Genomic DNA, 57,526 nt, shown 5'->3' on the forward strand with positions numbered 1-57,526 from the left:
GCGACAGCGGCATCGCATCGTTCATCCGTTGTTCAAAGCCATCTTTACCTTCTTGGCGAACCAGCGTGTCGGGATCTTCACCATCGGGTAAGAACATAAACTTAAGTTCTACATTGTCGCGTAGGTGGGGTAAGGCGTTTTCTAAGGCTCGCCATGCAGCATCTCGTCCGGCCCGGTCACCATCATAACAACAAATAATTTTTTCGCTGGCTCTGAACAGCATCTGTAAATGCTCTGGGGTGGTAGAGGTTCCCAGTGACGCGACCGCATAATCGACCCCAAATTGGGCGAGCGATACCACGTCCATATAGCCTTCCACTACTAAAATTTGTGGCACTTGTTTGTAGGCCTGCCGAACTTCATACAGACCATATAATTCGCGACCTTTATGAAAAATGCTGGTTTCTGGTGAGTTAAGGTATTTGGGGGTCCCATCTCCCAAAACTCGACCACCAAAGCCAATATAACGGCCGCGTTTATCACGAATTGGAAACATGATCCGATCACGAAAACGGTCATAGCGACGACCTTTTTCATTCTCGATAGAAAGACCCGCATCCACCAATTGCTGACTGGCTTGTGCCGAGCCGCCGAGGGTTTTACCTAATGCATCCCATTCATCTGATGCGTAGCCAACGGCGAAACGTTGCACCACTTCACCACTTAAGCCGCGGCCTTTTAAGTAGTCGATGACTTGTTGTTTATTTGGATGCACTCGTAATTGTTGTTGGAAGAAGCGACAGGCTTGCGCGGTTAGTTCGTATAAATCTTTACTTTGCTGGCGTTGCTGTTGGCTTTTGGCTGGGTCAAATTTACTATCGTTGCTGTTTTCTCGCTGAACTTCTACGCCCATTTGGCTGGCGAGATCTTCCACTGCGTCAACAAACTCAAGTTTGTCGTATTCCATCAGGAAACTAATGGCGTTGCCATGGGCGCCACAACCAAAGCAGTGATAAAACTGTTTGTCTTGGCTGACCGTAAAAGAGGGTGATTTTTCGTTATGAAAGGGGCAGCAAGCGGAATAGTTTTTACCGGCTTTTTTTAAACGCACACGCTGATCGATTAGGCTAACAATATCGGTGCGAGCCAATAAGTCATCAATAAACTGTTGCGCTATTCTTCCAGCCATTTAGCCTCGTCTTCGGTTTTTAGAAAACAAACAAGCCGTGAACTCATGGAGTACACGGCTTGCTCGAGTAATTTAAGAGATGGGCTTAGGCGAGTTTACTGCGGACGGCGGCACTAATCGCGCCCATGTCTGCCTTACCTTGCACCTGAGGTTTTAAGATCCCCATCACTTTACCCATATCTTGCATTCCAGCCGCGCCCGACTTAGCGATTGCATCATCAATCAATGAGGCAATTTCTTCTGGACTAAGCGCTTGAGGAAGGAACGTTTCCAAGATAGCAATCTCAGCGAGTTCTTTGTCGGCCAAATCTTGACGAGCAGCGGCTGAAAACTGTTCAGCTGCATCTTTACGCTGTTTTACCTGTTTCACGAGGATGCTCAATACTTGATCGTCCTCTAGGGTAATGCGTTCGTCAATTTCTACCTGTTTAACTGCCGCAAGCAACATGCGAAGTGTGCCAAGACGTAATTTGTCTTTGGCTCGCATGGCTGCTTTTTGTTCTTCTTGTAGCGTCGCTTTTAATGACATAGGTTATTAACTGCGCTTAGTACAAGCGAACGCGACGTGCGTTTTCACGTGCTAATTTCTTAGCGTGACGTTTAACAGCAGACGCTTTAGCACGTTTGCGAGTTGTAGTTGGTTTTTCATAAAACTCGCGACGGCGAACTTCAGAAAGAATACCTGCTTTCTCGCAAGAGCGCTTGAAACGACGTAGAGCTACGTCAAATGGTTCGTTTTCACGTACTTTAACGATTGGCATATGCCTATCACCTTCCGGTTTATTAACGGCCGAACAAATATCAGCCTGAGTGTTTAAAAATGGTGCGGAATTTTAAGCCGAACTGAGGGGTAATGTAAAGCCTATTTGTAAGTCACTGGTGAAATTAGCGCTGAACAAGTAAGATAGCTGCGATTTTTGGCAGGCCTTTGGGCGAGATTATACGTTACTGACGCCAGTAACCAAGCAGGAAAAGCAACACTATGCGCGTATTAGGTATTGAAACTTCGTGTGATGAGACCGGCATTGCTATTTACGATGATCAGCAAGGCTTATTGGCCGATGTTTTATACAGTCAGGTAAAATTGCATGCCGATTACGGAGGGGTGGTGCCTGAGTTAGCTTCGCGCGATCATATTCGTAAGACTATTCCACTGATTAAAGAAGCGATGGCAGCAGCCAATTGTAGTGCCGATGATATTGACGCGGTAGCTTATACTGCTGGCCCCGGTTTGGTTGGCGCTTTGTTAGTGGGGTCACTCACCGCGCGTAGTATTGCGATGGCCTGGGATAAACCGGCGGTGGCAGTGCATCATATGGAAGGTCATTTACTTGCGCCAATGCTGGAAGAAAATCCGCCTGAATTCCCGTTCTTAGCGCTATTAGTGTCGGGGGGGCATACATTGTTGGTGGAAGTCGATGGGATTGGTGAGTATCAAATTTTAGGCGAGTCTATTGATGATGCGGCGGGTGAAGCCTTCGATAAAACCGCTAAGTTACTGGGTCTTGATTATCCTGGCGGCCCAGCGTTGAGCCGCTTAGCGGAACAAGGCACTGCCGGGCGTTTTGTCTTTCCAAGACCGATGACTGACCGTCCCGGTTTAGATATGAGCTTCTCGGGATTAAAAACGTTCGCCAAAAATACCATCGATAGCGAGGGCAAAGATCCACAAACTCAGGCCGATATTGCTTTGGCTTTTCAACAAGCCGTGGTTGAGACTCTTATTATTAAGTGTCGTCGCGCCCTGAAACAAACTGGCTTAAAACGTTTAGTGATTGCCGGCGGTGTGAGCGCAAACAAAGCTTTACGCGAACAGCTCGGTGAATTATTGGTATCACGCGGTGGTCAGGTGTTTTATCCTCGCGCTGAATTTTGTACCGATAACGGTGCGATGATCGCTTATGCGGGGATGCAGCGTTTTAAAGCGGGCCAAACGCAAGGTTTATCGGTGAAAGCCATGCCGCGTTGGCCTTTAGACGAGTTGCCTGCAGCAAACCCCTTATAGATTATTGTGTTCGATGGGGTGGCTTTGAACGCCTCATTCCAGAACGAGCGCGGAGGCCATTTTGTGGCTTATATGGGCTTGCCGTTGTCAGTTGTTTTATTCGTTTGTTGGCGAACAAGCCTTGCGTTGTTTTGTCGATATCTTCTCTAGCGATGCAAAGTTGAGCGGCTTAGTCTTTTTTGATGACTTTGGTTTCGGTGTGGTTGCGTAAACGATGAATGTTGCCTTGATGACGAATGATAATCAGACAAGAGAGCATCGCGACGGGCAGTGTGTATTCAGGCTTGATAAGCCAAGTATAGAATGGTGCTAAACTCACCGAGATAATTGCGGCTAACGAAGAGTAACCTCTTAATTTTAGGATTATTAGCCAAGTGAGGATCAACAAGGCAGCGAGATCGAGACCAATTGGTAAAACGCCACCAAGGGCGGTCGCAACCCCTTTTCCGCCTTCAAAATGAAAGAAAATGGGATACATGTGTCCTAAGCAAGCCGCGATGCCGACAAAACCGAGTACCAGCGGGGAGAGACCCGCATAATAGCCTAACCATACTGGGACGGTGCCTTTTAGCAGATCGCAGACCAGTACCAATCCAGCGGGGATTTTCCCGCCTAAGCGATACACATTGGTGGCCCCAGGGTTATTAGAACCGTGATGGCGAGGATCGGGCAGACTAAAAATTCGACAAATTAATACAGCGCTGGATATAGAACCCAGTAAATACGCTGCTGTGATAAAAAATAAACCGATTAAACCCATTAGCTTAGAAGCATTCCACCAATTGCCATATTGCGGTATTATCGCGCTCTTTGAAACCCAAATGATACGCTGTTTTTTTAGCTAAGGCTAATTAGCACGTTTACAGCACAGCAGCATAAAATAATGGATAAAGTATTTATTAAACAGCTCACGGTATTGGCAACCATTGGTGCCTATGAGTGGGAAAAACAAATTAAACAGAAGTTACTGATTGATTTGGAAATGGCTTGGGATAACCGTCCTGCGGCGGCTGGTGATGACTTAAGCTTAGCCTTAGATTATGCATCGGTGAGTCAAGCTGTGAGCAATTTAGTGGGAGGCGAAGCCCACGAATTGGTGGAAACCGTCGCCGAAAAAGTAGCCGATTTGCTGATCCAGCAATATGCAGTGCCTTGGCTTAAAGTCACCATTAATAAGCCAGGTGCAGTGCCTTTTGCTAGTAGTGTCGGGGTGCAAATTGAGCGTAGCCGAGAAGGTTATGCTCAATAATGGCCAATATTTTTGTGGGTATAGGCAGTAATATTGAGCGTGAATATTATATTCGTGCAGGTGTACTTGCTCTAAAAGAGCGATTTGGTGAGTTGCAGTTAAGCCCGGTGTATGAAAGTGCAGCCCTTGGTTTCAATGGTCCGGCTTTTTATAATTTAGTGGCAAAATTTTCTAGTCCCTTGTCTTTACAGGCCGTATTTGAGGCAATAAAACGGATTGAGTTTGAACATGGTCGCGCCATGGATGCACAAAAGTACTCGTCACGAACCCTCGATATCGATATTCTGTTATATAACCAACTAGTGGTAGACACGCCTTGTAAACTACCCAGAGCCGAAATAACCAAGAGTGCCTTTGTATTAAAGCCTCTTGCGGATATTGCTGGTTCAATGCTGCACCCTACGGTAAACCAAACTTTCATACAACTATGGCAAGATTTTGATCATAGTCGTCAAGTGCTGACTCGAGTTGACACTTTAGACCTTTAGTTTTTAGATAAGGAAGCGTAAATGAGTCCCTTTGAAACCATTATGTTGGCGTTGATCCAGGGTTTAACAGAATTTTTACCGATTTCTAGCTCCGCTCATTTGATTTTGCCCTCACAAATTTTGGGCTGGGCCGATCAAGGCATCGCCTTCGATGTTGCGGTACATGTCGGCAGCTTGTTTGCAGTATTGGGCTACTTTCGTAAAGAAGTTTGGGCGATGTTAGGCGCCTGGCTGGCTTCTTTTACTGGTAAACGTAGCCCCGAAGCGATACTTGCTTGGTTAATTATTTTAGCGACTATTCCTGCGATTATTTTTGGCGGCCTGTTTAAGTCGCTGATTGAAGAGTATTCACGATCAGCTTACGTGATTGCCAGTACCACCCTGATTTTTGGCGCTTTGTTATGGTGGGCCGATTCGCAGGCGAAATTAATTAAAAATGAATACCATATCGGTTGGAAACAAGCCTTGTTTGTTGGTGTTGCTCAAGCCATTGCGATTATTCCTGGTACCTCACGTAGCGGCATTACCATCACTGCGGGTCTAATGTTAGGTCTAAGCCGTGAAGCCGCCGCTCGTTTTTCTTTTCTGATGTCGATCCCTGTGATTATTGGTGCTTGCACACTCATGGCAAAAGACATGGTCGAGACTCCTGTGGCGATTGATTGGTCGGCGATGTCGTTGGGGATTTTAGTGGCCTTTGTTAGCGCCTATTCATGTATTCACTTTTTCATTAAGTGGGTGAATCGGGTCGGCATGAAACCCTTCGTGATTTACCGGATGATACTTGGCGTGGGCTTGTTTGCTTTCTTGGCCTGGTCTTAGATCGAAAAGCGCACATTTTAGGGCAGTTGGACGCAGATTAATTCTCGTCTGATTGCGCTGGTCCGTCTAAGTACGCTTGTTTTTGTTGTTTAATCAGCGCAATTCGCTGTGTTTGTAATTGCTCGCGAATGGCTGCGCCCTGATAGCCAGCTTGAACGATGGCTTGTACGTCGACGCTATTAGCGGTTTCGAGCTGGTGCAACAGATAGTCGTAGGCTGGGTAAGGGTAGTCTTCAAAACCCAAGCGACCTTTAATATCGGCGACACCCGCTTCCAATATTTGCCGAAAGCGTTCTGGTTTGCGCCAAGCATCGCAGCGGTCAAATAATTTTAGCACTGTTTCTGGGCGTAACTCTAAAGCGCTGTGAATGGTGATGTGATATTCGGCCACCAGAAAAGCAAGGTCTCGGTAGTGATTGGGCACCTTGAGGCGTTGGCAAAACTGCTTAATTAGTTTTAGTCCTTTCGGCCCATGTCCTGGGTGAGAGGGTAGAGTTTCTGCTGGCGTGAGTGCTTTCCCATAGTCGTGACATAAACAGGCAAAGCGTACTTCGTTGTGATATCCGAGTCGTGCACTCTGTTCGAGAACCATGAGCGTATGAATGCCAGAGTCAATTTCTGGATGCCACTCGGGGCGAGCTGGTACGCCGAATAAAGCTGCTAGTTCTGGAAATAATAGGTTTAAGGCATCGGCTTGTTTTAAAACTTCGAAGAACACCTGAGGCGCTTCGCAGGCGAGGGCTTTTTCGAGCTCTTTCCAGATCCGCTCTGGGGTTAAACTGGATAACTCTCCGGAATGGGCTATTTCACGCATTAGGCTCATGGTAGATTCTGCCACGCTAAACCCTAAGGGGTGTAAACGTGCGGCGAAGCGAGCGACCCGGAGTACCCGAAGTGGATCTTCAACAAAAGCTGGAGAAACATGACGCAATTGCTTTGCTTGCAGATCGGCCTGACCCCCATAGGGGTCGATGAGCTTGCCGTCTTCACTCATGGCGATGGCGTTAATGGTTAAATCACGACGTAATAAATCGTTTTCTAAACTGACGGTAGGGCTTGCATCGCAGCTAAAGCCAGTATAACCCTTTCCTTGTTTGCGTTCGGTGCGTGCTAAGGCATATTCTTCACGGGAGTGCGGATGAATAAATACGGGGAAATCCTTGCCAACTTGGGTATAGCCGAGTTGAAGCATTAGGTCTGGAGAGGCACCGACAACCACATGGTCGCGGTCTTTCACCTTCAAGCCGAGTAGTTTATCTCTGACTGCTCCTCCTACCAAATAGGTTTCCACTTATCACTCCTTGTTATTCTCTATGCACAAACGGCTTGCGCGAGGGTATTATACACCTATCAACGCTCAATTGGGCTTGGATTGCCACCGAGTGAAAACATCGGTAGGCCATGGTCGGTGAAAGGATAGCGATTTAATGTACTTGGATTATTTTGGTTTAAAGGAGACTCCTTTTTCGATAGCGCCAAATCCTGAATTTTTATTTATGAGTGAACGGCATAAAGAGGCCTTAGCTCATCTGAGTTTTGGTTTAGGCGAAACGGGGGGATTTGTGCTACTCACTGGTGAAGTTGGTACCGGTAAAACCACGGTGTCGCGTGCTTTACTAAAACAACTACCCGCAACAACCAAAGTTGCTTTTGTACTCAATCCCACACTCACAGAAATAGAGCTATTGGCGACGGTATGTGACGAGCTGAGCATCCCTTACGACAGCGATAAGATGAGTGTTAAACAGTTAGGAGACGCGATCCGTCAGCGTTTGTTAGAAAACCATGCTGCTGGTGGGAATACCATGCTGTTGATCGATGAAGCTCAGCATCTTTCGGTAGCGGTATTAGAACAGCTTCGTTTATTAACCAACTTTGAGACCGATACCCGTAAGTTATTGCGGGTGGTATTGATTGGTCAGCCGGAGTTACAGCAAAAATTAAAGCAGCCAATTTTACGCCAATTGGCGCAACGGATCACTGCTCGTTATCACTTGTTGCCATTAACGGTGAATGAAGTTAAAGCCTATATCATGCATCGTTTACAGGTGGCGGGTTGTGAGCGGCCTTTGTTTTCTGATGTTGTAGTGAAGCAGGTATTTAAGGCCGCAGAAGGGATCCCTCGGGTGATTAATTTGCTTTGTGATCGCGCGCTGTTGGCCGCCTATGCTGGCAATAAGCTACAGGTGGATAAAGCTGCTTTAAGGCAAGCGATTGAAGAAGTAGCCTTAAATGAACCGCCTCGACAGCTAAATCTTGCTTACTTGTTCAGTGGTGCGATGTTAGGTGTTGTATTGTTAGGGGCGGGTTATGTGTATCAACATTGGCCAATGCTTGGCTCTGTTATCGCGGACTCGCTTCCCCAACAACGGGCTCTTGTTGAACCGCAGTTGAGTGTGCCTGTCGCTGCTGTTGTGGCGCCCAGTGTCACTGCCGCGGAGCAACAAGCAGACGAATGGCAACAGCTACGCAGTAGTAGCCGTTTACCGCCCCGTGCATGGCAGCTGCTATTACGCGCGTGGGGTTATGATGCGCCAGCCTCTCAAGCCAGTTGTGACTTGATTACAAGCGTTGATTTATATTGTTTGTCTCTTAATGGCGGGGAGCAGATGTTACGTGAAGTTAATTTACCTGCGGTGTTAAAGCTAGAAGACCAAGGTGAGCCTTTTTATGCTGTGCTGCGACATTGGGGGCCACAACTTGAATTATGGTTGGGAGAGCGTTCTATGATGGTGGATCAAGCTTGGTTGCAGCAACGCTGGAATGGTGAGTTTCAGGTCCTGTGGCAGCAACCGAAAGGCTTTGATGGCGTATTAAAGCTGGGCAGTCAGGGGGAAGCTGTGCATTGGTTAGAACAGAGCCTATCGCTAATTCAAGGCAAGCGGTCACGGCAGATCTTCAAATATGATCGCCAACTGAGTCAGCAAGTGAAACAATATCAGCGTCAGAATCATCTCACCGCGGATGGCATTGCCGGTGTATTTACACTGTTACATTTGAATCAACAGATATATGTTGATCAACCACGTTTGCAGGAGTTGAATTAGTGTCTAGTATCTTGGCGGCGCAACGCCGTAGTCAACAAGGCGCAATGGCGGCGTTAGTCCCAAGGTCGCCCAACAATCGCTTATGGTTCGTATTATTTTGTGTCTTGTTGACGCTTGTTTTGCTGTTTGCTGGCTTGTGGTGGTGGCAAAAGCTACAAGTTGTTCCTCGGTCTGGCAGCGCTCCGCCTATCGTGGCGGATGTGGCCGCGCCAGCACCAGCACCAGTACCAGCACCAGTATTTGCGGAGCCACAGAAGCCTCGGCTGGCGCCTTTTGAATTAAATCCCTTGCCCGATTTCAAAGATTTAGAGCGAGTCGACTTATTGGCGATGCGTCAGGCGCAGTATGCCGACTTAATCGCTAACACTAGCAAACGGTTAATTGCTCAAGAAGATAAGGATTTTAAGCCGGTTGTTGAATCGTCGCCAACGGCTTCGACCGAGCATAAGCCCGCTCAGCCGACAAATTTAAAGTCTGATCTCAGTTTGGAACAGCGCTTTGCGCAAGCGGTTCAAGCGACAGAGTCCTTGAACTGGCAAGAGCAGCAGTCAACCGCGGTTTATGATGATGCGCCGCTACTGGCGGAACTGTCACCCGAGTTACAAGCCTTGGTGCCGGCGATTACTTTTAAATCTCATGTCTTTTCATCCGATCCGGCTCGGCGTCATGTGACCTTGAATGAGCAACAGTTGTTTGAAGGCGATTTACTGACCAATCGTATTGAGCTGGTTGCTATCCGCCTCAACGACATTGTACTGCGGGTGGCCGGAAATCTTTGCCGTTTAAAAGCCTTGGTCGACTGGGGATAAGTTTTGGTCGATGGTTTGCGGATAAACCTAAGTTTTCGGCGCTCATCGATAAACCGATGAGTTTAATTAGTGAAATAACAATGCACTGAGTTGTTTAAATCAAAAAGGGCGCTTTAAGCGCCCTTTTTAATGGTTAAACCTACATCCATTGTTGGTCTCGTTTTTTGCGACGAGGGATCATCGGCAATAATAAACCTAAAATTAGACCGATACCGGCAACGCCCGCGCCACGCATAAACCATTGCATCTGCACCGCTTCGTCAATGGCGTCAAGTTCAGCTTGAAGATTAATGTTTTGTTTGCTGATTTGACTGAGTTGCTCATTCAGTTGGTCGTTGGTTAACTGTAATTGCTCGATTTGTTGTTGCTGAGATTCGAGCTTGATAAGTTGTCCAGCAGAATTGCTTTCACTGCTTTCCAGCTGCTGCTTGAACTTGCTTTCGCTAAGTTTGAGCTGCGCTTTAATTTGTTCCAATTGGTATGCAAGACCAGGTTTCGAGTTTAGGTATTTGGAGTCAACCCAACCTTCACGACCATTGTCGAGGACGACTTTGGCGTATTTATGTTCTGCATCGTAGCCAATTTGGTTAATTTTAGTGCCGGCGTTTACGCTACCTAAAATTCGAAATTGATTGCTAGGCCCGGAATGCATGAAAATGAACAAGTCATCCGATATATAACGAGTTTGAGCGATGGCTGGCGAAGTGAGGGCGAGCAATAAAAAAGCTGCGGATAAGTTTCTGAGGATCACGGCATATCTCTTCGGATTTGATTGTATTCGCCGTTAGTGTACGAAACAACGTTGTCAGTCTCAACCAACAACGTTGTTATTGTGAGTAAAAGTTAGCTTGATTAAGGTTAATTAGCCAAAAATACCCAATAAAATATAGTAGAACACGATGGACAACAAAGCGCCCGCTGGCAGGGTGATCACCCACGAGACGACAATGTTACGCACCACGCCTAAATTAAGTGCGGCAATACCACGCGCCATACCGACACCCAACACCGCGCCAACTAGTGTTTGGGTTGTTGAAATGGGCAAACCTGTACCCGAAGCAATCACCACGGTAGTCGCTGCTGCGAGTTCGGCAGCAAAACCACGACTTGGTGTGAGCTCGGTAATACCCTTACCAATTGTCGCGATTACGCGGTGACCAAATAAGGCTAAACCAGCAACAATACCCAAGCCACCAAGCGGTAGGATCCACCAAGCGAGTGCCGCCTTGCCTGTGATTTCCCCGTTGTTGTGAACGACGCTCACCACTGCGGCCAATGGTCCAATTGCATTTGCCACATCATTTGAGCCATGGGCAAACGCCATGCAGCAAGCCGTAATAACCATTAGTACCGCAAATACTCTCTCTACGTTGGTGTAGTGCATTTGACGGTCGGCCTTGGGGTCGATTTTCAGACGGGTAATGATGTACTTACCGACGATTGCAATCACTAAACCAACGGCGATTGCCCAGAGGTAGCCTTCGGTCGAACTCATTTCCAAGCCGACGTGCTTTAATCCTTTCTTGATGGTCACTAAGGCCATCATAAACCCAGCTAAGAACATGTAGCCGGGCACGTAGCGTTTGGCTGCTGCCAGTGGGTTTTCATTCTCAAAGATGAGCTTTTGTGCGCTCATAAAAATGAAATAGGCGACTATGCCGGATATTGCAGGGGTAATAATCCAGCTGCCGACAATGCTGGATACTTTGCCCCATTCTACGGCCTCGGTACCTACGCCCACCGCGGCAAAACCAACGATGGCGCCAATGATAGAGTGGGTGGTAGAAACAGGCCATCCGTTATAGGAGGCGATTAATAGCCAGGTTCCTGCCGCCAATAACGCGGCAATCATGCCAAATACCAGTAACTCTGGTGTTTGGGTGAAAGCTCCTGAATCAATGATCCCTTTACGAACCGTGTTGGTGACCGCGCCGCCAGCCAAATAAGCACCGGCGAATTCGAAAATCATCGCGATGATGATTGCTTGCTTAATCGTGATAGCGTTAGAGCCGACCGATGTGCCCATGGCGTTGGCGACATCATTCGCGCCAATACCCCAAGCCATCACAAAGCCGAAGACAGCCGCGATGATAACCAGCGTGGTGCCGTAAGTTGCAAGAATTTCCATTGGAGTTACCTAAGTGATTTCTTATTTTTTAGCGATAGATCATCAGTTCTAAACGTGCGCCAACACGTTGTGCCTGATCGGCGAGTTCGCCAATGGCTTCAATGATGAAGTAGAGGAACATTGCGTCGATGGGATCGAGTTTTTTCTCTAATTTTTGTAGTTTTCTACGGATTTTGCGCTGTTGTCCGTCGGTTTCGTCTTCGATGAGATCGAGTTTCTCAACCATGTCTTTCACGACATTGACTTCACGGCCTTTAAAACCGGTTTCGAGTAAGTCTTCTAATTCATTAATCACCGCTTTAGCCATCGCGGTGGCATCTAAACAGCGTTGCAGATACTCCATGAACATTTCCGCCAGCTTCGGTGGTAACTCCATTTTTCGCCCAAGCATACGGCCTGAAATATCTTTTGCTTTGTTGGCTATTCTGTCCTGATGAGTCAACAGTTCGAGAACGTCGGAACGTTCAATTGGCATGAAAAGTCCACCGGTAAGATTTAATCGAATATCTCGTTTCATTCGATCCGCTTCTTTCTCTAATTCAGAGATGATTACGCGACGCTTAGCGGCAGTTTTCCAATCTTTTTTTAGTACAGCGTCGAAAAAAGGTACTAAACCTTCACAACACTCATGTACTACATTGATATGTTCTTGTAATGGTTTAATTGGCGATTTAGCAAACAAACCAAGAATTGTATTTCCAGACATAATCTCTGTTCCAATTAGCTATGCAAAGGATATATTTTTTGCGAGGCGCATGGTAACGTAGACTAGCTTAGTTGCAAGCTTTTATCTGCAATTTTAGTACGTTTTAATTGAGATAAATCAAAAAAATTTGTTCAAAATCCCAACAGGAGAGCCGGGCGCTGCGTCAGCAAGCATGGATAAACCATGAACAATGAAATTGAAATCAAGCTGTTAGCGGCACCTCATTGTGCCTCAGCGTTGTTCGAACAGCTGTGTCATTATAGTGTGCTGCAAACGGAAATAAAGCCGCTAACCAGTATCTATTTTGATACTTCAGATCGCCAACTAATGCGTTGGGGCATGGGGCTCCGAATTCGCAGCGGTGATGGGGCAGATGTGCAAACCTTAAAAACCGATGGGGTGGTGGTTGGCGGTTTACATCAACGACCAGAGTATAATTCGCTGGTGCCGACTAAACAGCCGCAATTGGCGTTGTTTAATCAAATTGAATGGCCACAAGATGCAGATTTAGCACAAATCGAACAACAATTAGTCCCCTTATTTAGTACCGTTTTTGACCGGCAAACATGGTTACTCGACTTGGCCAACGATACCTTAGTTGAGGTGGCCTTTGATCAAGGTTGGTTAATTGCTAATACCGAACGGGAAGCGATTTGCGAAATTGAATTGGAATTAGTCAAAGGTGATGTGACTCAGTTATTTGAATTGGCTAGTGATATCGCCGAGATTGACGGTTTACGTTTAGCTAATATAAGCAAAGCGAAGCGTGGTTATCGGTTAGCCGCGGGTCATCGCGAAGCGCTTAAACATTTACTTCCGGTTAAGTTGAGTGATGCCCCCCACGGTGCCGAGTGTTTGACTCGTATCTTTTCTACGGCCTTAGGGCATTGGCAGTATCATGAACAGCTGTTTTTAGATAATCCCCAGCTTGAGGCCTTAGAACAGGTGTCGATGGGCGTCCAAATGTTGGTTCAGGCTTGTAAGATGTTTAGTGAGTTAGACTTGGTTGCTTGTCCTTGGTTGAGTGAGCTGCGTTGGTTACGCCAACAGTTTAGCTGGCTTAATCAGGCCCATAGTTTATCGAGACTGACCGCAGAACGCGGTGTTTTAATTAAAAAGCTGCCTCAGCAGCGCTCCCTGTTAAAGTCCTTACAACAGCAACAAAATGCCTTACCCCAAGTGGAACAAATCCACCAGTTAATGCACAGCCCGCGCTATTGTCGTTTGATGTTAAAAATCACTCGTTGGTTGTATTTGGCAGAATGGCAAAATAGCCCAACGGTGCAAGCCTTAGATATTCGCCAAGTCGCTCAACAATTGTTAGCGACCAGTTGGACTCATTTGCGCAACTCTGATCTCGCATTACCTGAAGTGGATGCCGATGTGTACATTAAGCAAGCCACCAAATTAAGACGGAATTTGCTGGTGGGGATCTGTGTTGGGGAATTATTTGATGAGAGCTCTCGACAAGAATTTCGATTGCCATGGATGGATATTTTGTCGGGGATTGAAGAGTTGAGTTTGTATAAACCCTTGCGGGCCCTGTTTGATGATTTGGAGCCGGAGTTACAGCAAACGATCGAAAAATGGGTCAGCCGAAAAGAACAATCGCTATTAGATGCTTTAACGTTCTCTCGCCAACAAGCCTTGCAACAAACGGTTTATTGGTAGTTTCGGTGAGTAGCTTTTTGTTTAGTAAGTTATTGATCAGTCTGTTTATACCTAGCACTTTGCTATGGCTATTATTGTTGTTGGCGGCGATCTGTTGGTTACTTGGCCGAGCTTACCTGGCAAAAAGTTTAGTTTTTATTTCCTTGTTGTTGGCGCTGGTTTTCAGTCTTGGTCCGTTGAGCGGTAAAATGCTACGGTTTTTTGAAACTCAATATCCGGCGATGCATGTATTACCCGCCGATACGGACCTGATTGTGGTCTTGGGTTGTTTGCATTACGTGGATAAAACACAACCACTCTCTAGCCAAGTTTTACCCTGCGCTACGGTAAAGCTGGTGGAGGCTATTCGCTTATGGAGACAGCATCCAGAGAGTCAAATATTGCTCTCGGGCGGGGATGTAGAAGCCAGTGGCGTGGAGCATGCCGATATGTTGGCCAAATTGGCGATATCCTTAGGTGTCCCGGACTCACATCTGTTACGTAGCTACCATAACTTAAATACGGCAGCAGAAGCGCAAACGGTGGCAGGTAGCTATCGTGGAAAAAACATCGTACTGGTGACACAAGCTGCGCATATGCCAAGAGCGATGTGGTTATTTCAGCAGCAAGGGTTAAAAGTGACTGCCGCACCAAGTTATTATCAGGTGCGTAACTGGCAAGCGCCACTCAGTTGGCGAGCCTTTATCCCGAAGTTCAGTAATATTGCCAAGGCGGATACTGCAATTTATGAAGCGTTGGCGAATCTATGGTTGCACGCTCGGGTGAGTTTGAGTTCTTCCGAATAAATTAAGCTTTGGAAAGGAGTTATTTGAACTCAGATCATCGCTGGCTGGTACCCTGTTATTGCTCACCATCATTGCTCGATTAGTCTTTGGGATGTTGCTTTTGCTGTAGCTGGTGTAACTGTTGCTCGATTTGTTGTAGTTGTTGCTGCATGGTTTTTTGATTGGCATGATGCTGTTGCATAAAACGCACGAGCTCAGTTTCTTTGGCGGTTTCATCACGTAATAGCATGGCCGACATTAAACCGGAGATGGCACCAAAAAAACCGACACCAGTTAAAATCATCACACTAGCGATGACTCGTCCGGCGTCAGTGACTGGCACAAAGTCACCATAACCGACCGTAGAAATGGTAACAATTGCCCACCAAAGAGCTTCTCCAGAGCTGTGAATTTGTCCGCCAGACTCACTCCCTTCGGCGATTAAGATGCCAATCGAACCAAGTAACACAATGATCAGGAGGACCAGTAATATGGCGGCTAAAGTTGCTTCAACTCTTCTATGTTTGAGTCTTTTAAACAAGTGTTGCTGTACCGAGATGGCTTTAATTAGCTTCACCGCATGAATAAACCGCAGGAAACGCAGCGGTTCAATCAATGGAATACTGGCAAATAAGTCGATCCAATGGTGGCTTAGGTAGTGCATTGGTGTATGGCTACGTAACATGCGACTAAAAAAGTGGGTGATGAAAACACAGCAGATTAAGGTATCCAAAGTGACTAACAACGCGTGTAGTTGTGAATCACTAGGATAAAAATACAAACTACTGACAATGCCAATGGCGATAATGGACAGTAACATCATGACCAAGTCGAAGGCGTTTATATTGGTTTTCATCAGCGCATCCTGCAGCGAGTACTGAGCGATATATAAGCACTATACCTGAGTTTTAAAGATTTTCAGTATTGCGGGGTAAATACTGATATATCAAACAGTTTTGTGATAAATAAGGCATATTTGGAGTGTAGGGGTGGCGCCTGAATATCGGCTAGTGGATGCTTGAACTTCAATAGTTTTCATGTTCAGATTCATTTAATTTCTCAGCTGTGGTGCTGCTAACTATGTCAATTGCTCTCCCTCTGCAACAACAACTTTTATCTTTCGCTGCCCAGTCATGGGAGCGAGTGGTCGCCTTGGAACCCAGACTAAACACTGAACTCAGCGAGTACCAGCAGCAACAGTCGCAACAGGCCTTCGCGGTGAGTGACTTTATTGCCGATAGTTGTATTGCTCAGCCTTCTTTGCTGCTCGATATTTGGCAACAGCAGCTGCTAAGCCAGGTGTTAACAGAGACGCAGCTACGTGAGCAACTGACTGCTCAATTAGCCGAACAACAAAATGATGATGCTGCCAAGAAAGTATTACGGCGGTTTCGTCGCCAGCAAATGGTGTTGATCGCCTGGCGAGATTTAACCCAAGGTCAAGCGGTTACCGACAGCTTTGCTCAAGTATCGGCACTGGCCGACAGCTGTGTTGACTGTGCGAATCAATGGCTATATTCGCGTTGTTGTGCTGAATCTGGGACGCCGATGGATAGCGCTGGCAATGCTCAAGCCTTGGTGGTGATAGGCATGGGCAAGTTAGGGGGACGCGAGCTTAACTTCTCCTCTGATATCGATTTGATTTTTTGTTTTCCAGAAAATGGCGAAACTCAAGGTGGGCGGCGAAGCATTGCTAATCAGCAATTTTTTATTCGTATGGGCCAGCGTCTAATTCAACTAATCGATCAACCGACTGTTGACGGTTTTGTATTTCGCGTGGATATGCGGCTGCGTCCTTTTGGTGAGTCGGGCCCCTTGGCGGTAAGCTATGCCGCCTTTGAAGATTACTATCAGCATCATGGTCGTGATTGGGAACGCTATGCGATGGTGAAAGCGCGGGTGATTAACCAAGATTTGCGTTATGACCAAGCCATTCAAGCCATGCTAAAACCTTATGTGTATCGTCGTTATATAGATTTTAGTGCGATCCAAGCATTGCGCTCGATGAAGGCGATGATTAACTCGGAAATTCGACGTAAGGGCTTACGTGATAACATCAAACTAGGCTCAGGAGGGATCCGTGAGATTGAGTTTATTGCGCAAACTTTTCAATTGATCCGTGGCGGAAGAGAACCAGTCCTACAAACGCGCTCATTGCTCAAGGCTTTGAGCTTACTCAGTGAGTACGGCGAGTTGAGTCTTGAGCAGACGCAATTGCTTACCAAGCATTATCTGTATCTGCGTCAGGTAGAAAATATCTTACAGCAAATTGATGATAAACAAACCCAGACTCTGCCGGATAGCGAGCTTGATCAACAGCGGATCGCATGGGTGATGGGGGAAGCATCCTGGGTTGATTTTTATCAGCAACTACAAGCTTTATTAGCCGAGGTGAATGGCTGTTTCCAAAGCGCCATTGGCGATGAACAATGTAATGAGCATCAAGCTAGCCAAGATTACGAAGATCTGTGGCATTGTGGTGCTGATCGCGAAGCGCTTGCCTCGCTCATGGCTAAACATGTTTGCGCTGAAGCGGAGCAGCAGCAACGCGTGGAAACTATGTATCACTTTATGCATGCAGTGGAGCATCGGCAAATTGGTCAACGGGGCCGACAAACTTTAGAGCGGATGATGCCTAGCTTGTTACAACAGTTGTTTGAGCATCCGAAAACCAACTTAGTATTACCCCGAGTCATGGTGTTGTTAGAGCGGATCTTGTCCCGTACTGCTTATCTAGAATTATTAGCCGAAAATCCAGGCTCTTTGCATCAGCTGTTGCGCTTGTGTGCTGGCAGCGCGATGTTGGCCGAGAAGTTGGCAAGCTTTCCGATCTTGCTGGATGAATTGCTTGATCCCGCGTTGTTATATAATCCGGTCAGTGCCGATAGCTACGCCCAGCAGCTACGCGAGTTTATGTTGCGGATCCCAGCCGATGACATGGAACAGCAAATGGAGGCCTTACGTCAGTTCAAGCAAATACAACAGTTGCGGATCACCGCCGCGGATATCGCCGGTGCGCTACCGTTGATGAAAGTAAGTGATCACTTAACAGCGGTTGCAGAAGTAATTGTAAATGCGGTGGTTGAACATGCTTGGGCGCAAATTGTGGAGCGCCATGGCTATCCGGAACACCTTGAGCAACAGCAACGCGGTTTTGCGGTTGTGGGCTACGGCAAGATCGGTGGCATCGAAACTGGCTATAGCTCCGATCTAGATTTGGTTTTTTTACATAACAGTGACAGCTCTACCTACACCACTGGTCCGAAGCAAATCGATAGTAAGCAGTTTTATCTCAAATTAGCGCAACGCATTATGCACTTGTTTAATACCCGCACCGCCTCTGGCGTATTGTATGAGCTCGATATGCGTCTGCGTCCATCGGGGGCTTCGGGTTTGTTGGTATCGGCGATCGATGCGTTTGAGCAGTATCAACTGAAAGAAGCCTGGACTTGGGAGCACCAAGCCTTAGTGCGAGCCCGAGTGGTTTATGGTGATCGTGACTTAGGGCAACGTTTTGAACAGGTTCGCCATCAAATTTTGTCGATCAAACGTGAACCTACAGAACTCATCAACCAAGTGGTGGAGATGCGGCATAAAATGCGCCAGCATTTGAGTAGAGAAACTAGTGATTTATTCGATTTGAAGCAGTCGGCTGGGGGGATGGTTGATATTGAGTTTATTGCGCAGTATTTGGTATTACAGTATACCGATCGCTGTCCTGAGCTGAGTCGATGGAGTGATAATGTCCGGATTTTTGAAAGCTGCGCGCAGCTGGGGATCTTAGACAAACAGCAGGCACAGGGCTTGACTCGTTGTTATTTAGAGATCCGTGACGAGGGGCATCGTCAATCCTTACAAGAATTACCGCGGCTGGTCGAAAAGGCTCAGTTCACCCTCGATCTGAGCGTTGTTTGTGATACCTGGCGACAATTATTTGCCGCTCAAGCACCAAAGGTAGATTAGTAGACGCTGGGTTCGCCCTCTGGGCGCGATTTAAAGCGACGATGGATCCACATGTACTGCTCGGGAGCGCGTAAAATGGCTTTTTCTATGGCCTGATTAATCGTGCGCGCATCGGCTTTAGTGTCACCAGCGGGATAATTTTCGATAGCGGGTTCTATCACCAAGGTGATAGAACCATCTGCGTTTCGAAGTGCGTAACTCATCAGTAACTGTACGTTTTTGACTCGAGCGAGGGTGGCTGTTCCGGTAATGGTAGCAGCGTTTGGCTGAGCAAAAAAAGGCACAAATACAGCCGCGTGGGTTCCGTAATCATGGTCGGGGGCGTACCAAACCGCATTCCCATTTTTTAAAGCTTTTATCATGCCTCGCACATCGGTTCGGTCGACCAGGTACTTATTGGCTCTGGTTCGTCCATGGTATTGGAAATACTCGTAGACTTGGTTTTTATTCGGACGATAGATACCAACACCAGGATCAATGACTCCAAAGGCTCTGGCATGGCTTTCTAAAGTCCAGAAGTGAGCACTTAACAGCAGAATGCCGCCTGGTTTTTGTCTCACCTGTTCTAAATGTTCCAAACCTTCAAAATGAAGATGCTTGGCAAAGCGCCATTTGGGCCAAAACCAAGCATTCGCGGTGTCAACTACCGAGTGTCCGAGATGTGTGAAGCATTGTTCAAGCAATTGCTCACGCTGCACCGCAGATTTTTCTGGGAAACAAATGTGCAAGTTTCGACGTGCGATATGCACTCGTGATTTGAGTAGTCTTTTTCCTAGGCGGCCAATCGCCAAGCCTAAGTAATGTTGCAGGCGATGGGGCAGCAGGCTAATACCAAGCATGAAACTAATTAACAACCAAGCCCCCCAATTTCGGGGGTGAAAGGAGCCAGCGTTGAGTGTGGGGGGAGATATTTCAGCCATGTTTTTCTTTTTGCTTCAGTTGGTGAGTCAAGTTTACCCGAATTCTGGTAATTATGCCGCAGACCAGATTTTTAACTATGATAAACTGTTCGCAATTTATTTTCGATGAGAGTGAGTAATGCGAATAACCCTCCCTGAGTTTTCTCAAGCTAAGGTGCTAGTTGTTGGTGACGTGATGTTAGACCGATATTGGCAAGGACCTACTGGACGAATATCTCCAGAGGCACCAGTTCCAGTGGTGAAAGTTGAGCAAATTGAAGAGCGCCCTGGTGGTGCAGCGAATGTCGCCTTAAACGCGGTCGCTTTGGGTGCCAGTTCAACTTTACTCGGCATGAGTGGTGACGATGAGGCATGCCATGCCTTAGAAAACCAGCTAGCCGCAGTGGGAGTGAGTTGTCAGTTCAGTAAATTTGCTGATTATCCCACGATTACTAAATTGCGGGTATTAAGCCGTCATCAGCAGTTGATCCGTCTGGATTTTGAAGAGAGCTTTCATAAGGTAGATAGTCAAGACTTGCGTGATCGTTTTACCCAACAGATCAACCAGCATCAAGTGGTGATATTATCCGATTACAATAAAGGTGCATTGAATCGGGTTGGTGATTTAATCGGCTTAGCGCGTGAAGCGAAGGTGCCGGTTTTAGTCGATCCTAAGGGCAGTGCCTTTGATAAATATCGCGGCGCAACGCTGCTTACGCCTAACTTCTCTGAATTTGAAACAGTGGTTGGTGCTTGTAAAGATGAGGTAGAGATCGTTCAAAAAGGTCTTCAATTAATTGATGAATTAGATTTGCAAGCCTTGCTGGTGACGCGCAGTGAGCACGGAATGACCCTGATTCGTAAGGGGCAAGATGCTTTGCATTTGGCCGCCTTAGCGCAAGAAGTCTATGATGTCACGGGTGCTGGTGATACGGTTATTTCTACTTTAGCCTGTGCCCTTGCAGCGGGTGCTAGCCTAGAAGATGCCTGCGCTTTAGCCAATGTGGCCGCTGGTATTGTGGTGGGTAAGTTAGGGACCTCGACGGTGTCGACCATTGAACTTGCCAACGCAGTATATGGTCATCAGGAAACCGGTTTTGGGGTGTTGAATGAACAGCAGTTAAAACAAGCTTTAGACGCTGCCCATCGTCGTGGTGAAAAGGTTGTGATGACGAATGGCTGCTTTGATATTTTACATGCTGGTCACGTATCTTATCTTAATCACGCTCGTACTTTAGGTGATCGCTTAATCGTTGCCGTTAATAGTGATCATTCAGTGAAGCGCTTAAAAGGTGAAGGACGCCCTGTGAACAGTGTTGATCGTCGGATGGCTGTATTGGCTGGTTTGGGGGCGGTGGATTGGGTGGTTGACTTTACTGAAGATACCCCACAGCGGCTGATCGCTAGTTTGTTACCGGATTTGTTAGTCAAAGGCGGTGATTATAAACCAGAGGAAATCGCGGGTGGTGAGGAAGTGATTGCCAATGGTGGCGAGGTAAAAGTGCTTAATTTTGAGGAGGGCTGCTCTACCTCTGAGATTATTCAATCGATCCGTCAGAATCAGATTGATTAGTATGCATCATCGTCTAAAAAAGGCGCCACTGGCGCCTTTTTTATTAACCAATAATTCTCCGTGGTCATGCATTCTCTCTGTTTTTAACATTGAATGCATGACATTGGGGGATTTATTGAGCGGCCATTAAACCGGAATTAACCAATACTACGTCTTCTTCATTTAGGGTGCCTACGGCTTGTTTAAGCGACAGCATATTTAAGATGTAATCGTAACGAGCATTTGATAAATCACTTTTTGCTGAGTATAAATTACGCGTTGCATCTTGTACGTCAACGATGGTTCGAGTACCCACTTCAAAACCTGCTTCGGTGGCTTCCAGAGCGCTTTGAGATGAGACAACCGTTTGCTCGAAGGCTTTTACCGAGCCGATACTCGCACTGACATTGTTGACCACCGAGTTTACAGTGCTTTGTACTGAACGATAGGTTTGCTCTAAGGCTTGAGACGCTGCAATGTAACTAAATTGAGCTTGTTTAACCTGAGAGTCAATACTGCCACCTTGGTAGATAGGCCAGTTGAATTCAAGACCGATATTGCCCGAATTCGCACTGCCACCTTGAGCATTGTCGGTCATACTATTCCCGTATTTATTGTTGTCGTAACCAATACCTGCGGTTAAATCTAAGGTTGGCGCATGACCACTTTGAGCCAATTTAATTTGCTCTTGAGAGACTTCTTTGGCAATCCGCTGAGCGTTCAACTGAAGGTTCTTATCGCTGGCAAGCTCTAACCAGTGCTTTGCGCTTTGATTTAGTTCGGCGGGATCGAAGCGTTCGGTATTTAAAATATTGAGTTGGCGATGTTCTAAACCAGTTAACTCGCGCAAGGCTTCGTAACTATTTGATAAGGTATTACTGGCTTGAATTTCTTCGGCAAGCGTTCGGTCATATTCGGCTTGTGCTTCATGAACGTCGGTAATCGCAGTTAAGCCAACATTAAACCGTTGTTTAGTTTGCTCTAGTTGACGAGCGACAGCAGCCTTGTTTGCTTGTACAAAACTAACATTATCGATGGCGCGTAATACGTTAAAGTAAGCGGTGCTCACTCGAATAATCAGATTTTGCACATCGTTGGCATACAAGGCATCGACCCGAGTCGCATCTTTTTCTGAAATGCTTAAACTGGTCCAGTTGGTTCTGGAATAGAGTGACTGGCTTAAACCTACCGATGCATTGGTATTGGTGATACTGTCGATACTGCTGTTATCGGAATTGGTATATTTTGCCCCCGCTGAAAAACCGATTTGCGGGAGTAGCGATGCTCGGGTTTGAGTTATTTTCTCAAAGGCGATGTCACGCTGCGATTTACTTTGCAAGATGACGGGATCTTTTTCTTGAGCTAATTGATAAATTTGCAATAAGTCGTCAGCTTGAGCTTGATAAGCTATCGAGCCAAAAGTACAAGCTAATATCAATGATTTCATTTTCAGCTTCATTTCGCCTTTCCTCTATTCGCCTTGGATGTGCGAAGTTTATCGGGAGTGAGTTAAATTAATTCTAGGAGTTAAACAATATGGCTTAAACAGCTAACATATTGCGAATAAATGTTAGTCTATCTCAGCTTTAACTTTAGATTAAGACTTAGTTAAGAAAAATCATAATAGATTGTAGTCAATCTGTCATTGGATCATTAAGAGTCGGCAAATTATATACTAAATCGCCAAACAAAGGGGACTAGATTCATATGCTTAAGTTGAAAAACCTGAGTCAGTTTTCTCATCAAGACATGGAAATACAGACGGTAGAGGATGTCTATAAAGGTTTCTTTAAATTAAAGCGTTACACCTTGCGTCACCGTTTGTACCAAGGGGGGTGGAGTCAGTGGTTTCAGCGTGAAATGTTAGACCGAGGTCATGCGGCAGCAATTTTGCTTTTTGATCCGCTACTTGACCAAGTCGTTTTAGTTGAGCAATTTAGGATCGGTGCGGTCGAAACTGGAGCCAGTCCTTGGTTATTGGAAATCGTGGCCGGGATGCTTGATAGTAACCAACCACCATTGGATGTTGCGGTACGTGAAGCCGAAGAAGAAGCTGGGCTAAGGGTGAAGCGAGTGATTTCGTGTAATAGTTTTTTACCGGGCGCGGGAGGCTTAAGTGAGCGCATTCATTTGTACCTCGGTGAAGTTGATGCAAGCCAAGCGGGTGGTGTTCATGGATTGGAAAATGAAAATGAAGACATATTGGTGAAAGTTTTAAGTCGCGAACAAGCCTTCGAATGGGTACAATCGGGCCTGATTGATAATGCTGCGGCTGTAATTGCGATTCAATGGTTGCAGCTAAATTTGCAGAAAGTGTTGCTGCAATGGCAAAATAATGGCGTTGCAGATGCAGGCTAAAAAACTTGGTCGTTATCGCGTAAATCTTGAGCAACTGATGCAGCTTTATGCTGCTAATTATGTCTTGCTGATGCGCCTATTCCCGACTGAGCTTAGCCGTGGACAGACACTACGATTACAGCCACAAATTGGTGAAGACTACCAGCTCGAGTGTAAAGAACGTACGCGTTATACCTCGCTGTATGAGATCAGACAAACTGGTCGCCAAGCGCATCAGTATTTACGATCTCAGCTGATTGTGCGCTTGTATCACGATGCGCGCTTGGCGGAAGTGTGTGCTAGTCAGCAGATTTATAAGCTAAAACCAAGGTATGATTATCCTAATAAAAAGATGCATCATCGTGACGAAAAGCATCAAATAAATCAGTTTCTTAATGACTGGTTGGCATTTTGTTTAAAACAGCGGATGAAAGTAGAGTTTGAATAATCAAGCTCCAAGAAAAGATTGTGGCATTTACTAAATTAAATATTAATACAGCAGAAGATGGCAGTGTGCATTTGTTGCAAGTGACTGATACCCACCTTTTCGCTGATGAACGTACCGGGTTGCTAGGCGTTAATACTTGCGACAGTTTTAGTGCTGTGTTGTCGAACATCCAACAAGACCAAATTCCCTTTGATTACATTCTGGCCACTGGCGATTTGTCTCAAGATCACAGTAAACGTTCCTATCAACGTTTCGCTGAAAAAATTGCGCAGTTAGAGAAGCCTTGCTTTTGGTTGCCGGGGAATCATGATCTACAAGGAAACATGGACACGCTTGAACAACATGGGATTTTAACCGCCAAGCAGTTAGTCAGTGAACATTGGCAAATCATCATGTTAGATACTCAAGTGGCGGGAGAGCCGCATGGTTCATTGAGTCAGTCACAGTTAGATCGCTTAGCCAAGGCTTTAGCTGAGTATCCTGATAAACATGTACTCATCGCAATGCATCATCAAAGTATTCCTGTGGGGAGTAAGTGGTTAGATCAGCATAATTTGAAAAATGCAGATGCTTTTTTTGCTGTGATCGCCAACTATCCAAATGTGCGAGGAGTTATTTTTGGTCATGTGCATCAAAACTATGAGTTTCAGTTTGATGGCATCGCTTATATTGCAACACCAAGTACTTGTATTCAGTTTTTACCGTTGTCGGCAAATTTTGCTCTTGATCACCAACAACCGGGCTGGCGTTACTTGCAGTTAACTAAAGAGGGGCGAATTGCCACTCGTTTACGTCGTTTATCTGAGCGAAGTTTTCTTCCGGATCCAAAATCTAAAGGTTATTGAGTGGAGCAAGCGTCAGTTTTATTGTATTTACATGGTTTTAATAGTTCGCCTTATTCTGCGAAGGCGCAAGTTATGGCGAACTATGTCGCAGAAAATGCACCACATATTCAGTTTTTATGTCCTCAGTTAGCCTGTTATCCACAGCAAGCTTGGGAGCAAATTTCCCAGTTATTAGAATCAAATCATGATGCTCGTTTAGGTGTTATTGGTAGTTCTCTTGGTGGCTTTTTGGCGACCAAAGTGGCGCAACAAACGGGCGCTCCTGCGGTACTGGTTAATCCAGCAGTAAAACCATATATCTTATTAAACGACTATTTAGGGGAACAAATTAATCCCTATACTCAGCAACGTTATGACTTGCAAGCGCAGCATATACAACACTTACGACAACTGGAAGTTAGCGATTTGAGCTGTCAACAACAGTTATGGGCGTTGTTACAAACGGGTGATGAAGTGCTGGACTTTAGGCTAGCGGTCACCGAGTATAAAGGCGCAAAATTCACTATTGAAGAGGGCGGAGACCACAGCTTTCAAGGCTTTGAACGCCATTGTGGTGCTATTCTCGACTTCTTGGCTCTTAGGTAAATATTTCCATCATGGCTGACCAATATAATTCCGACTCTATTGAAGTATTAAGTGGCTTAGATCCGGTAAAACGCCGACCTGGCATGTATACCGATACCACTCGTCCCAATCACTTAGCACAAGAAGTCATCGATAACAGTGTGGATGAGGCGCTTGCCGGTCACGCTCGGTCTATTATCGTTACCTTATACGCAGATCAATCTATCGAAGTGGTCGATGACGGTCGTGGCATGCCTACCGATATTCATCCGGAAGAGAAGGTGAGTGGTGTTGAGCTGATTTTTACTCGCTTGCATGCGGGGGGCAAATTCTCGAATGAGCATTACCAATTTTCTGGAGGGCTACACGGGGTTGGTATTTCGGTGGTTAACGCCTTATCTTCCCGGGTCGAAGTGCAGGTTCGTCGTGATAGCCAGGTCTATGAAATGGCCTTTGAAGATGGGAACAAGGTTCAAGAGTTAGCGGTTACTGGCAGTGTCGGCAAACGTAATAGCGGAACCAAAGTTCGGTTTTGGCCAACCCCAAGTTATTTTGATAACCCTAAGTTTTCGGTTTCACGGCTGCGTCATTTGTTGCGAGCTAAAGCGGTATTGTGTCCAGGCTTAAATATTAAGTTTATTGATAAAATTAGTAATCAGCAGGATGAATGGTATTACGAAGATGGTTTAAAAGACTATTTAAGTCAGTCCTTTAAAGATTACATTAGTCTGCCAGACGACCCCTTTACCGGCGCTTTTAGTAGCAATGTAGAGGCTGTAGATTGGGCGGTGAGTTGGTTGCCTGAAGGTGGCGAAAGTATCACCGAAAGTTATGTGAACTTAATTCCTACCGCGCAAGGCGGAACTCATGTGAATGGTTTACGGCAAGGCCTACTCGATGCGATGCGAGAGTTTTGTGAGTTTCGTAATATTTTGCCGCGAGGTCTGAAATTGACGCCGGACGATGTCTGGGACCGTTGTTGCTATGTGTTATCGGTAAAAATGCAAGATCCACAATTTGCCGGACAAACTAAAGAGCGTTTGTCGTCTCGACAGTCAGCAGCTTTTGTTTCTGGGGTTGTCAAAGATGCCTTTAGTTTGTGGCTAAATAGTAATACCGATCAAGCCGAACTGCTTGCCGAAGTGTTTATTAACAATGCGCAACGGCGAATGCGTTCCAGTAAAAAAATTGCTCGTAAGAAAGTGACATCGGGACCAGCCTTACCAGGGAAACTGACTGATTGTACGAGTCAGGATCCGCTGGCTGGGGAACTGTTTTTGGTGGAAGGTGACTCGGCGGGAGGCAGTGCGAAGCAGGCGCGTGAACGAGAGATCCAAGCGGTGATGCCCTTACGGGGTAAAATTCTCAACACTTGGGAAGTGGACGGGAGTGAGGTTCTGGGCTCGCAAGAGGTTCATGACATCTCGGTGGCCATCGGTATTGATCCTGATAGTCATGATTTAAGCGGCTTACGTTACGGTAAAATCTGTATTTTGGCGGATGCTGACTCCGACGGTTTACATATTGCCACGCTATTATGCGCATTGTTTATGATGCACTTTAGGCCATTGGTCGAGCAAGGGCATATCTATGTGGCGATGCCTCCTTTGTATCGAATTGATGTGGGTAAAGAAGTGTTCTATGCCCTCGATGAAGATGAAAAACAAGGCATATTAGATCGTATCGAAGCCGAAAAGAAACGCGGTAAAGTGAATGTACAGCGCTTTAAGGGATTGGGTGAAATGAACCCTCTACAATTGCGCGAAACCACCATGGATCCTAATACACGACGTTTGGTTCAGCTCACTATTGATGAAGAGCACGCAACTTTGCAGTTGATGGATATGCTGCTCGCGAAGAAGCGCGCAGGTGATCGGAAGCAATGGTTAGAAACCAAGGGAAACATGGCCTCTGACTTGGTATAGGGTAGCCTAAAAAATGCGAGATCTTCGACTTGGCTTAGCAACGAAGGCGTTGTTGTTGCTGTGCGGTGTATTGTTGATTAGTTTGGTGGGCCTCATCAGCTTTAATCATGACAATTTGCAGAGTTTCTTCAGAGACAGTCGAACCAATGTCATTGCAGATCAAAATTATCAATTACAAAAATATTATGACGATGTATTTACGCGTTTAAATTCCTTTAATGCCAGCCAAGCATATCGTTTTGAGAAAGCTAAGTCCGAGGATTTAGCAATGGTATTTGATTCTTTTTGGCAAGATCTAAAGAACTATACAGAGCTACCCATTCGCAGTTTAACCCTTGTGGTGCCTGAGCTGGGAGAGCGTTATGATTTCGGTTATTTAGAGCATAGCCAAAAAGCGACCGATTGGATGTTACAAGCGCATCAACCGCTTTCTTGGATCTTAGATTGCCCGTTAAGCTGCCGAGTGATCGTTGCTACTCATTTTAAGGTGGGTGAGCAACAGACAGATTATCAAGCCTTTTACAGCATCGACGCCTTGCGGTTATTGGAATTGTTTCCTGCCAGTCGAGGCAGCCACCATTTTATGCTCGAGCTGAACGACGATGCCTCCTTGCATTTATTATATGCCGAATCGATGTATCGTCAGTCAATCGCTAACATGTTGACCAAGCTTGACAGCCATTCGATTGTAAATGGTCTTGAGCAATTTAATAGTGAATGGGGTTTGAGTGAATTACATGCTTTTCCGATAAAACGAAACCTCGGTAACAAGCCGGTTTATTACGCCATTATCAATGACATTAATAGCCAATCTCAGCTGCTTAATCGGGCAAATTATAACAACATGTTGTTTGGCATGGCAGCCTTGGTTATCGCAGGTGCGATTGTTATTTTCTGCTTGAGTCCTTCATTGCGACGGATCCGACAAACCATCGATCACTTACCCTTATTGGCGCGCTCATCACATAATCTATTTCGGCGTAATTTGGAAAGTACAGGTAAACGGGTATTGCCTGATGAGTCCGATGAACTGAATCACGCCTTGGTTCGATTGTCTTATCAATTGGAAGCATTAGAACAACAATTGAAGAGCCGCGCTGAAGAGCTAGAGTGGGTTGCTAATTATGATAACCTCACCGATCTGCCGAATCGTCGTAAGTTTGAGCGAGTCTTGAATCAAATGGTTGAAGAGCAACGTTTTGGTTGCTTGTTGATGGTGGATTTAGATAATTTTAAATATGTGAATGATATTAGTGGTCACGGTGCTGGTGATGAAATGCTTTGCCAAGTCTCGGCTAGCTTAGAGCGCTTGCTACCAAACGATAGTATTTTAGCGCGCATCAGTGGCGATGAATTTGCGATTTATCTTGAAGATACCGGTTTAGCCTATGCTGAAGTCGCGGCACAACGGATCATTAGCTTATTGGCCCAAGTTCGAGTACCGGGACACAACATCATTCATACCACTTCGGCTTGTGTCGGAATTGTTGCTTTTCCTGAACATGGCAGTAGCTTTGAAGAGTTGATGGCAAAAGCCGATATTTGCAACAATCAAGCGAAAGAGCGTGGTAAAAACTGTGTGGTAAGTTTTGAAGCGGAGAATAGCGATTCGGAGCTCGCTAAAAAACACTTTTGGTTGGACTTGGCACAACATGCTATCGAACGCGACCGTTTGGAACTGTTTTATCAACCGATCATGAACAATAAGCTGAATAAGGTTGAGCATTACGAGGTTTTATTACGGGTTCGAGATGAACAAGATCGTTTACATTCCCCCTATCAACTTATTTTAGCAGCAGAGAAGAATGGCCAGATCGACAAAATCGATTTATGGGTCGTGCAACAGGCCTTGCAGCAGATGGAAACCAATCTGCGTTGTGGTTATACCGATAAGTTGGCGATAAACTTATCGGCACGCTCCTTCTGCAGTGAAAAGGTTATAGCCCGGATTGCCCGAGAATTTGTGAGTCGTAATATTGCTGGCGAAATGATTATTTTTGAAATCACCGAAACAGCAGCGTTACCAAACATGCAGCAAGCAGAAGAGCATATACGGCGTTTGAAGGCACTTGGTTGTGCGATTGCATTAGATGATTTTGGGGTCGGTTATTCTTCGTTTCACTCGCTGAAACAGTTACCCTTTGATTACTTAAAAATTGATGGCTCTTTTGTTCGAGAAATTTTGAATCAACACCAAGATAAGGTGTTTATTCAGGCCTTGGTTGGTATTGCCAATCAATTGGGCCACAAGACCATTGCTGAATTTGTTGAATCGGAAGCATTAAATAACGAACTGATTAAATTGGGAGTTGATTACTCTCAGGGTTATTACATTGGTAAACCAGCTAGCGCACGCTATTTCTGGCAATTTGACAAAGCATCCGCAGTGCTAGCTTTGCAAGGAACATAAAAGGTTATAGAGCATGAGTAGTGCGAATGAACTCAGTTTAGATGGCATAGAACGTCAATCGATGAGCACTTTTACTGAGCAAGCGTATTTAAATTATTCCATGTACGTCATCATGGATCGCGCCTTGCCCCATATTGGTGATGGATTAAAGCCAGTACAGCGCAGAATTATTTATGCGATGTCTGAATTGGGGTTATCGGCTAACGCAAAATATAAGAAATCGGCACGTACCGTGGGGGACGTTTTGGGTAAGTATCATCCGCATGGTGATTCTGCCTGTTATGAAGCGATGGTATTGATGGCTCAACCATTCTCCTATCGCCATCCCTTAGTGGATGGTCAGGGAAACTGGGGCGCGCCAGATGATCCAAAATCTTTTGCTGCGATGCGTTATACCGAAGCGAAATTGTCGAAATTTTCTGAGGTTTTACTGAGCGAGCTGGGCCAAGGAACCTGTGATTGGGTACCTAATTTCGATGGCACCATGAATGAGCCGAAAGTGCTGCCCGCACGTTTGCCGCACATTTTACTGAACGGGGTCACCGGGATTGCAGTGGGAATGGCCACCGATATCCCACCGCACAACGTGGGTGAAATTGCCAAGGCTTGTGTTCATCTTCTGGATAATCCGAAGGCTGAATTGAGTGAGTTGCTCGAATTTGTACAAGCGCCCGATTATCCAACTGAAGCGGAAATAATTACCCCGAGACGCGATATTCGCAAGATTTATGAAACGGGCCGTGGCTCGGTGAAGATGCGAGCCGTATTCCACACCGAAGATGGTGACATTGTGATTACGGCTTTACCGCATCAGGTCTCGGGAGCCAAAGTTCTGGAACAGATCGCGGCACAAATGCAAGCGAAGAAGCTGCCGATGGTGGTGGATTTGCGTGATGAATCGGATCATGAAAACCCAACTCGAATTGTGGTGATACCGCGCTCTAATCGAGTGGATGTTGACCAATTAATGAATCACTTGTTTGCATCCACCGATTTAGAGCGAAATTACCGAGTCAACCTTAATATGTTGGGGCTTGATAATCGGCCTCAAGTGAAAGGCTTGTTACAGATCTTAAGTGAATGGTTGCGGTTTCGCCGCGATGTGGTGCGCCGTCGACTGCAATATCGTTTAGACAAGGTATTAGCTCGTTTACATATTTTGGATGGCTTGCTGATTGCCTTCCTCAATATTGATGAAGTGATTGAAATCATTCGAACCGAAGACGAGCCTAAAGCGGCGCTGATGGCGCGTTTTGGCTTATCGAATAAACAAGCTGAAGCGATCCTTGAAATTAAATTGCGTCAGTTGGCTAAGTTAGAAGAAATTAAGATCCGAGCCGAACAAGCAGAGTTAGCTGAAGAGCGCGATAAGCTGGAGAAGCTACTGGGTAGCGAACGTCGACTCAGCACGCTGATCAAGAAGGAAATACTTGCTGATGCCGAAACCTATGGTAACGCACGTCGTTCTCCACTGATGGAGCGTGCAGAAGCAAAAGCCCTGAGTGAAAAAGAGCTGATGCCAAACGAAGCTATTACCGTGGTCTTGTCAGAAAAAGGTTGGGCAAGAGCGGCTAAGGGCCATGAGGTTGATGCTAAAGCCTTGAGTTACAAGTCGGGGGATGTCTTTTTAAGTAGTGCTTATGGACGCAGTAATCAGCAGGCAGTATTTTTAGATACAGCAGGACGCAGTTATGCGCTCGATTCACATACCTTGCCCTCGGCTCGTAGCCAAGGAGAGCCATTGACGGGTCGCTTTAATTTGGCGGCAGGGGAAGTATTCTGCAATGTCGTGATGGCCAATGACGAACAGCGCTACTTGGTGGCCTCCGATGCCGGTTATGGTTTTATCGGTAAGTTTAGCGATATGCTAAGCAAGAATAAAAATGGTAAGGCGTTTTTGAGTTTACCTGCGGGCAGTAAGGTTGTGGCACCGATTGTGGTGGACAGCTACCAGAATGATAGTTGTCTGGTCATCTCTAATGAGGGAAGAATGTTGGTCTTTCCGCTCACCAGTTTGCCAGAGCTCTCTAAAGGTAAAGGGAATAAGTTAATTAGTATTCCTAGTGCAAGAGTGAAAAATCGCGAAGAATATGTGACTTTGCTGAGTGTTGTTCCGGCCGATGCTTCGGTGACTCTATTTGCGGGCAAACGCAAGTTGACTTTGAAACCGAGCGATTTGGATCATTATCGTGGGGAGCGAGGACGACGCGGTAACAAATTGCCTCGAGGCTTACAGCGCGTCGATGGCATTGAGGTCGAGGCTATCGAGACTGAGCTTGGAGAGGGGCCCAATGCAGATGCCTAAGTGTAGATTTTCAGCTTACACTTGTTCACTTAAATCTCAGCGCGTATACTGCGTGCTGTTTTAAGGGGGTGCTATGTTAGCTGTAATTCGAATTATTTTTATTGCGTTAGTGATGTTAACGGCATTTCCGTTTGTCATTTTGTATTGTTTGGTTCGACCTCGTCATCCTGACTTAGTGCATCAGATTGGCGTTTTAATTGCCAAATGTGGACGCTTTGTGGGACTTGAGGTTGAAGTTCGAGTGGTTACACAACAATTGCCAGAAAAGGCGGTATGGATAGCCAACCACCAAAATAGTTATGACATGTTTACCTTGCCATTCGCCTTGCGTAAGGGGGTGGTGTCTATCGGTAAGAAAAGTCTCGCGTTGATCCCTTTCTTTGGGCAAATTTACTGGATTACCGGTAATATTTTAATTGACCGGGATCGACGTAGTAAAGCCGCCGACACCATTAAGCAGGCGGCCGCTGCGATAGAGAGACGTCATCTGTCGGTATGGATGTTCCCTGAAGGTACTCGTAGTTATGGACGTGGCTTGCAGAGTTTTAAAACCGGAGCCTTTCATCTAGCCATGCAAGCGAAAGTTCCTATGTTACCGATCTGTTGTTCTTCAACTCATGGTCAGGTAAAACTGAACCGTTGGAACAATGGTAAGGTGATCGTTGAAGTGGGCCATGCTTTTTCAGTCGCAGAATGGAAAGGACAGCTGCGCAGTCACATTGCCGACTTGCATCAGCAGATGGAACAACGGATCTATGAGCTGACCATGGAAGCACGCGGTGAAGCTGCCGATTATGCCGATGTTCATCAACGAAATTTAGCCAGCCCAGCAGAGACCATGGTAGGAGAGAATACATGAGTACCCAACAATTGATTGCCGATTGGCAGGCCGAAACTGATTTAATTATTCAAGAATTATTGGCCGATGGCAGCGATCCAGATGCCGAATATACCATCGAACACCACCTTGCCAGCAACGATTTTAAAGTGCTTGAAAAAGCGGCGGTAGATGTCTTTAAAGCGGGTTATGAGGTGAGTGATGCCGAAGAAGCCGAGCTAGAAGATGGGACTAAGGTATGGTGCTTTGATGTGATTGTTGAAGTGCCGCTAGAAGCGAAAATAATCAAACAAAGTATTGAAGAATTAGCGAATATTGCCGATAAGCATAAGGTCATTTATGATGGATGGGGCACCTATTTCGAGTCTGATGAGGATGACGACGAGTCATAGAGCCTAAAATTTATCGATGAAAACGACGCCTAGGTGTCGTTTTTTTTATTACACTGAGCTATATGCTCAGGATTTAGGATAGGCTGTGTCGCTGCGTATTGTTGTTCTATTATTTTTTCTGGCTTGGCCCGTTGCCGCTATGCAGATGGTCACCGCCAACGCTAATTGGCCGCCATGGCGAGTGATTGAGGCCGATGGTAGTTTGAGCGGTATCGAGATCGATATTCTTAAGCAGCTTAGTCAGGCTCTTGATCTGGAGTTAAAGACTCAGCCCTGTGGTTGGAAACGTTGCTTAAAGTATATGGAACTTGGTGAAAGTGATGTGATGACCGGCCTCTATAAAAACGATGAGCGTGCGCAGTATATGCACTTTGTTGAGCCGCCTTACCGTAGTCATAACGACATGTGTTTTTATCAAGCGAAAATTAGACCTGTGCAGAAGCTCGATGGCTATTCTGATTTGTACTCCTTAACGATAGGGGTATTGAACAAAGTCGCTTATTTTGAACAATTTGATCAAGATCTCAAACTGTTCAAACACTATGCAACGACCGATGAAAGTTTATTTCGCCTACTACTTGGTGGCCGTATCGATACGCTGATTATGTCTTGTATTGAAGGTGATATCTTTTTAAAGCAAAGACACATGACAGGTATATTTGAGCATACCAATTATACAAAACGTAATTACCGCTCGGTTTATTTGGCCATTTCAAAACGTTCTAAGTTGATCGAGCGCGCCGCAGAAATCTCAAAGCACTTACAACAAATGTTGGACTCTGGCGAGATTACTAAAATACTCGCATCTTATGGCGTGGTAGAGCGCGATTAACGCGCGCTATCGAGTTTTATACGAGGCCATTAAGTAGGCCAAACAAGCCCCCAAAAACACCGCCCCAAACCACTAACCAGCCTAAGTGTTTTCTAATCATTTGTTGTATAATTTGCTTCACTAATTGCGGCGTGAGCTCGGCTAAGCGTTGTTCAATAATTAAAGTGATTTTTTGTTGTACGTCACCCAAGTGTTCTGGTTGCTCTAATTCTTGGCGCAAAGCCTCACTAAACTGTGGATCCTGACTAATTTGAAGGACAGCCTCTTTTAGTTTATCGATAAAAGGCTGCTCTAAGGGGGTGAGTGCTTCCTTACCACCAAACATCGCTAACATCCCGCCAAATGAAGATCCTTCGATGGTTTCCACTAAGGCATGATAAGCCGGACTAAAATCGGTTTTGTTGATGACGGGACTCAGGTTGACTTGAATTGCTTTGCCACTGGCATCGGATAAAAAGCGGTCGATGTTTTCGGCGGTAAAAAACTGGCTTAGCATCAGTTCTTTGATACCTTGCTTAAAGTCATCGAAGCGGGCTGGAATAACCCCCGAGCCATATAATCCGGGGACTTTTTCAAATAGCATATGAATGGCTATCCAGTTAGTTGCGGCACCAGATAGAGCAAATAAACCGATGGAAAACATCAGTGCTTGTTGGAAAAAATAGCCGACGCAGACCAATACGAGGGCAATCAGATTGGTGATGAAACTTTTATTCATGTTGGTTCCTCGTCTACAAATAAAAAGGTCCCCCGGCGGAGGACCCTTAACTAGACGTGATTTATAACGCAGCGATAGTCGTTTGTTGCGCGACTAGTTTTGCTTTTGCTTTGTCCATTTCGGCTAACTTAGCACGCTCTTTCGCAATCACTTGCTCAGGTGCGTTTGCCACAAACTTTTGGTTAGACAGTTTACCTGCAACTTTTGCTAAGTCCTTGTCGAGCTTTTCAAGTTGTTTGCCAATCCGCGTTAGCTCGGCTTCTTTATCGATGAGACCAGCCATGGGGATCAGTAGTTCCATGTCACCAAGTAAGGCGGTAGCAGAAGCAGGGGACGCTTCGCCTTCGGCTAACAAACTTGTACTCTCCAATTTGGCTAAAGAAGCTAAGAACGGTGCGTTATCCTTTAGGCGGCGTTGGTCTTCACTGGAGGCATTTTTCAATAAGACATTGAGTGGTTTGTTGGGACTAATGTCCATTTCACCGCGAATATTACGAATTGCCAAAATAAATTGTTTGAGCCATTCAAGATCGGCGATGGCGGCTTCATCCATACGACTTGCATCAAACTCAGGGAAAGCTTGTAACATAATGCTGTCATCCGCCTTGCCCTTGCCAGCCAACGGAGCGACTTGGCGCCAAATTGTTTCGGTGATGTAAGGGGTAATTGGATGCATCAAACGGAGTAAGCTTTCTAGTACATTTAGCAAGGTATAGCGGGTGCCACGTTGCTGTGCTTCACTGCCTTTGAACAAAATCGGCTTCGTGAGTTCTAAATACCAGCCACAGAATTGATTCCAAGTGAATTCATAGATCGTTTGTGCGGCAATATCGAAGCGATAGCTGTCGAGCGCTTCGCGGTAGGCCTTAATTGTTTGCTGATACTGACCTTCGATCCAGCGATCGGCCAGTGAAAATTCCATGTCGCCGCCGCGCTCTTGTGAAGACAGCCCGCAATCTTGCTGTTCGGTATTCATTAATACGTAGCGACTGGCGTTCCACAGCTTATTACAGAAGTTACGATAACCTTCGAGGCGGTTCATATCCCAGTTAATGTCGCGGCCAGTAGTGGCCATAGCGGCAAGAGTAAAGCGCAGCGCATCGGTACCGTGGGCTTCGATGCCACTTTCAAAGGTTTTACGAGTATCTTTTTCAATTTTCTTCGCCAGCTGCGGTTGCATCATGTTGCCACAACGCTTACTGACCAAGCTTTCGAGATCAATGCCGTCGATCATGTCTAAGGGATCGAGTACGTTCCCCTTCGATTTAGACATTTTGTCGCCGTTTTCGTCGCGGATCAGCCCGGTCACATACACCGTCTTAAAGGGAACTTGTGGCTTGTTGTTTTCATCTTTGATGAAGTACATGGTCATCATAATCATACGGGCAACCCAGAAGAAAATGATGTCGAAACCGGTGACCAATACGTTGCTGGGGTGGAAGGTAGCCAGATCGGGCGTTTTTTCCGGCCAACCTTGGGTGGCGAAAGTCCACAGTCCAGATGAGAACCAGGTATCCAGAACGTCATCGTCTTGGCGCAGACTGATATCGTCGGCTAAACCGTGTTTGCTGCGTACCTCGGCTTCGTTACGACCCACGTAAACTTTGCCTGTTTCGTCGTACCATGCAGGGATGCGGTGCCCCCACCAAAGTTGGCGAGAAATACACCAATCTTGAATGTCGCGCATCCACGAGAAGTACATATTTTCATATTGTTTAGGTACAAACTCAATTTCACCGTCTTCCACGGCTTGGGTTGCGACCTTGGCTAAGGGCGCTGCACGTACATACCATTGGTCGGTCAGCATCGGTTCAATGACCACTCCACCGCGGTCGCCGTAAGGGACGGTGTTATTGTGTTCTGCTACTTCTTCGAGCAAGCCGAGTTCATCAAACTTAGCCACAATCGCTTTGCGGGCGGCAAAGCGCTCGAGGCCTTGGTATTCGGCAGGAATGTCGGTGGCGTAAGCGTCTGATGGCTCACCTTTGCTATTAAATACTTCAGCTTCATCACGGATCTCTGCATTCAGGGTGAGAATGTTGATCATCGGCAATTGGTGGCGTTTACCTACTTCGCAGTCATTGAAGTCGTGGGCAGGGGTGATTTTCACACAACCGGTGCCTTTTTCCATGTCGGCGTGTTCATCGCCAACAATCGGAATTCGACGACCCACCAATGGCAGTTCAATAAATTTACCAATCAGGCTGTTATAACGCGGGTCTTCGGGATTTACGGCAACACCGGTATCACCCAACATGGTTTCTGGACGGGTGGTGGCAACGACTAAGTAGTTAAAGCCTTCACTGGTGGTTTCACCATCGGCCAGCGGATAGCGCAGGTGCCACATGTGGCCTTTTTGTTCTTTGTTTTCTACTTCTAGATCAGAAATTGCCGTGTGTAGTTTTGGATCCCAGTTCACCAAACGTTTACCACGATAAATTAGGTCATCTTCATAAAGACGGACGAAGGCTTCTTCAACCGCTTTAGACATCCCTTGATCCATGGTGAAGCGCTCACGTTCCCAATCAACCGAGGCGCCGAGACGACGCAATTGTTTGGTAATAGTGCCACCGGATTCGGCCTTCCAATCCCAGATCTTGTCAATAAATGCTTTACGACCGTAATCGTGCTTGGTTTTATCTTCTTCGGCGGCGATTTTACGCTCGACCACCATTTGGGTAGCGATACCGGCATGGTCGGTCCCTACTTGCCACAGGGTATTTTTACCCTGCATGCGCTGATAGCGGACCAGAGTATCCATAATGCTATCTTGAAACGCATGCCCCATATGCAAGCTGCCAGTGACGTTTGGCGGCGGGATCATGATGCTAAACGATTCTTTAGCGGTGTTGCCATGGGGCTTAAAATAGCCCTGTTGTTCCCATTCTTGATATAGCGACTGTTCAATAGCGCTGGGGTTGTAGGTCTTTTCCATTGGATGTCTTGACTCTATTTAATTTCTGGGTTTGTGTAGGCCACGGTGTCTAGTTGTAGACCCTGTTGGCGATACACTCGATAACGTTCTCTAGCCGCTGCTTTACCGATTTCATCCGCGGGTACAAAATCGATAAGATGTTGAAAATTTCTGGCAAAATCGACCGCAGTGCTGGTGAGATTCACCAAACATTGACGGCGTTGCCTTGGTACCTGCCAGGTTATTTCGACAGGCGCTCCCCCTTGGGGGCCTTCACCATTGAGATTGTGCGGTACAAACTGTTCTGGTTCAAACTGCCATAGCAGCTCATCAAGTCGCTCGGCGTGCTGTTTTGACGCACAATAGACGACGATCCGCTCACCATTTCGATAGTATTGTGCGACGATTTGACACACTATTTTATCGAGGGCCTCGCTGTCACTGATGACCGAATCGGGCATGATATAAAATTTCGCATTCATACGCTAGAGACTACTTGTTCCAAATACGCGAGCCAAGCCCTGTCGGGCTATATTCGTGGTGCTTATTTAAACCAAAACAGGGAGCAAGGCTCCCTGTTGGTTGATTTAGAATGTTGCTTATTCTTCGATTTCCTGACCAGATTTACTGAGTAAAAATTGAGTCAGTAGCGGAACTGGTCTGCCAGTTGCGCCTTTTTCGCCACCTGATTTCCAAGCGGTACCTGCGATATCGAGATGAGCCCAGCTGTATTTCTTGGCAAAACGCGATAAGAAACAGGCCGCGGTAATTGAACCTGCAGTTTTACCACCAATGTTCGCCATATCGGCAAAGTTGCTCGCCAGTTGTTCTTGGTACTCTTCACCGAGTGGTAGCCGCCAAGCTTTATCACCACTTTGTTCGGCACTGTTGAGTAAATCATGAGCCAATGGATTATGTGGTGTCATTAAGCCAGAAGTATGATGGCCTAAAGCGACGACACAGGCACCGGTAAGGGTGGCGACATCAATCACTAACTCTGGATCATAACGTTCTACGTAGGTAAGTACATCACATAGAACCATACGACCTTCAGCATCGGTATTGAGAACCTCAACGGTTTGTCCTGACATGGTCGTAATCACATCGCCGGGTCGATAAGCGTTGCCTCCGGGCATGTTTTCACATCCAGCTAAAATACCGGTCACCTTGAGCGGCAATTGTAACTCGGCTAGGGCTTTCATAGCGCCATAAACACCAGCTGCGCCGCCCATGTCATATTTCATCTCATCCATGCCTGCGCCAGGTTTTAAGGAAATACCACCGGAGTCAAAGGTTAAACCCTTGCCAATTAATACCAGCGGTTTTTGCTCTTCACAACCAGGAGCGCAATATTCGATGATGCTCATCATCGATTCATTATCGGAGCCACGACCAACCGCTAAGTAAGAGTTCATTTCTAGCTCGGCCATTTGCGCTTCTGCAACCACGCTCACCTTAATATTGTCATAATCATTCGCAAGTTGTTGTGCTTGGTCTGCTAAATAGCTCGGATTACAGATATTGGGAGGCAGATTGGCTAAATCTTTGGCATGTTTCACACCATGCGCGACAGCCAAACCATGTTGCACAGCGCTTTCTCCGATAGCCAGTTCACGACGTGTTGGCACATTGAAGACAATTTTGCGCAGTGGACGACGCGTTTCCTCACGATTGCTTTTGAGCATGTCGAAGCTGTATAAACTTTCTTGAGTGGTTTCTACTGCTTGGCGTACTTTCCAATAAGTATTACGTGATTTGACGTGTAACTCAGGTAAGAAACAGACCGCTTCCATAGAACCGGTATCGTTTAAGGTGTTGATCGTTTTGGTGATAATTTGACGGTATTGACGTTCGTTTAATTCACGTTCTTTGCCACAGCCCACCAAGAGCACGCGTTCGCTCAATACGTTGGGTACATGATGTAGCAGCAATACTTGTCCTGCTTTCCCTTCTAGATCACCGCGGCGTAATAGGGCACTGATATAGCCGTCACTAATTTTATCTAGTTGTTCGGCAACTGGTGATAAGCGACGTGGTTCGTAAACACCGACGACTATACACGCACTACGTTGCTTTTCAGGACTGCCACTTTTTACGCTAAATTCCATGAATGCTCCTACAATTAGCAAAACTGGGTTAAGATAGTTTATCTGCTCGAATGGATCAGTTGATCCTAGCGACTGTTTAAATAAATATGAGTGATACAGTCACATTTAGCTATGTGAAACTGTACAAAATAGAAAGTTTATCTGAAATTTTTGCTATTACCAGCAAAGTTCCAAGTTTGAAGTGAATGACTGAGTGCTAATATTCCGCTACTTATTTAAAGAAACGGCCAAAACACAACTCGCAGTGCTTGCTGTTTTGATGCTAATTTTCACCTCGCAAAAGTTTGTTCGGATCTTAGCTCAGGCTGCCGAAGGCAATGTTGCGGGTGAGATCATCGCCAAGGTGATGCTATTAAATGTCCCTTCTTTTTTAATTCTTATCTTACCGATTAGTATGTTTATCGGTGTGTTAGTGGCTCATGGGCGCTTATACGCCGATAGCGAGATGGTGGTATTACAAGCTTGTGGTTACAGCACCGCTCAGTTATTGCGTGATACCTTGGTCTTGGGTTTGCTGTTTACCGTCGTCGCTGCTGCGAATACTTTGTATGTTAGTCCCTACACTAACTATTTGGAACAACGCTTGTTTGACCAAATGGACGCCGAGGCTGGTATGTCGGTGTTGGTACAAGGCCGTTTCGAATCGCTAGGCGGCGGGGTGGTGACCTTCGTTGAACAAATAGAAAATAAAGGCGAACATCTTGAGAAAGTATTTGTGGCGCATACGCCTGCCGCCGGTTCTGAGACCCGCCCATCAGTGGTTATGGCTGAAGAAGGAGGCATAGAGCGCCGCAGTGACGGTTCACAATGGATGGTACTCAGCAACGGCAAACGCTATGAACAAGCGCCTAAAGATTTAGATTTTAGTATTTTACATTTTGAGCGTTATAAAGTTTATTTACGCGAGCAAGAGAGTACTCAATCACAACGGCGGTTGTGGTCACAACCCACCATGGAATTATGGGGGGCGACCGAGTTAGCACAAATTGCTGAATTACAATGGCGAATTTCTTTACCGTTAACTATTCCGATCCTTACTTTTATGGTGGTGCCCTTAGCTGCCGTGAACCCAAGGCAGGGGCGTTACGCAAAGTTATTGCCAGCTATTTTGTTGTACCTTAGTTACTACTTGTTATTGAGTGCCGCTCGCAGTGCTGTTGAGGAAGGGACTTTGCCACCCCACATTGGTTTGTGGTCGGTACATGCGCTGATGTTTAGTATTGCCCTGAGTTATTTGTTTATTCGTAGTGAGTATTACTTGAAAGTGCGTGGAAAATTTAAAGGAAAGGCCTGTGTTTCGAATACTTGATTGGTACATTGGCCGAACGATTTTAATGTCTAGTTTGTTGGTCTTGGTGACCCTACAAAGCTTGAGTATGATCGTAAAATTTGTTGAGCAACTGGGCAGCGTTGGTCAAGGGGATTACCAAGTGGTGGATGCCCTATGGTATGTGTTGCTGAGTGTGCCTCGCGAGTTAGAAATATTTTTCCCTATGGCTGCCTTATTAGGTGCCCTGATCGGCTTAGGATCTTTGGCCAGTACCAGTGAATTGGTGGTGATGCAAAGTGCCGGCTTATCTCGTTTTAATATTGCTTCGGCGGTGCTTAAAACGGCTGTGCCGATGATGATCGCGATGATGCTTTTAGGAGAATATGTTGCCCCTTCCTCAGATTTGGCGGCTAAACAGTTACGTTCTAGCAAGATGTCTGGTGGCTCATTGGTTGCGGTACAACGTGGGATATGGGCTAAAGATGGCGATAGCTTTGTGAGTATTGGCGAAGTTCAAGAAAGTAAAGATATATTCAATATTACGATTTATCGCTTTAATCAGAATGCCGATCTTTACCAACAGGTAGAGGGTGAACGTGCTATTTATGATAAAGATTATTGGTTGATCGATCAGGCTGTGGTGACCGATTTTAGTGATGATGGAGTGACTCGACAACACTTCGACCGTTATCGATGGAATAGCAGCCTCACGCCAGAAAAATTGAGTGTAGTGACGATTAAACCCCATGATTTGTCGATCTCGGGAATGTACTCTTACATTAGTTATTTGCAACAAAACCATCAAGATCCCGCTCGCTACCAGTTAGCCTTAGCACGTAAATTGATGATGCCTATACTCACTGGCATCATGATGTTATTAGCTCTGTCTTTTGTATTTGGTCCGTTGCGTAGTTCCAGTATGGGCGCAAAAATAATGATGGGTGTTGTGGCGGGATTTAGCTATTACATTCTTGATCAAGTCTTAGGTTCGATGAGCTTAGTTTATGGTGTGCCCCCTTATGTGAGCGCAGCCATTCCAAGTGCATTGGTACTTGGGATTGCCTTGTATTTGATCAATCGCCGCGCATAAGTGGTGAGTTAATTAAAACAGCCCTCGCGATGAGCTTATTAATCGCGTGGGCTACTGCCATGATTGCAGCCTACTGTTCGCGTTTTCTGCGCGGCTATTTTTATCATCTGGTGATTTAAATAGGGTTACTTTTTAGGTAGGGTGACCACTTGGCACTTTCCCCATATATCTTGAAAAGCAGTTTTGTCTTTGGTGAGTAATACCATTACGTTACCTAGCCCAAGGGCTGAAGTGAATAAGCGGATCAGCGCTTGGGTATAGGAAATATTCGATCCATCTTTATTTTGAACTCGCAAACGCCAGGCTCGCATTCCGATTGTTTGGCCTTGGTTGTGCCAAAACCAAATATAGAACAAGATGATGCTGCCCCAAATTAGCCCCTGAAACCAAATTTGTGTCACCAAGTAACTCGAGGGCTCCACTCCCTCGGGGAGCGTGAGTAAGCCTAAACTACTACTGACGGCAACCATGGCCAAGCTCAACATGGTTACGACCATCGCAATGGCTGTTGCCATCACTGCATCATAAATATAAGCACCTAAGCGGCGGAAAAAGCCTGCGGTTGGAAGGGCTGAGAGAGAAGCTGCTTGTGTCATAGGATGTTTCCAAAAAAGTGAGGCCTTCATTCTAGCAAAACTCAGTTCACCACCACCAAACTATTGCCGAATTTTGCCAACATAAGCTTATAAAATGCTCGCGCGAGCAAATCTTAAACACTTAGACGGCTTATTCTTAAAAAGCACTTGCCAATCTAAAAACGCAGCTTATAATGCCAATCACTCGCTAAGGCGGGGAAAAATGCCAGAGTGATGAAATTGGTAGACATAGGGGATTCAAAATCCCCCGTTAGAAATAACGTGCCGGTTCAAGTCCGGCCTCTGGTACCAAATTAGAAAAAGCCGTCCTAGTGACGGCTTTTTTGTGTTTCAAAATCACTGACGTGTAGTCTCCCCCCAACATTCAACTCCTATACCGTCTCATCCTATGCTCTGTAGACAAATCATTTGCGAAGTCATTATTCGGCGGCATTCTACTCGGGTACGATTGTAGGGTAATTTGTCATCCATTCTTCTCGTGTTAAGTAGGTTTTAGCGCCACTTTTATAGTACTCACTGCTTTTATCTACAATCGAAAGGTCATCGGGCGTTGTCGTTATCATATAGAACCAAGTTGGTTTCGTGCTTAAGTACATAAATCGACTGCCCCCAGCACCAGGTAAACAGTTCGCGTTAGCGAAGTCACCTTTTGATACCGACGAAGAAACCGTTGGGTACCGATGGTCATTTATCATGCAGATGGAAAAGGCGGCTACTGTAAACCAGATATCTGTTCAATAAGTAACATTGATAAAACTGTACTAATTATTGAAGTTAAAACTGGTGGGGCTGATTTATCTACTCAACAACAAGTTGGATTTGAGCCAGTGGGAATAGATAGTAAGGGCGAGCCAATGTATCGTATACCGCCAGATGCAATTGCTTCAGGTCAATAGCTGATAAATTGGATTTAAAGGCGGGCGAAAAAATTGGGACCGCTTATCCTGATGGAATATCAGTAAAAATAGAAAGAGTGGCAGGCTTAAATGAGGTGGGAGAGTCATGAAAAAACGAGAATTTTTAGCTTTTTATAAGCAGCGTTATGAAGGCAGGAATATGGGAGGGGGGGCTTGGGAGTTTATTTTGGAAGAGGATGGAGACTATGGTTTTTTAAAAATCATGCCTCGCTTGTTAAAATCTCCACCTCTGCAATATATCGAGCCACAGGTGTATATGGCACCCTCTTGGTTTGCTGAGCTGGTAAGGGAGATTAGAGAAGATAATGAATTAAATCATTTGTTCTGGGATGTGTTAAGGTACAAACCGGATAATGGTGAAGTACTTGATGAGCATTTACCGCAAACCTTAGTGATGGCTCAAGAGTGGTACAAAGAACAAAGTAAGCCGGAAGTAATGGGAGCTTTTTTAAAGCGAATTCATGAATTTGGCCCTTCGATTGGCCCTGTGCTTAAACAAAGGTTCTATTACTCTTGTGTATTGAAAGGGGATGTTGAATTGCTTGAGGCAGAGCGCTTGGCTCAGGAAAACGGTACAACTAAATTACCCCCTGCTTATACCTTACAGTTTTTTACCAATGCGGTGCGTTTAGCTAAAGAGTACCGCTCTGGTGAGCGAGTATGCCCGATAGACTTTTAGGCATGTTGGTCGCTTGCCTAAAATAAAAGGGCCCTTAGACACTGACCTCTTTTATTATTTATCATCCATTATTCCCATGCTTATTCGTTGGAAATAGATGCTAAGGGCGAGCCAATGTATCGTATACCGCCCGATGCAATAGTATCAGGTCAATTAGCTGATAAATTGGATTTAAAGGCGGGCGAAAAAATTGGGGCCGCTTATCCTGATGGAATACCAGTAAAAAATAGAAAGAGTGGCGGGCTTAAATGAGGTGGGAGAGTAATGAAAAAACGAGAATTTTTGGCGTTTTATAAACAACTATTTGAAGCTATTAATATTGGTGCAGGGGATTGGAATTTTAATGTGGTCAAAGAAGGGAATCATGGTTTTTTGAGTATAGTTCCCTGCCTACTGAGATACTCGCCTACGCAATTTGTCCAGATGGGAGTATACATGAGCCCTTCTTGGTTTGCTGAGTTAGTCGGCATTATCAGAGAGGATGAAGAGTTAAATTGGTTATTGTCTGATATTTTGGATTTTCGCCCCGAGAATGGTGAAGTACTTGAAGAACATTTACCGCAAACCTTAGTGATGGCTCAAGAGTGGTACAAAGAACAAAGTAAGCCGGAGGTAATGGCGGCTTATTTAAGCCGCGTGTACGAGTTAAAACCTTTTAGAAATGATGTTTATTACTATTCTTGTGTATTAAAAGGGGATGTAGACGCACTCGAAACAGAGCGCTTTGCTCGCGAGAACGACACCAGCAAGTTACCCCCAGCTTATACCTTGCAGTTTCTGACTAATGCGGTGCGTTTAGCCAAAGAGTACCGCTCTGGTGAGCGGGTGTGCCCGATAGACTTTTAGGCATGTTGGTCGCTTGCCTAAAATAAAAGGTCGCAGAGTCTGGGGGCTCTCCGCGAATGTATTTATGACTTTCGAGCCTCGTTTCAAGGGGGCTAGTGGCTCATTTTTGCAAGGTTTTTAATGCTTGCTATCGATGCTATTTTTTTAACTTTAACCGCTTATCTCGATGAGCCCTTAAATCAATCATTTGGTTAGACAACACCTTATAATGCTTAATTGAATTGGCTTGAAAACGGTGGTGTTTACCCGCGGTTTTCACTGTTAGCCCAAGCACCTAAAAACCGAAATGGCTGCCCGTCGATACTTTGTTATTTTCACGAATATATTCTCTTGGTTAAAGAGTGTATGGATGGCGACCAAGTTAAGCCAGTTGATTTTTAGTCTCTCGTCAAAAATAATGATCTATTCATTACATGCTTTATATCCATGAGGGGTAAAAATGGAACAGTTGGTGAGTGTCGGGTGGCTCTATAGAAAAGGAGAGCGCTTACTCTGTGTGAAGTCTAAAGGTAAAGATAAATTTTTTATCCCAGGTGGCAAGCTGGAGAGCGGAGAAACCAATGAAGTTGGCTTACAGCGTGAAATTCGCGAAGAACTGAGTATTGAATTAGCTCTCGATTCAATTCAGCACCAATTCTCGATCACTGATACTGCATATGCTTTAGCCAATACTCAGCTGACAATGCATTGTTACACCGCAAATTTCACGGGGGATATATTTGCTAACGCAGAAATTGAAAAGGCTGAATGGTTGGGACTTTCTGAAATGAGTTGCTGCGCACCAGCGGCGCAGAAAGCACTTCATCGCGTTCTAAAAACCCCCAATGCTTAGGTCTTAAATTTGAGATGGATCTATGGCCACAAACGTTGACTGCAAGATTGGTTTTCTGAGATTGATGAAAGAGTCTTAAAATGCCCGTTTTGCTATCGCTCGACGGGCATTGTTGTTGGCTGATTAATCAGCGATAAAAAGGCTTATCTTCTATGTTCAGTGAGCGTGATGCGGGCTCTTTATTCGTAAAAGTAAACGCGATGTTTAATTTTGCTCACTCATTTTCTAGCGGCTGTTGCTTGATTACCAGCCTTTTACCACTCCGCCTTTAAAGATTGTGGAAGCCGCTTGGTATACTTCATCGGTTTGGTAGGCTTTTACAAAGTTTTGCACATTTGCTGCGTTAACGTTGTCTTCGCGAGCCACGATTAAGTTGACGTAAGGCGATTTTTTACTCTCTACAAAAATACCATCTTTCTCGGGTGACAAGTCGATGCTACTAGCGTAAGTGGTGTTGATAATCGAAAGGGCAACGTCATCAAGTGAACGAGGCAATTGGGCGGCGTCTAATTCAACAATGCTAATGTTTTTAGGATTAGCAACGATATCGCGAACGGTGCCTTGTAGACCAACGCCGTCACGTAAGGTGAGTAGGCCTTGCTGCTCAAGAAGAATTAATGAGCGACCAAGGTTGGTTGGATCATTTGGAACCGCGATACGTGCGCCGTCTGGCAGTTCTGCGATAGTTTTAATTTGCTTTGAGTAGCCGGCGATTGGGTAAACAAAAGAGTTACCTGCGATAGCCAATTTATAGCCGCGATCGAGGATCTGTTGATCCAGATATGGTTTATGTTGGAAGGCATTGATATCAACAGAGCCATCATCTAATGCTGCATTTGGTGTGACGTAGTCGGTAAAGGTCACTAACTCTACGTCTAGGCCGTATTTTTCTTTGGCTACCTTGGCTGCAACTTCTGCTACTTGAGCTTCTGCTCCGGCAATTACTCCAACTTTAATCTTGCTTAGGTCGGTCTCTTTCTCGCCACAACCCGCTAAAACTAAAGCAGATGCCGCCAGGCTAACTGCGAGAATACTTTTAAGACTAAATTTCATGCTGTGTTTCCTGTAATTAATATCTATTTTTGTCGATCTGGTGGTCGTTTTTAAAACCGTTATTTGCAAATTTTTTCGTTGAAAATCACTATCTGTGGTCGACCCGTCTTACAATCAAGTCGCCAATCGACTGAATAATCTGGACTAAGATGATGAGCATCACTACAGTCACGGCCATAATCACCACATCATAACGGTGAAAACCATAGCGAATAGCCACATCACCTAAGCCTCCTCCACCAACAGTGCCTGCCATCGCAGAATAACTGACTAAGGTTACTAGTGTGATGGTGACGGCATTGATAATGGTGGGGAGCGCTTCGGGCAGTAAAACTTTGGTGATGATTTGCCTTGGCGTTGCGCCCATCGACTGCGCTGCTTCAACTAAACCAGAAGGAACCTCTAGCAGTGCGCCTTCGATTAAACGTGCAACAAATGGGATTGCACCAATCGTTAGCGGCACAATCGCGGCGGTGGTGCCAATAAAGGTACCTACTAGCAGCTTGGTGAGTGGAATAATTGCGACCATGAGCACTAAAAACGGTACCGAACGACCGATATTTACGATTGCACCTAATATTCGGTTTAGTTTGTTGTTTGCAGCTAATCCACCTTTTTTAGTGATATGTAAAATAACACCTAAGGGAATACCAAGTGCAAAACCAACAATGCCCGCGACCGACACCATGTAGAGGGTTTCGCCCGTAGCGCCGAGTAGTAACTGACCATTGAAGTTTAGCCACTCCACGATTTGTTGAAATGAAAAACCGTTACTGGACATAACCAAGTACCTCCACTTTGACTTTATGTTGTTTCAGAAACTCAATCGCTGCGCTATCGTCTGCTTCATTGCCAAGTAGTTCGGCGACCATCATGCCAAATTTCACCCCTCCGGCGTAATCAAGATCGGAACTCAAAATACTGACATCGATATTAAATTGGCGAGCAATTTGACTGATCAGAGGTGCGTCAACCGTTGCTCCCGTAAACTCTAAGCGCACTAAGGGGTGACTTCCCACGACTCTTTTTGTGTTTAGCCGTACTCGGTAATCTTCGGGGATAGAGAGGTCTAAAGTTGAGCGTATAAAGTCATGAGCCAGTTGGGTTTTGGGATGCGCAAAAATTTCACCAACGGTTCCCTTCTCTACCAGTTCACCACCACCGATGATCGCGACTTGATGACAAATACTCTTCACTACATCCATTTCATGAGTGATCAGTAAAATGGTAATGCCAAGTTGCAAGTTTATCTCTCGTAACAACTCCAGAATCGACTGAGTGGTTGCGGGATCAAGGGCACTGGTGGCTTCATCACATAACAGTACTTTCGGATCAGAGGCTAGGGCTCGCGCAATCGCGACTCGTTGCTTCTGACCGCCACTAAGATTGGCTGGATAGGTGTCTCGTTTATCGGTGAGGCCGACTAAGTCCAAGAGCTCTGTTACTTTACGATCAATCTGCGTTTTATCTGTGTTTGCTAGCTCTAAGGGCAGCGCGATATTGTTGAATACCGTACGTGAAGATAGCAAGTTGAAGTGCTGAAAAATCATCCCTATATTGCGTCTAGCTTGGCAAAGTTGTGGGTGTGAAAGAGTGGTGAGATCGACCCCATCAACAATGATTTGTCCCGAAGTTGGCGCTTCCAGCATATTGACACAACGGATCAAGGTACTTTTACCTGCACCGGATGAGCCAATCACGCCAAAAATGGTTCCTTGAGGAATAGAAAGGTTGATGGCATTAAGCGCAACAATCTCTTTCTCTCCTTGATAGAAAACCTTATTAACATCGCTGATTTCAATCATTTACATAGGCCTATACAAGAGAGCTTAGAATTACATGCTAAGGTGTGACTGAATGGTAGAAGGATGCTATGGATAAGTGCCCTTGAAGTCAATGATTAATTAGCCGTCCAGAAGTCTAATTGGGTGTTTTAACAAATCTAATTTGTTCTGAGTTATAGCCTGCTGCTATAAGAGCGCTTTGTGGTTAAACCAAGCGCTATGAAATTCTGTTGTTGTTTGCAGTGGGGGGCGCGTTGTGGCGGCTTTTTATTTGCCGCGCTGGCAACTTGGGATGATTGTACCGCCATCAAGCGGTAAGGCTGGCTACTTGCAACAAGGGGGGGATTGGCCGCCGTCGTTTATTCAACTTGGTTATTTTGTGTTATTTGTGAAACGCAAAAAGTCATCGAAATAATCGATGACTCGTCACAATTTGAATCTAAAGTCCTAGACCTTTCTTTGGCGATTTTTTGGCTGCTTTGACTGCTTTCTTTTCTTTGGCGGTTAACAGCGGTTTCTTCTTGGAGCCTTTTTTACTGTCTTGTCCTTTACTCATGATCATTTCCTATTTGGGGAAGCACTTAAACCTGCAGTTAGTTTGGATCCAACCTTAGGAGAATTGCTATGCATTGAGCTCAGTAAACGGAATGCGTAACCATTTCAGTATGGCCTCATGGCGCAACAATAGATATAAATAGCTTACTAGTTTGCCATCACAGGCAATTGGGCTGTTGCTGACAAAGCCTATTTTCCTGAGTTCAGGTCAGTTAACACCGTGCCTGGTCCGATAAATCTAAGATAGATCACGCTTCACTGCGCTCATCATTTTCTGAAATGACGGGCATTCTAAATGCGAAGTTTGTGGGCAAGTTGCAACATGAAAAAGGCTATTGCGTATTGCTTGTAGCTGTTTAATTTGCGCATCAATCTCAGTCGTTTTTTGGATTAACAATGTTCTATCGATAGACAATTCATCGTTTGCATCGAACATCATTGAAATTTCAATGAGCGATAGCCCTGCCATGCGGCCCAAAGAAATAATATTTAATTTATTCAATACACTTGGAAAATATTGTCGGCGTAGCCCTTTTCGACTGGGGGAGTGGATCAGCCCGATTTTTTCATAATATCTTAAGGTTGAAGGTTTTAAACCAGAGCGACGAGCTACCTCTGCAATATCCATCATATCTCCTATTGACTTAAAGTCGACTTCAAGTTGTACCCTGTTTGTGAATCTATCAAATTAAGAGCTACAAGGGGAATATTTAATGCTTACGAATCTTTGTTTACAAGCCGTTTGGATTGGTATTGGAGCGACGCTGGTCATGGATGGTTGGTCGTTGTTCCAAAAAAGAATACTCGGGATCCCAGCGCTGGATTATGCGCTGCTTGCGCGATGGGTATGTTTCATAGCAAGGGGGCAGCTACTGCATCGAACGATTGTGTCTACACCGCCGGTCAAGGGCGAAAGACTTCTCGGTTGGGCCTTACATTATGCAATTGGGATTGTTTTTGCGATGGCTCATGTGTTTTTATTCGAAGAGGTATGGCTGGCAAGTCCAACACTGCTGCCTGCGTTGATCACCGGGATTGTGACCTTGGTATTTCCTTTTTGTATCATCCAACCTTGTCTTGGTTTTGGGTTTGCGGCAAGTAAAACAGCGGCGCCTCGGTTGGCGAGGGGGTTAAGTATCGTCACTCACAGTGCCTATGGCATTGGCCTATTTTGCAGTGCCTTAACGTTACCCTGGATACTCAGGGGGGCTTAAAGTCGCGCTCTGGTTTGAGCTGAGCCGCGACACGCCGATAGTTTGATGAAGCAAGCCGGTCGGTTTTGCTTAAGTTATCCTTTCCATAAAAGAGCGGAAAAATTCTTTGAGCCTATCGATATAACTCGGGGGAGTTTCAACCCGCGGTTGATGGCTATAAAACTGCTTCAGATAACGCTGTGCATGGCTTTTTCCTGCCACATCATTACTTGATTGCAAATAAGTGATTCGTTCGTGAAACGCCAGCACCTTAGTTTGTGATTTGAATATCGGCGTATATTTTAGATCAAATTGACTGGCAGTTTGCCGATCAAAGTAGCAGCCTTGATCCGCATTAGGGATGTGTTTCCAATAGGGCCCAGTAATATCGAAAACATCGAAGGTGTTATTCCCAAAGTCCAGTTCAATCCATGTGTGATAAAGGTTCTTCACGTTATCGTTATTTGACAAGGCCTTACGTATTCGCTTGCTTAGTGTGTTGAGCGTTTTGGCGTCTTTATCTGCTGGTTCGAGCAGGCCAATCACAACTCGTGTTTGTTTACAGTGAGCGATTCTTTGTTTCACTTGATCGACAATCGCCAAGTGCACTGGCAGGCAATTGAGGCGCATATCCTCGCCTATATCTTGAGTATCATAGGGGGTGACACGCCAATACCGAGCTCCGTTTGGTCCTGCGGTATAAATCTCTCTGAGAGTTTTTTGGGCGGATTTTTTTAAGTCAAAAACGTCATTTTTATGAATCTGATAGGGAAGCGTAATCGTCAAACGAACCTCTTTGAATGTTTGCAACATGATCGCGATGAAGACCGCAACTGGAGTTTAGCAGTTTATGGCTTGTGGACACTCGAGTCATCAACTTCAAACCGAGATTGTTATTCAATCAGCTATTAAAGCCGTGATTGAGGTGATATGACTAAGTCATTGTGCCGAGCTTAGGGCTGGGAGTGACTTTAAGTTTGCTCTTGAGCTTGCAAATCGATTCGCTTTAAAAAGGATAGGCTAGGCTCTGTTTTACATTTTCCATCACTACATTTGAGCTGAATTTGAGTATGGTTTGGTCATCCAGAAATAACTCTCGGGTGATTTCTTCATATCTTTGCATACTGGACGCGGTAATCATCAGTATAAAATCTTTTTCGCCCGCCATGTAGTAACACTGTTGTACTTCGGAGTGCGCCTTGGCTTTTTTCTTGAAGTTGTCAATCACGGTGGTGCCACCTTTTGCCAAGGAAACTTCAACAATAATAGTTATGAAGTTGCCTAGCGCGCGGCTATTTAATATGGCGACTTCTTTTTCGATGGTTCCCGATTCCCTCAGTTTCTTGATCCTTCTTTGAACCGCAGTTGCAGACAGTCCTATTTCATTTCCAAGATCTTCAGAGGTTTTTTTGTTGTTTAATTGTAGTTTCGCTAAAAGTTGTCGGTCGAAGTCATCCATGTGCAGTTTTTCTCCATATTAAGTAAAAATCAGCCGAATTTATGCGTGTGTCAGTATTATAGGCTGCGATTTGAAAGGCGGGTAGGCATAAACTGGATAGACACGAATAATGGGGGAAAATGATGATGTTAATGATGGATAAGCGAACCATGGTTGGGGTGGGTCTCGGTTTAATTGCCTCGATGATTTGGGGCAGTTGGCCGGTGGTGTCAAAAGTCGCTGCGCTGCAAAGTTTGTCTCCTTTAGATATTGCGACCCTTCGTTTCAGTATTGCCGGTTTTATCTTGTTGCCGGTACTGCTGTTCCATGCGATCAAACTAAGCGTGATTTTTAGTAAAGGTGCTATTTTAGCTGTTGGTGCCGGGGCACCCTACGTGATTCTTGCAACTTCGGGGATTAATTTGTCATCGAGTGCTCACTTTGGAACTATTGCACCGAGTACCATGTTGGTATTTTCTACCCTTGGGAGCATGTTTTGTTTTGCGGATAAATTGACGCCCAGCCGATGGTTAGGGATTGTGCTGATCATTTCCGGCATTGTCTTTATCGGCAAAAGTAGTTTTGAGGAATTGAATGCCGACATTTTATTGGGTGATCTTATGTTTGTAGGCTGTGGCGTTCTTTGGGCTTCTTTCACATTACTCTGTAAATTTTGGCAGTTAAACTCTTGGGTCGCGACCGCGATGGTTTCTGTGGTTTCGGCTGTTGTTTGTTTACCAATATCTTTACTCTTCAATCCGGGGGCACTGACTCAACTTCCGGTGGACATGTTGGTTAATCATGGCTTGTATCAAGGCGTATTGGTGGCGATTGTTGCGCTCTATTGCTACGCCAAAAGTATTAGTATTTTGGGCGCTGCCAAAGGCGCTATATTTGCGGCACTAGTGCCTCCAATTGCCTTGGTATTAGGCGTTATAGTGCTTGGTGAGTCGCTGACTAGCGCTGAGTTCATTGGTTCTGCAGGTATCTTTCTAGGTATGCTGTTTTCTCTTGGAATGATCAAATATCAGGGCTTTGGCTTGGTCAATTTGACGAGGAAATCAAATTAAATATAAGCGATAATTGGTTTGAAAAGGCCATGTAGGTTAAAGCCACTAGTAAAATCGAGAGTCAAGCAAGGTTTGCAGAGAAGACTGTTTGAATACCGCATACCAGGTTTAAATATTTAATTGATAAAATTCATAAAAGGATGACCCTTACAAGATATCTTTTGAGATGTATAATCTGCAACATGCTGTATTTCTAAGTTGTACGCTGCTGATACAGAGTTTTACAAAAAGCACTGAGCGCTTAAGCCTTCCCATTACTCAGCAGTAAAGGAGCAATCAATGAAAGGACTTCGGGGCATTCTCATCAACTTGGCGGCTTATGCCATGTTAATTATGTCGTTTGCAAGTGCAGCACAAGAGACTCGCAGCATTGTTATTGCCACGACAGCCTCCGCAGGCGGCCCCTCTGGGCCAGTTTTTGATCATATAGATAAGCAACGTTTAGCAGACCGACCCGGTTATCGTGCTGAGTTGTTGCTGCAGGCTGGTGAGCGCTGTGGTGTTGAAATCAAGTTTTTGTTAGTTCCATGGAAAAGGGCGCTGTTGTTGGTGGAGTATGGTGGTGCAGACGCCGCTTATTCTTCAAGCTATAAAAGCGAACGGGCGGTCTATGGTGCTTATCCTATGAAAGACGGACTACCGGATCCAGAGCGGGCGGTAAGAGGCTACTTTTATCAATTGTTTACGCTTAAACAAAGTGACTTAAAGTGGGATGGAAAAAAGATCAGTGGTCCGAGGACCCGTATCGCGGTTGAACGAGGCTCTGCTGGTATCGATATTGTAAAACGTTTGGGCTTAAAACCGCTTGAGTTTAATGATGAGCAGCAGATGCTGGATATGCTGGTTGCGAAGCGGGTCGACGGCGTTGTTGCGATTGGCGGCAATGTTCAATCGGTGATTGCCTTTGCACCGTTACTCGCTCGTCAGATTAAAATATTACAGCCAGCGCTCAAATCCAAGCTCGGTTATTTGATGTTTTCGAAGAATTTTTATTTTGAGCATACCGCGTTGACGGAGTGTATTTGGAATGCCATTGGTAATATACGCCAGTCCGCAGACTATAAGGCGTTGGTTCAGTCCTATGGTGTTTCTGGGTCGAATTATTAGGGTATCCTTTGCTCTATTCAATGTAAGGCTCTGTTGAACAGCCTCCATCGCTTTTTCTCATCTGTTTGCATCACTCACAAAATACCGTCTGATTCGCTTATCGTGGCACGATGCTACAGACCTCATTTTTTGAGGTCTCTCGAGTGTGCCGAAATATTGTAACGATCCAGTTCTTTGCAAATCTCATTGATTCAGGGAAACTACTGTTCAAACAAAGTGAGATAAGCATGTGGAAATGGATAGTTTAGATTTAAAGATCCTGTCAATTTATCGCAAAGACACTAAAAAGAGCGCTGAGTATATCGGTTCCATGGTGGGTTTATCGGCTTCTGCCGTTCAACGTCGGATTAAGCAATTACGAAGTAGCGGCATGATTGATAAAGAAATCGCGGAGTTGAATGCCGAGAAATTCGGAATTCAAATGCAGTTTATTATTCATGTGGATCTGATCGATGAGCGAAATACCGATATTGGTCGCTTCGAAAATAAGATGCGAATTCATCCTTGCGTACTGCAATGTTATTACGTTACCGGGCAAAGTGATTTTTGTTTGCTGATTGCAGTGAAGAGTGTGGCTGAGTTTGATTCATTTACTCAAAACATGTTGATGGATGATGACAATGTTCGAAGTTTTACTTCTTCGTTAATTATTCGCCAATCGAAACAGGACGCTTCAGCTTTTATCGAGCAACTGTTGGAGTAGTTGTTGGTGTTTCAGATGACGAAAATATGCGTGTTTTGCTGATTTTAAGCCGGATTTGTGCAGCTTTTTTATAAACAATGGCGCTATTGATTACCTCTTTCTCTTAGCATATTAAGACTCATTTTAGTGAAGGAAATACAATCATGTCTGAGATTATGGAAGTGCTGACACCTGATAGTGATGTATCGGGAAGCCTTCGAAAAAAAGCGCAAATTGTGACCGATTTTGACGATAATCTGCGCTCTTGTGTCAACAACTTACATGCCACCTTAAATGATGTTCGCCATAGGCTCGGATTTGGTCGAGCTTTAGCTGCGCCACAAACGGGGCTGTCTTTAAGGATTATTGTGGTTAACTTGGGGGCTGCGCCAATCACCTTGATTAACCCGGAAATCACTTGGCGCAGTGACGCTATGCAGTCGGTTTGGGATGACTGTTTAAGTACCCCAGAACTGATCGTTAAAATCCAACGGCATCAAAGCATTAGCCTCAAATACCAAAATATTCACGGTGAGTTTCGTGATTGGAATGAGCTTCCGGCCGATTATTCGGAGCTATTGCAACATGAGTATGAACATCTCGATGGCGTGTTGATGATTGACCACGCGAAGGGAGATAACGTGTTACCGTCAGCGCAGAAATCGAGGGTTTGCCCACCAGTGGCGGAGTCGAGGATCTCTTTAAGTAAAATCCAGAGGGCACACCAGCATATCAACCCCTTGTTTACCCAGTCTCGGTTATTCCGTTCTTCCTTTTTAAGCCAAGCTTGCAAGGCCAATATCTGGCTTAAAGATGAAACCGATAATCCGATTGCTTGTTTTAAGGGGCGAGGAGCTGAACACTACCTCTCTACAGTATTCAGTCCTGAGGATAAACGGCCAATTGTTTGTGCGAGTGCCGGTAATTGGGGACTTGCACTGGCTTGGAGTTGTCAGCAGCGAAAACGCCCGCTAGAGGTTTTTGTTCCGAGCAATGCGAACCCGCTTAAGGTTTCTAAAATCAAAGCATTAGGCGCTAAGATTCAGCACTATGGTGATGATTTTGATAGCGCCAAAGAGCAAGCCAAGCTGTATAGCCAACAGCATGCTTATTGTTTTCTGGAAGACGGTAAAGAGGTGGCTGTTTCAGAAGGCGCTGGAAGCATTGGGGTTGAGTTACTCAGCAAGGGCCAGCATTTCGATGCGGTATATATTCCGCTGGGAAATGGGGCCTTGATCAACGGTGTTGCGCGCTGGATAAAAGCATCCTCGCCGAGTACCCAGATTATCGGTGTTGTTCCCAAAGGTGCCGATTCAATGTATTGCAGCTGGCTACAATCTCGTGCGGTTGAGCGTGATTCGGTGAATACGATTGCCGATGGGCTTGCCGTAAGAAGCCCCATTCCGGAAGCGGTGATGGACATGCAAGGTTTGGTAGACAAGGTGATTTTAGTTGATGACCCGCAGATCCAGAGGGCTATGGAAGATGCCGAAACTGCCGATTCGTTGAGATTAGAGCCTTCTGGTGCGGTTGCTATCGCTGGCGTGATTGCAATGAGCGAAGAGCAAGCGCTACAAGGTCATATCGCTGTATTGCTTACCGGAGCAAATCGCGCCTAAGCCGTTTCAGCGACTGCTTATACCAATTTGATTCATTGTATTATCAGCCGCGTTGAATAAATCTGCTGATAAAGAGGCATGAATAGCTGTAACTAGTGGCTCTAATTACAAGGTTTATAACGAAGTTAGCGGTGATTTAGGCCAGTAAAAATGCGCGGTTCATTAGTTAGATTGGTATCATATCGGGTTTGATATAAAACCTCCTGTCGACCGTTGTCAGTCGACAGGAGGTTTACGAATTAGCTTGAATGTTATGACATTTGATACGAGTGAGTTGATATTTCGTTCTTATATCTGTTGTTCCGCTTCGGGTCATCGATTATGGCTGAAAGATCAGCTCCCAGTTTTGGGAGCGTCATTTCATGTTAGCTATATAACCAATAATTTTTAAGCGAGGAGTATTGCGCTAAAGATTTCCCTAGATATTTCCATCCTTAGAGCCCCTCGGCTATTTTTACGATGCTCTCGTTGCTGGCGTATCATTCGCTGTTTTGCTGAAACACTACCATTGAACCCAGACGCAAGCATATTTTTACGTAATGGTGGAATATCTACGCGAGCAATCGCTTTATTGTTAACCACTGCTTGGGCAGGTACCGGATAAAGTTTACGCGGCATGAGGTATTTCAATTTGTTTACCAGCGCGGTGCCGCGCTGAAATGAGCTATCGCGAAGGCTAATAAAGGTTAATGCATCGACAACTTGGGTATCGATATGAATATCAACTCTAACTAGCTCTGAGCGTTTGTAACCATCTGGTTTATAGTCAAGCGTTGCATAGCCTTTGCTGGCAGATTTAAGCTCACTAAAAAAGCCATTAATCATCATTGCTAGGGGCATGCTGTATTCGATGAGAACGTCATCATCGGAAAGGTAGGACATATTCATATAGTCCCCCATTTTGCTGTCACACAATTCTAGAACTCT

At 45.5% G+C, this 57,526-nt stretch carries 55 protein-coding genes and 1 tRNA gene (2 of these 56 running past the window's edge); 33 read left to right on the top strand and 23 right to left on the bottom strand.

Annotated elements, in window-relative coordinates; genetic code table 11:
• The 3 genes from dnaG to rpsU form a co-directional block, all read right to left on the bottom strand.
• Positions 1–1,129: the 5' portion of a DNA primase gene (gene dnaG / locus ACRRS1_RS03545; RefSeq protein ID WP_432460921.1), read on the bottom strand. Its footprint begins 638 nt before the window's first position; 1,129 of the gene's 1,767 nt are visible here — the first part of the coding sequence; the start codon lies at positions 1,127–1,129; its stop codon lies beyond the left edge, outside the window.
• A gap of 85 nt (positions 1,130–1,214) precedes the next feature.
• A complete protein-coding gene (locus ACRRS1_RS03550) occupies positions 1,215–1,658 on the bottom strand; it encodes a GatB/YqeY domain-containing protein (RefSeq protein ID WP_432454533.1) in 444 nt (147 codons plus the stop codon).
• A 16-nt stretch (positions 1,659–1,674) separates the two neighbouring features.
• On the bottom strand, positions 1,675–1,890 hold the full coding sequence (gene rpsU / locus ACRRS1_RS03555; RefSeq protein ID WP_432454532.1) for a 30S ribosomal protein S21: 216 nt from the start codon (positions 1,888–1,890) through the stop codon (positions 1,675–1,677).
• 221 nt (positions 1,891–2,111) lie between these two features.
• Here rpsU and tsaD point away from each other — a divergent pair, with 221 nt between their 5' ends.
• Positions 2,112–3,134: a tRNA (adenosine(37)-N6)-threonylcarbamoyltransferase complex transferase subunit TsaD gene (gene tsaD, locus ACRRS1_RS03560; RefSeq protein ID WP_432454531.1), complete on the top strand. Its 1,023-nt coding sequence runs from the start codon at positions 2,112–2,114 to the stop codon at positions 3,132–3,134.
• Positions 3,135–3,303: 169 nt separating this feature from the next.
• On the opposite strand, the gene plsY is transcribed toward tsaD, so the two are convergent.
• Positions 3,304–3,894: a glycerol-3-phosphate 1-O-acyltransferase PlsY gene (gene plsY, locus ACRRS1_RS03565; RefSeq protein ID WP_432454530.1), complete on the bottom strand. Its 591-nt coding sequence runs from the start codon at positions 3,892–3,894 to the stop codon at positions 3,304–3,306.
• A 123-nt stretch (positions 3,895–4,017) separates the two neighbouring features.
• Between plsY and folB the strand changes: the two genes are divergently transcribed.
• From folB to ACRRS1_RS03580, 3 genes are read left to right on the top strand one after another with little or no spacing between them, the layout of a single operon-like run.
• Positions 4,018–4,383: a dihydroneopterin aldolase gene (gene folB / locus ACRRS1_RS03570; protein WP_432454529.1), complete on the top strand. Its 366-nt coding sequence runs from the start codon at positions 4,018–4,020 to the stop codon at positions 4,381–4,383.
• A complete protein-coding gene (folK, locus tag ACRRS1_RS03575) occupies positions 4,383–4,871 on the top strand; it encodes a 2-amino-4-hydroxy-6-hydroxymethyldihydropteridine diphosphokinase (protein WP_432454528.1) in 489 nt (162 codons plus the stop codon). Before folB ends, folK begins: the two co-directional genes overlap by 1 nt.
• Positions 4,872–4,892: 21 nt before the next feature.
• Complete coding sequence (locus ACRRS1_RS03580) at positions 4,893–5,693, top strand: undecaprenyl-diphosphate phosphatase (protein WP_432454527.1); 801 nt, start codon at positions 4,893–4,895, stop codon at positions 5,691–5,693.
• 37 nt (positions 5,694–5,730) lie between these two features.
• Here the strand turns inward: ACRRS1_RS03580 and ACRRS1_RS03585 are convergent, their stop codons facing one another.
• Positions 5,731–6,984 (bottom strand): multifunctional CCA addition/repair protein, encoded by a 1,254-nt coding sequence (locus ACRRS1_RS03585; RefSeq protein ID WP_432468384.1) that lies wholly within the window; start codon positions 6,982–6,984, stop codon positions 5,731–5,733.
• A 136-nt stretch (positions 6,985–7,120) separates the two neighbouring features.
• On the opposite strand from ACRRS1_RS03585, the gene ACRRS1_RS03590 reads away from it, so the two are divergent.
• Together ACRRS1_RS03590 and ACRRS1_RS03595 are read left to right on the top strand one after the other, a co-directional pair.
• On the top strand, positions 7,121–8,740 hold the full coding sequence (locus tag ACRRS1_RS03590; protein WP_432454525.1) for an AAA family ATPase: 1,620 nt from the start codon (positions 7,121–7,123) through the stop codon (positions 8,738–8,740).
• Positions 8,740–9,549: a general secretion pathway protein GspB gene (locus tag ACRRS1_RS03595; RefSeq protein ID WP_432468382.1), complete on the top strand. Its 810-nt coding sequence runs from the start codon at positions 8,740–8,742 to the stop codon at positions 9,547–9,549. Before ACRRS1_RS03590 ends, ACRRS1_RS03595 begins: the two co-directional genes overlap by 1 nt.
• Before the next feature lie 139 nt (positions 9,550–9,688).
• On the opposite strand, the gene ACRRS1_RS03600 is transcribed toward ACRRS1_RS03595, so the two are convergent.
• The 3 genes from ACRRS1_RS03600 to ACRRS1_RS03610 all read right to left on the bottom strand — a co-directional run bounded on the left by ACRRS1_RS03600 (position 9,689) and on the right by ACRRS1_RS03610 (position 12,383).
• Entirely contained in the window at positions 9,689–10,300 is a 612-nt protein-coding gene (locus tag ACRRS1_RS03600) for a TIGR04211 family SH3 domain-containing protein (protein WP_432454523.1), read from the bottom strand.
• A 111-nt stretch (positions 10,301–10,411) separates the two neighbouring features.
• Entirely contained in the window at positions 10,412–11,677 is a 1,266-nt protein-coding gene (locus ACRRS1_RS03605) for an inorganic phosphate transporter (protein ID WP_432460926.1), read from the bottom strand.
• Positions 11,678–11,705: 28 nt separating this feature from the next.
• On the bottom strand, positions 11,706–12,383 hold the full coding sequence (locus ACRRS1_RS03610; RefSeq protein ID WP_432454521.1) for a TIGR00153 family protein: 678 nt from the start codon (positions 12,381–12,383) through the stop codon (positions 11,706–11,708).
• 183 nt (positions 12,384–12,566) lie between these two features.
• Here ACRRS1_RS03610 and ACRRS1_RS03615 point away from each other — a divergent pair, with 183 nt between their 5' ends.
• Together ACRRS1_RS03615 and ACRRS1_RS03620 are read left to right on the top strand one after the other, a co-directional pair.
• On the top strand, positions 12,567–14,054 hold the full coding sequence (locus ACRRS1_RS03615) for a CYTH domain-containing protein (protein ID WP_432468380.1): 1,488 nt from the start codon (positions 12,567–12,569) through the stop codon (positions 14,052–14,054).
• Between the two features lie 5 nt (positions 14,055–14,059).
• Positions 14,060–14,839, top strand: a complete 780-nt coding sequence (locus ACRRS1_RS03620) for a YdcF family protein (protein WP_432468379.1) — start codon at positions 14,060–14,062, stop codon at positions 14,837–14,839.
• Between the two features lie 79 nt (positions 14,840–14,918).
• Here the strand turns inward: ACRRS1_RS03620 and ACRRS1_RS03625 are convergent, their stop codons facing one another.
• Complete coding sequence (locus ACRRS1_RS03625) at positions 14,919–15,674, bottom strand: potassium channel family protein (protein ID WP_432468378.1); 756 nt, start codon at positions 15,672–15,674, stop codon at positions 14,919–14,921.
• Positions 15,675–15,898: 224 nt separating this feature from the next.
• Here ACRRS1_RS03625 and glnE point away from each other — a divergent pair, with 224 nt between their 5' ends.
• On the top strand, positions 15,899–18,781 hold the full coding sequence (glnE, locus tag ACRRS1_RS03630; protein WP_432468376.1) for a bifunctional [glutamate--ammonia ligase]-adenylyl-L-tyrosine phosphorylase/[glutamate--ammonia-ligase] adenylyltransferase: 2,883 nt from the start codon (positions 15,899–15,901) through the stop codon (positions 18,779–18,781).
• Here glnE and lpxL read toward each other — a convergent pair.
• Entirely contained in the window at positions 18,778–19,701 is a 924-nt protein-coding gene (gene lpxL, locus ACRRS1_RS03635) for an LpxL/LpxP family Kdo(2)-lipid IV(A) lauroyl/palmitoleoyl acyltransferase (protein ID WP_432468375.1), read from the bottom strand. The genes glnE and lpxL overlap by 4 nt on opposite strands.
• Before the next feature lie 118 nt (positions 19,702–19,819).
• Here lpxL and hldE point away from each other — a divergent pair, with 118 nt between their 5' ends.
• Positions 19,820–21,253 carry a bifunctional D-glycero-beta-D-manno-heptose-7-phosphate kinase/D-glycero-beta-D-manno-heptose 1-phosphate adenylyltransferase HldE gene (gene hldE / locus ACRRS1_RS03640; RefSeq protein WP_432460932.1) on the top strand — a complete coding sequence of 478 codons (1,434 nt, stop codon included), beginning with the start codon at positions 19,820–19,822 and terminating at the stop codon, positions 21,251–21,253.
• A 112-nt stretch (positions 21,254–21,365) separates the two neighbouring features.
• Here hldE and tolC read toward each other — a convergent pair whose 3' ends face one another.
• Positions 21,366–22,691 (bottom strand): outer membrane channel protein TolC, encoded by a 1,326-nt coding sequence (gene tolC, locus ACRRS1_RS03645; protein ID WP_432454514.1) that lies wholly within the window; start codon positions 22,689–22,691, stop codon positions 21,366–21,368.
• 248 nt (positions 22,692–22,939) lie between these two features.
• Here tolC and nudF point away from each other — a divergent pair, with 248 nt between their 5' ends.
• From nudF to ACRRS1_RS03695, 10 genes are all read left to right on the top strand, one after another.
• Positions 22,940–23,590: an ADP-ribose diphosphatase gene (gene nudF, locus ACRRS1_RS03650; protein ID WP_432454513.1), complete on the top strand. Its 651-nt coding sequence runs from the start codon at positions 22,940–22,942 to the stop codon at positions 23,588–23,590.
• Positions 23,580–24,017 (top strand): DUF1249 domain-containing protein, encoded by a 438-nt coding sequence (locus ACRRS1_RS03655; protein WP_432454512.1) that lies wholly within the window; start codon positions 23,580–23,582, stop codon positions 24,015–24,017. Before nudF ends, ACRRS1_RS03655 begins: the two co-directional genes overlap by 11 nt.
• A 20-nt stretch (positions 24,018–24,037) precedes the next feature.
• A complete protein-coding gene (gene cpdA / locus ACRRS1_RS03660) occupies positions 24,038–24,862 on the top strand; it encodes a 3',5'-cyclic-AMP phosphodiesterase (RefSeq protein ID WP_432454511.1) in 825 nt (274 codons plus the stop codon).
• A 72-nt stretch (positions 24,863–24,934) separates the two neighbouring features.
• Positions 24,935–25,447 (top strand): YqiA/YcfP family alpha/beta fold hydrolase, encoded by a 513-nt coding sequence (locus ACRRS1_RS03665; RefSeq protein ID WP_432454510.1) that lies wholly within the window; start codon positions 24,935–24,937, stop codon positions 25,445–25,447.
• 11 nt (positions 25,448–25,458) lie between these two features.
• The gene (gene parE / locus ACRRS1_RS03670; RefSeq protein WP_432454509.1) at positions 25,459–27,351 is read left to right on the top strand and encodes a DNA topoisomerase IV subunit B; all 1,893 of its coding nucleotides are present in this window, start codon (positions 25,459–25,461) and stop codon (positions 27,349–27,351) included.
• 13 nt (positions 27,352–27,364) lie between these two features.
• Positions 27,365–29,761, top strand: a complete 2,397-nt coding sequence (locus ACRRS1_RS03675) for a putative bifunctional diguanylate cyclase/phosphodiesterase (RefSeq protein ID WP_432468374.1) — start codon at positions 27,365–27,367, stop codon at positions 29,759–29,761.
• Positions 29,762–29,774: 13 nt separating this feature from the next.
• Positions 29,775–32,066, top strand: a complete 2,292-nt coding sequence (parC, locus tag ACRRS1_RS03680) for a DNA topoisomerase IV subunit A (protein ID WP_432460938.1) — start codon at positions 29,775–29,777, stop codon at positions 32,064–32,066.
• Positions 32,067–32,139: 73 nt separating this feature from the next.
• Positions 32,140–32,925 carry a 1-acylglycerol-3-phosphate O-acyltransferase gene (locus ACRRS1_RS03685; protein WP_432468372.1) on the top strand — a complete coding sequence of 262 codons (786 nt, stop codon included), beginning with the start codon at positions 32,140–32,142 and terminating at the stop codon, positions 32,923–32,925.
• Positions 32,922–33,296, top strand: a complete 375-nt coding sequence (gene rraB, locus ACRRS1_RS03690; RefSeq protein ID WP_432454505.1) for a ribonuclease E inhibitor RraB — start codon at positions 32,922–32,924, stop codon at positions 33,294–33,296. Before ACRRS1_RS03685 ends, rraB begins: the two co-directional genes overlap by 4 nt.
• A gap of 85 nt (positions 33,297–33,381) precedes the next feature.
• Entirely contained in the window at positions 33,382–34,128 is a 747-nt protein-coding gene (locus ACRRS1_RS03695; RefSeq protein WP_432468371.1) for a substrate-binding periplasmic protein, read from the top strand.
• A gap of 16 nt (positions 34,129–34,144) precedes the next feature.
• Here the strand turns inward: ACRRS1_RS03695 and ACRRS1_RS03700 are convergent, their stop codons facing one another.
• From ACRRS1_RS03700 to pepA, 4 genes are all read right to left on the bottom strand, one after another.
• Positions 34,145–34,846, bottom strand: coding sequence for a DUF445 domain-containing protein (locus ACRRS1_RS03700; RefSeq protein WP_432454503.1), 702 nt, complete (start codon positions 34,844–34,846; stop codon positions 34,145–34,147).
• A gap of 61 nt (positions 34,847–34,907) precedes the next feature.
• On the bottom strand, positions 34,908–37,781 hold the full coding sequence (locus ACRRS1_RS03705) for a valine--tRNA ligase (RefSeq protein WP_432468370.1): 2,874 nt from the start codon (positions 37,779–37,781) through the stop codon (positions 34,908–34,910).
• 14 nt (positions 37,782–37,795) lie between these two features.
• Positions 37,796–38,242: a DNA polymerase III subunit chi gene (locus ACRRS1_RS03710; RefSeq protein ID WP_432460941.1), complete on the bottom strand. Its 447-nt coding sequence runs from the start codon at positions 38,240–38,242 to the stop codon at positions 37,796–37,798.
• Positions 38,243–38,359: 117 nt separating this feature from the next.
• Positions 38,360–39,868, bottom strand: a complete 1,509-nt coding sequence (gene pepA, locus ACRRS1_RS03715) for a leucyl aminopeptidase (RefSeq protein WP_432454500.1) — start codon at positions 39,866–39,868, stop codon at positions 38,360–38,362.
• A gap of 193 nt (positions 39,869–40,061) precedes the next feature.
• Here pepA and lptF point away from each other — a divergent pair, with 193 nt between their 5' ends.
• Positions 40,062–41,177, top strand: a complete 1,116-nt coding sequence (lptF, locus tag ACRRS1_RS03720) for an LPS export ABC transporter permease LptF (protein ID WP_432454499.1) — start codon at positions 40,062–40,064, stop codon at positions 41,175–41,177.
• Positions 41,178–41,202: 25 nt separating this feature from the next.
• Complete coding sequence (gene lptG / locus ACRRS1_RS03725; RefSeq protein ID WP_432456101.1) at positions 41,203–42,228, top strand: LPS export ABC transporter permease LptG; 1,026 nt, start codon at positions 41,203–41,205, stop codon at positions 42,226–42,228.
• A gap of 125 nt (positions 42,229–42,353) precedes the next feature.
• On the opposite strand, the gene ACRRS1_RS03730 is transcribed toward lptG, so the two are convergent.
• Entirely contained in the window at positions 42,354–42,824 is a 471-nt protein-coding gene (locus tag ACRRS1_RS03730) for an RDD family protein (RefSeq protein WP_432464376.1), read from the bottom strand.
• A 204-nt stretch (positions 42,825–43,028) separates the two neighbouring features.
• Between ACRRS1_RS03730 and ACRRS1_RS03735 the strand changes: the two genes are divergently transcribed.
• The 5 genes from ACRRS1_RS03735 (at position 43,029) to ACRRS1_RS03755 (ending at position 46,098) form a co-directional block, all read left to right on the top strand.
• A tRNA-Leu gene (locus ACRRS1_RS03735) sits at positions 43,029–43,115 on the top strand.
• 389 nt (positions 43,116–43,504) lie between these two features.
• Positions 43,505–43,720: a hypothetical protein gene (locus tag ACRRS1_RS03740; protein WP_432468369.1), complete on the top strand. Its 216-nt coding sequence runs from the start codon at positions 43,505–43,507 to the stop codon at positions 43,718–43,720.
• Between the two features lie 106 nt (positions 43,721–43,826).
• Complete coding sequence (locus ACRRS1_RS03745; protein ID WP_432468368.1) at positions 43,827–44,420, top strand: hypothetical protein; 594 nt, start codon at positions 43,827–43,829, stop codon at positions 44,418–44,420.
• A 264-nt stretch (positions 44,421–44,684) separates the two neighbouring features.
• Entirely contained in the window at positions 44,685–45,266 is a 582-nt protein-coding gene (locus ACRRS1_RS03750; RefSeq protein WP_432468367.1) for a hypothetical protein, read from the top strand.
• A 439-nt stretch (positions 45,267–45,705) separates the two neighbouring features.
• Positions 45,706–46,098: an NUDIX hydrolase gene (locus ACRRS1_RS03755; RefSeq protein WP_432464378.1), complete on the top strand. Its 393-nt coding sequence runs from the start codon at positions 45,706–45,708 to the stop codon at positions 46,096–46,098.
• Between the two features lie 243 nt (positions 46,099–46,341).
• Here ACRRS1_RS03755 and ACRRS1_RS03760 read toward each other — a convergent pair whose 3' ends face one another.
• From ACRRS1_RS03760 to metN, 3 genes are all read right to left on the bottom strand, one after another.
• Positions 46,342–47,151, bottom strand: a complete 810-nt coding sequence (locus ACRRS1_RS03760; protein WP_432454494.1) for a MetQ/NlpA family lipoprotein — start codon at positions 47,149–47,151, stop codon at positions 46,342–46,344.
• An 88-nt stretch (positions 47,152–47,239) separates the two neighbouring features.
• The gene (locus ACRRS1_RS03765) at positions 47,240–47,932 is read right to left on the bottom strand and encodes a methionine ABC transporter permease (protein ID WP_432454493.1); all 693 of its coding nucleotides are present in this window, start codon (positions 47,930–47,932) and stop codon (positions 47,240–47,242) included.
• On the bottom strand, positions 47,922–48,956 hold the full coding sequence (gene metN, locus ACRRS1_RS03770) for a methionine ABC transporter ATP-binding protein MetN (protein WP_432454492.1): 1,035 nt from the start codon (positions 48,954–48,956) through the stop codon (positions 47,922–47,924). Before metN ends, ACRRS1_RS03765 begins: the two co-directional genes overlap by 11 nt.
• Before the next feature lie 235 nt (positions 48,957–49,191).
• Between metN and ACRRS1_RS03775 the strand changes: the two genes are divergently transcribed.
• Positions 49,192–49,350 carry a hypothetical protein gene (locus ACRRS1_RS03775; RefSeq protein WP_432468366.1) on the top strand — a complete coding sequence of 53 codons (159 nt, stop codon included), beginning with the start codon at positions 49,192–49,194 and terminating at the stop codon, positions 49,348–49,350.
• 378 nt (positions 49,351–49,728) lie between these two features.
• Here the strand turns inward: ACRRS1_RS03775 and ACRRS1_RS03780 are convergent, their stop codons facing one another.
• Entirely contained in the window at positions 49,729–50,121 is a 393-nt protein-coding gene (locus ACRRS1_RS03780; protein WP_432468365.1) for a helix-turn-helix domain-containing protein, read from the bottom strand.
• Positions 50,122–50,203: 82 nt separating this feature from the next.
• On the opposite strand from ACRRS1_RS03780, the gene ACRRS1_RS03785 reads away from it, so the two are divergent.
• A complete protein-coding gene (locus ACRRS1_RS03785) occupies positions 50,204–50,704 on the top strand; it encodes a DUF2938 domain-containing protein (protein WP_432454488.1) in 501 nt (166 codons plus the stop codon).
• Positions 50,705–50,773: 69 nt separating this feature from the next.
• On the opposite strand, the gene ACRRS1_RS03790 is transcribed toward ACRRS1_RS03785, so the two are convergent.
• Both ACRRS1_RS03790 and ACRRS1_RS03795 read right to left on the bottom strand, forming a co-directional pair.
• The gene (locus ACRRS1_RS03790; RefSeq protein ID WP_432468364.1) at positions 50,774–51,496 is read right to left on the bottom strand and encodes a hypothetical protein; all 723 of its coding nucleotides are present in this window, start codon (positions 51,494–51,496) and stop codon (positions 50,774–50,776) included.
• A gap of 193 nt (positions 51,497–51,689) precedes the next feature.
• The gene (locus tag ACRRS1_RS03795; RefSeq protein ID WP_432454486.1) at positions 51,690–52,142 is read right to left on the bottom strand and encodes an Lrp/AsnC family transcriptional regulator; all 453 of its coding nucleotides are present in this window, start codon (positions 52,140–52,142) and stop codon (positions 51,690–51,692) included.
• Positions 52,143–52,261: 119 nt separating this feature from the next.
• Between ACRRS1_RS03795 and ACRRS1_RS03800 the strand changes: the two genes are divergently transcribed.
• The 4 genes from ACRRS1_RS03800 to ACRRS1_RS03815 all read left to right on the top strand — a co-directional run bounded on the left by ACRRS1_RS03800 (position 52,262) and on the right by ACRRS1_RS03815 (position 56,599).
• Complete coding sequence (locus ACRRS1_RS03800; RefSeq protein ID WP_432454485.1) at positions 52,262–53,191, top strand: DMT family transporter; 930 nt, start codon at positions 52,262–52,264, stop codon at positions 53,189–53,191.
• A gap of 279 nt (positions 53,192–53,470) precedes the next feature.
• Positions 53,471–54,298, top strand: a complete 828-nt coding sequence (locus tag ACRRS1_RS03805) for a substrate-binding periplasmic protein (protein ID WP_432468362.1) — start codon at positions 53,471–53,473, stop codon at positions 54,296–54,298.
• 235 nt (positions 54,299–54,533) lie between these two features.
• Positions 54,534–55,001: an Lrp/AsnC family transcriptional regulator gene (locus tag ACRRS1_RS03810; RefSeq protein ID WP_432454483.1), complete on the top strand. Its 468-nt coding sequence runs from the start codon at positions 54,534–54,536 to the stop codon at positions 54,999–55,001.
• Positions 55,002–55,144: 143 nt separating this feature from the next.
• Positions 55,145–56,599 (top strand): pyridoxal-phosphate dependent enzyme, encoded by a 1,455-nt coding sequence (locus tag ACRRS1_RS03815; RefSeq protein WP_432454482.1) that lies wholly within the window; start codon positions 55,145–55,147, stop codon positions 56,597–56,599.
• Between the two features lie 387 nt (positions 56,600–56,986).
• Here ACRRS1_RS03815 and lepA read toward each other — a convergent pair whose 3' ends face one another.
• Positions 56,987–57,526: the end of a translation elongation factor 4 gene (lepA, locus tag ACRRS1_RS03820; RefSeq protein WP_432468361.1), read on the bottom strand. 1,254 nt of this gene lie beyond the right edge of the window; 540 of the gene's 1,794 nt are visible here — the last part of the coding sequence; the start codon falls outside the window, past its right edge — the gene reads right to left on this strand; the stop codon is at positions 56,987–56,989.

Origin of the sequence: Agarivorans sp. Z349TD_8 (genome assembly GCF_050870825.2) — a bacterium.
GTDB lineage: Bacteria > Pseudomonadota > Gammaproteobacteria > Enterobacterales > Celerinatantimonadaceae > Agarivorans.

Bases quoted from the DNA above. Each gene is read 5' to 3' on its own strand.
- ACRRS1_RS03810 (WP_432454483.1), top strand. From the start codon at position 54,534: ATGGATAGTTTAGATTTAAAGATCCTGTCAATTTATCGCAAAGACACT.
- ACRRS1_RS03625 (WP_432468378.1), bottom strand. From the start codon at position 15,674: ATGAAAACCAATATAAACGCCTTCGACTTGGTCATGATGTTACTGTCC.
- ACRRS1_RS03700 (WP_432454503.1), bottom strand. From the start codon at position 34,846: ATGAATAAAAGTTTCATCACCAATCTGATTGCCCTCGTATTGGTCTGC.
- ACRRS1_RS03685 (WP_432468372.1), top strand. From the start codon at position 32,140: ATGTTAGCTGTAATTCGAATTATTTTTATTGCGTTAGTGATGTTAACG.
- lptG (WP_432456101.1), top strand. From the start codon at position 41,203: ATGTCTAGTTTGTTGGTCTTGGTGACCCTACAAAGCTTGAGTATGATC.
- folK (WP_432454528.1), top strand. From the start codon at position 4,383: ATGGCCAATATTTTTGTGGGTATAGGCAGTAATATTGAGCGTGAATAT.
- rpsU (WP_432454532.1), bottom strand. From the start codon at position 1,890: ATGCCAATCGTTAAAGTACGTGAAAACGAACCATTTGACGTAGCTCTA.
- ACRRS1_RS03580 (WP_432454527.1), top strand. From the start codon at position 4,893: ATGAGTCCCTTTGAAACCATTATGTTGGCGTTGATCCAGGGTTTAACA.
- ACRRS1_RS03590 (WP_432454525.1), top strand. From the start codon at position 7,121: ATGTACTTGGATTATTTTGGTTTAAAGGAGACTCCTTTTTCGATAGCG.
- ACRRS1_RS03805 (WP_432468362.1), top strand. From the start codon at position 53,471: ATGAAAGGACTTCGGGGCATTCTCATCAACTTGGCGGCTTATGCCATG.
- ACRRS1_RS03785 (WP_432454488.1), top strand. From the start codon at position 50,204: ATGCTTACGAATCTTTGTTTACAAGCCGTTTGGATTGGTATTGGAGCG.
- ACRRS1_RS03710 (WP_432460941.1), bottom strand. From the start codon at position 38,242: ATGAATGCGAAATTTTATATCATGCCCGATTCGGTCATCAGTGACAGC.
- ACRRS1_RS03780 (WP_432468365.1), bottom strand. From the start codon at position 50,121: ATGATGGATATTGCAGAGGTAGCTCGTCGCTCTGGTTTAAAACCTTCA.
- ACRRS1_RS03705 (WP_432468370.1), bottom strand. From the start codon at position 37,781: ATGGAAAAGACCTACAACCCCAGCGCTATTGAACAGTCGCTATATCAA.
- parE (WP_432454509.1), top strand. From the start codon at position 25,459: ATGGCTGACCAATATAATTCCGACTCTATTGAAGTATTAAGTGGCTTA.
- rraB (WP_432454505.1), top strand. From the start codon at position 32,922: ATGAGTACCCAACAATTGATTGCCGATTGGCAGGCCGAAACTGATTTA.
- plsY (WP_432454530.1), bottom strand. From the start codon at position 3,894: ATGGGTTTAATCGGTTTATTTTTTATCACAGCAGCGTATTTACTGGGT.
- ACRRS1_RS03730 (WP_432464376.1), bottom strand. From the start codon at position 42,824: ATGACACAAGCAGCTTCTCTCTCAGCCCTTCCAACCGCAGGCTTTTTC.
- ACRRS1_RS03615 (WP_432468380.1), top strand. From the start codon at position 12,567: ATGAACAATGAAATTGAAATCAAGCTGTTAGCGGCACCTCATTGTGCC.
- glnE (WP_432468376.1), top strand. From the start codon at position 15,899: ATGTCAATTGCTCTCCCTCTGCAACAACAACTTTTATCTTTCGCTGCC.
- ACRRS1_RS03665 (WP_432454510.1), top strand. From the start codon at position 24,935: ATGGCGAACTATGTCGCAGAAAATGCACCACATATTCAGTTTTTATGT.
- lpxL (WP_432468375.1), bottom strand. From the start codon at position 19,701: ATGGCTGAAATATCTCCCCCCACACTCAACGCTGGCTCCTTTCACCCC.
- ACRRS1_RS03755 (WP_432464378.1), top strand. From the start codon at position 45,706: ATGGAACAGTTGGTGAGTGTCGGGTGGCTCTATAGAAAAGGAGAGCGC.
- pepA (WP_432454500.1), bottom strand. From the start codon at position 39,868: ATGGAATTTAGCGTAAAAAGTGGCAGTCCTGAAAAGCAACGTAGTGCG.
- ACRRS1_RS03795 (WP_432454486.1), bottom strand. From the start codon at position 52,142: ATGGATGACTTCGACCGACAACTTTTAGCGAAACTACAATTAAACAAC.
- ACRRS1_RS03655 (WP_432454512.1), top strand. From the start codon at position 23,580: ATGCAGGCTAAAAAACTTGGTCGTTATCGCGTAAATCTTGAGCAACTG.
- ACRRS1_RS03675 (WP_432468374.1), top strand. From the start codon at position 27,365: ATGCGAGATCTTCGACTTGGCTTAGCAACGAAGGCGTTGTTGTTGCTG.
- ACRRS1_RS03750 (WP_432468367.1), top strand. From the start codon at position 44,685: ATGAAAAAACGAGAATTTTTGGCGTTTTATAAACAACTATTTGAAGCT.
- folB (WP_432454529.1), top strand. From the start codon at position 4,018: ATGGATAAAGTATTTATTAAACAGCTCACGGTATTGGCAACCATTGGT.
- ACRRS1_RS03790 (WP_432468364.1), bottom strand. From the start codon at position 51,496: ATGTTGCAAACATTCAAAGAGGTTCGTTTGACGATTACGCTTCCCTAT.
- ACRRS1_RS03765 (WP_432454493.1), bottom strand. From the start codon at position 47,932: ATGTCCAGTAACGGTTTTTCATTTCAACAAATCGTGGAGTGGCTAAAC.
- tolC (WP_432454514.1), bottom strand. From the start codon at position 22,691: ATGAAGCTGAAAATGAAATCATTGATATTAGCTTGTACTTTTGGCTCG.
- nudF (WP_432454513.1), top strand. From the start codon at position 22,940: ATGCTTAAGTTGAAAAACCTGAGTCAGTTTTCTCATCAAGACATGGAA.
- ACRRS1_RS03800 (WP_432454485.1), top strand. From the start codon at position 52,262: ATGATGATGTTAATGATGGATAAGCGAACCATGGTTGGGGTGGGTCTC.
- ACRRS1_RS03605 (WP_432460926.1), bottom strand. From the start codon at position 11,677: ATGGAAATTCTTGCAACTTACGGCACCACGCTGGTTATCATCGCGGCT.
- ACRRS1_RS03740 (WP_432468369.1), top strand. From the start codon at position 43,505: ATGGTCATTTATCATGCAGATGGAAAAGGCGGCTACTGTAAACCAGAT.
- tsaD (WP_432454531.1), top strand. From the start codon at position 2,112: ATGCGCGTATTAGGTATTGAAACTTCGTGTGATGAGACCGGCATTGCT.
- ACRRS1_RS03815 (WP_432454482.1), top strand. From the start codon at position 55,145: ATGTCTGAGATTATGGAAGTGCTGACACCTGATAGTGATGTATCGGGA.
- ACRRS1_RS03760 (WP_432454494.1), bottom strand. From the start codon at position 47,151: ATGAAATTTAGTCTTAAAAGTATTCTCGCAGTTAGCCTGGCGGCATCT.
- parC (WP_432460938.1), top strand. From the start codon at position 29,775: ATGAGTAGTGCGAATGAACTCAGTTTAGATGGCATAGAACGTCAATCG.
- metN (WP_432454492.1), bottom strand. From the start codon at position 48,956: ATGATTGAAATCAGCGATGTTAATAAGGTTTTCTATCAAGGAGAGAAA.
- ACRRS1_RS03610 (WP_432454521.1), bottom strand. From the start codon at position 12,383: ATGTCTGGAAATACAATTCTTGGTTTGTTTGCTAAATCGCCAATTAAA.
- ACRRS1_RS03745 (WP_432468368.1), top strand. From the start codon at position 43,827: ATGAAAAAACGAGAATTTTTAGCTTTTTATAAGCAGCGTTATGAAGGC.
- hldE (WP_432460932.1), top strand. From the start codon at position 19,820: ATGCGAATAACCCTCCCTGAGTTTTCTCAAGCTAAGGTGCTAGTTGTT.
- ACRRS1_RS03550 (WP_432454533.1), bottom strand. From the start codon at position 1,658: ATGTCATTAAAAGCGACGCTACAAGAAGAACAAAAAGCAGCCATGCGA.